At 51.2% G+C, this 57,671-nt stretch carries 41 protein-coding genes and 3 pseudogenes (1 of these 44 running past the window's edge); 10 read left to right on the top strand and 34 right to left on the bottom strand.

Annotated features, from left to right (window positions below):
* Nucleotides 1-65: 65 nt before the first annotated feature.
* The 5 genes and pseudogenes from IEY53_RS26980 to IEY53_RS27000 form a co-directional block, all read right to left on the bottom strand.
* Nucleotides 66-962 (bottom strand): annotated as a pseudogene (locus tag IEY53_RS26980) (transposase); the annotation flags it as partial.
* A 354-nt stretch (nucleotides 963-1,316) separates the two neighbouring features.
* Nucleotides 1,317-2,309, bottom strand: a complete 993-nt coding sequence (locus IEY53_RS26985) for a Gfo/Idh/MocA family oxidoreductase (RefSeq protein WP_189030532.1) — start codon at nucleotides 2,307-2,309, stop codon at nucleotides 1,317-1,319.
* 31 nt (nucleotides 2,310-2,340) lie between these two features.
* A complete protein-coding gene (locus tag IEY53_RS26990) occupies nucleotides 2,341-3,030 on the bottom strand; it encodes a Crp/Fnr family transcriptional regulator (protein ID WP_189030534.1) in 690 nt (229 codons plus the stop codon).
* A 262-nt stretch (nucleotides 3,031-3,292) separates the two neighbouring features.
* Nucleotides 3,293-8,566, bottom strand: a complete 5,274-nt coding sequence (locus tag IEY53_RS35965) for a rhamnogalacturonan lyase family protein (protein WP_308424261.1) — start codon at nucleotides 8,564-8,566, stop codon at nucleotides 3,293-3,295.
* 315 nt (nucleotides 8,567-8,881) lie between these two features.
* The gene (locus IEY53_RS27000) at nucleotides 8,882-10,072 is read right to left on the bottom strand and encodes an alanyl-tRNA editing protein (RefSeq protein WP_189030536.1); all 1,191 of its coding nucleotides are present in this window, start codon (nucleotides 10,070-10,072) and stop codon (nucleotides 8,882-8,884) included.
* A gap of 149 nt (nucleotides 10,073-10,221) precedes the next feature.
* Here IEY53_RS27000 and IEY53_RS27005 point away from each other — a divergent pair.
* Nucleotides 10,222-11,005 (top strand): annotated as a pseudogene (locus tag IEY53_RS27005) (PhzF family phenazine biosynthesis protein).
* Between the two features lie 618 nt (nucleotides 11,006-11,623).
* Here the strand turns inward: IEY53_RS27005 and IEY53_RS27010 are convergent.
* The 8 genes from IEY53_RS27010 to IEY53_RS27045 all read right to left on the bottom strand — a co-directional run bounded on the left by IEY53_RS27010 (nucleotide 11,624) and on the right by IEY53_RS27045 (nucleotide 20,656).
* Entirely contained in the window at nucleotides 11,624-11,767 is a 144-nt protein-coding gene (locus tag IEY53_RS27010) for a hypothetical protein (RefSeq protein WP_189030537.1), read from the bottom strand.
* A gap of 50 nt (nucleotides 11,768-11,817) precedes the next feature.
* Nucleotides 11,818-13,386: a glycoside hydrolase family 43 protein gene (locus IEY53_RS27015; protein ID WP_373293944.1), complete on the bottom strand. Its 1,569-nt coding sequence runs from the start codon at nucleotides 13,384-13,386 to the stop codon at nucleotides 11,818-11,820.
* A gap of 7 nt (nucleotides 13,387-13,393) precedes the next feature.
* Nucleotides 13,394-14,380 carry a pectinesterase family protein gene (locus IEY53_RS27020; RefSeq protein WP_189030538.1) on the bottom strand — a complete coding sequence of 329 codons (987 nt, stop codon included), beginning with the start codon at nucleotides 14,378-14,380 and terminating at the stop codon, nucleotides 13,394-13,396.
* A gap of 19 nt (nucleotides 14,381-14,399) precedes the next feature.
* Entirely contained in the window at nucleotides 14,400-15,284 is an 885-nt protein-coding gene (locus tag IEY53_RS27025; RefSeq protein ID WP_189030539.1) for a dienelactone hydrolase family protein, read from the bottom strand.
* Nucleotides 15,285-15,313: 29 nt separating this feature from the next.
* A complete protein-coding gene (locus IEY53_RS27030) occupies nucleotides 15,314-16,669 on the bottom strand; it encodes a glycoside hydrolase family 28 protein (RefSeq protein ID WP_189030540.1) in 1,356 nt (451 codons plus the stop codon).
* Nucleotides 16,656-17,801, bottom strand: a complete 1,146-nt coding sequence (locus IEY53_RS27035) for a glycoside hydrolase family 88/105 protein (RefSeq protein ID WP_189030541.1) — start codon at nucleotides 17,799-17,801, stop codon at nucleotides 16,656-16,658. The genes IEY53_RS27030 and IEY53_RS27035 overlap by 14 nt, the downstream gene beginning before the upstream one ends.
* 72 nt (nucleotides 17,802-17,873) lie before the next feature.
* Nucleotides 17,874-19,403 carry an extracellular solute-binding protein gene (locus IEY53_RS27040; protein WP_189030542.1) on the bottom strand — a complete coding sequence of 510 codons (1,530 nt, stop codon included), beginning with the start codon at nucleotides 19,401-19,403 and terminating at the stop codon, nucleotides 17,874-17,876.
* Between the two features lie 293 nt (nucleotides 19,404-19,696).
* On the bottom strand, nucleotides 19,697-20,656 hold the full coding sequence (locus tag IEY53_RS27045; protein WP_373293945.1) for an ABC transporter permease: 960 nt from the start codon (nucleotides 20,654-20,656) through the stop codon (nucleotides 19,697-19,699).
* Between the two features lie 275 nt (nucleotides 20,657-20,931).
* On the opposite strand from IEY53_RS27045, the gene IEY53_RS27050 reads away from it, so the two are divergent.
* Complete coding sequence (locus tag IEY53_RS27050; protein WP_189030543.1) at nucleotides 20,932-21,816, top strand: carbohydrate ABC transporter permease; 885 nt, start codon at nucleotides 20,932-20,934, stop codon at nucleotides 21,814-21,816.
* Nucleotides 21,817-21,900: 84 nt separating this feature from the next.
* On the opposite strand, the gene IEY53_RS27055 is transcribed toward IEY53_RS27050, so the two are convergent.
* From IEY53_RS27055 to IEY53_RS27090, 8 genes and pseudogenes are all read right to left on the bottom strand, one after another.
* A complete protein-coding gene (locus IEY53_RS27055) occupies nucleotides 21,901-24,141 on the bottom strand; it encodes a helix-turn-helix domain-containing protein (protein ID WP_189030610.1) in 2,241 nt (746 codons plus the stop codon).
* Between the two features lie 575 nt (nucleotides 24,142-24,716).
* Nucleotides 24,717-25,190 (bottom strand): hypothetical protein, encoded by a 474-nt coding sequence (locus IEY53_RS27060; protein ID WP_189030545.1) that lies wholly within the window; start codon nucleotides 25,188-25,190, stop codon nucleotides 24,717-24,719.
* Between the two features lie 34 nt (nucleotides 25,191-25,224).
* A complete protein-coding gene (locus IEY53_RS27065) occupies nucleotides 25,225-27,063 on the bottom strand; it encodes a UbiD family decarboxylase (protein ID WP_189030547.1) in 1,839 nt (612 codons plus the stop codon).
* A 446-nt stretch (nucleotides 27,064-27,509) separates the two neighbouring features.
* Nucleotides 27,510-27,887 (bottom strand): annotated as a pseudogene (locus IEY53_RS27070) (DUF7832 domain-containing protein); the annotation flags it as partial.
* 108 nt (nucleotides 27,888-27,995) lie between these two features.
* Nucleotides 27,996-28,625 (bottom strand): serine/threonine protein kinase, encoded by a 630-nt coding sequence (locus tag IEY53_RS27075; RefSeq protein WP_229696382.1) that lies wholly within the window; start codon nucleotides 28,623-28,625, stop codon nucleotides 27,996-27,998.
* Between the two features lie 235 nt (nucleotides 28,626-28,860).
* Nucleotides 28,861-30,291, bottom strand: coding sequence for an FAD/NAD(P)-binding protein (locus IEY53_RS27080; protein WP_189030551.1), 1,431 nt, complete (start codon nucleotides 30,289-30,291; stop codon nucleotides 28,861-28,863).
* 123 nt (nucleotides 30,292-30,414) lie between these two features.
* Nucleotides 30,415-32,196, bottom strand: coding sequence for a dihydroxyacetone kinase subunit DhaK (gene dhaK, locus IEY53_RS27085; RefSeq protein WP_189030553.1), 1,782 nt, complete (start codon nucleotides 32,194-32,196; stop codon nucleotides 30,415-30,417).
* Nucleotides 32,196-33,335, bottom strand: coding sequence for a glycerol dehydrogenase (locus tag IEY53_RS27090; RefSeq protein WP_189030555.1), 1,140 nt, complete (start codon nucleotides 33,333-33,335; stop codon nucleotides 32,196-32,198). Before IEY53_RS27090 ends, dhaK begins: the two co-directional genes overlap by 1 nt.
* A 152-nt stretch (nucleotides 33,336-33,487) precedes the next feature.
* Between IEY53_RS27090 and IEY53_RS27095 the strand changes: the two genes are divergently transcribed.
* Complete coding sequence (locus IEY53_RS27095) at nucleotides 33,488-34,522, top strand: PocR ligand-binding domain-containing protein (protein ID WP_189030557.1); 1,035 nt, start codon at nucleotides 33,488-33,490, stop codon at nucleotides 34,520-34,522.
* A gap of 81 nt (nucleotides 34,523-34,603) precedes the next feature.
* A complete protein-coding gene (locus IEY53_RS27100) occupies nucleotides 34,604-35,692 on the top strand; it encodes a low temperature requirement protein A (RefSeq protein ID WP_189030559.1) in 1,089 nt (362 codons plus the stop codon).
* Between the two features lie 232 nt (nucleotides 35,693-35,924).
* Here IEY53_RS27100 and IEY53_RS27105 read toward each other — a convergent pair whose 3' ends face one another.
* Entirely contained in the window at nucleotides 35,925-36,797 is an 873-nt protein-coding gene (locus tag IEY53_RS27105; RefSeq protein ID WP_189030561.1) for a carbohydrate ABC transporter permease, read from the bottom strand.
* Nucleotides 36,798-36,814: 17 nt separating this feature from the next.
* Nucleotides 36,815-37,765, bottom strand: a complete 951-nt coding sequence (locus IEY53_RS27110) for an ABC transporter permease (RefSeq protein ID WP_189030563.1) — start codon at nucleotides 37,763-37,765, stop codon at nucleotides 36,815-36,817.
* Between the two features lie 142 nt (nucleotides 37,766-37,907).
* Here IEY53_RS27110 and IEY53_RS27115 point away from each other — a divergent pair, with 142 nt between their 5' ends.
* From IEY53_RS27115 to IEY53_RS27125, 3 genes are all read left to right on the top strand, one after another.
* Entirely contained in the window at nucleotides 37,908-39,743 is a 1,836-nt protein-coding gene (locus tag IEY53_RS27115; protein ID WP_229696383.1) for a sensor histidine kinase, read from the top strand.
* A complete protein-coding gene (locus IEY53_RS27120; protein WP_229696388.1) occupies nucleotides 39,730-41,340 on the top strand; it encodes a response regulator transcription factor in 1,611 nt (536 codons plus the stop codon). Before IEY53_RS27115 ends, IEY53_RS27120 begins: the two co-directional genes overlap by 14 nt.
* Nucleotides 41,341-41,441: 101 nt before the next feature.
* The gene (locus IEY53_RS27125; RefSeq protein WP_189030567.1) at nucleotides 41,442-43,127 is read left to right on the top strand and encodes a type 2 periplasmic-binding domain-containing protein; all 1,686 of its coding nucleotides are present in this window, start codon (nucleotides 41,442-41,444) and stop codon (nucleotides 43,125-43,127) included.
* 268 nt (nucleotides 43,128-43,395) lie between these two features.
* On the opposite strand, the gene IEY53_RS27130 is transcribed toward IEY53_RS27125, so the two are convergent.
* Complete coding sequence (locus tag IEY53_RS27130; RefSeq protein WP_189030568.1) at nucleotides 43,396-44,004, bottom strand: hypothetical protein; 609 nt, start codon at nucleotides 44,002-44,004, stop codon at nucleotides 43,396-43,398.
* Between the two features lie 206 nt (nucleotides 44,005-44,210).
* Here IEY53_RS27130 and IEY53_RS27135 point away from each other — a divergent pair, with 206 nt between their 5' ends.
* Nucleotides 44,211-45,050, top strand: a complete 840-nt coding sequence (locus IEY53_RS27135) for a YitT family protein (RefSeq protein ID WP_189030569.1) — start codon at nucleotides 44,211-44,213, stop codon at nucleotides 45,048-45,050.
* A gap of 7 nt (nucleotides 45,051-45,057) precedes the next feature.
* Here the strand turns inward: IEY53_RS27135 and IEY53_RS27140 are convergent, their stop codons facing one another.
* Both IEY53_RS27140 and IEY53_RS27145 read right to left on the bottom strand, forming a co-directional pair.
* Complete coding sequence (locus IEY53_RS27140; protein ID WP_189030570.1) at nucleotides 45,058-46,974, bottom strand: serine hydrolase domain-containing protein; 1,917 nt, start codon at nucleotides 46,972-46,974, stop codon at nucleotides 45,058-45,060.
* 621 nt (nucleotides 46,975-47,595) lie between these two features.
* Entirely contained in the window at nucleotides 47,596-48,897 is a 1,302-nt protein-coding gene (locus tag IEY53_RS27145) for a YwqG family protein (protein WP_189030571.1), read from the bottom strand.
* Between the two features lie 198 nt (nucleotides 48,898-49,095).
* Here IEY53_RS27145 and IEY53_RS27150 point away from each other — a divergent pair, with 198 nt between their 5' ends.
* Both IEY53_RS27150 and IEY53_RS27155 read left to right on the top strand, forming a co-directional pair.
* Complete coding sequence (locus IEY53_RS27150; protein WP_189030572.1) at nucleotides 49,096-49,809, top strand: YwiC-like family protein; 714 nt, start codon at nucleotides 49,096-49,098, stop codon at nucleotides 49,807-49,809.
* A gap of 81 nt (nucleotides 49,810-49,890) precedes the next feature.
* The gene (locus IEY53_RS27155) at nucleotides 49,891-50,133 is read left to right on the top strand and encodes a hypothetical protein (protein WP_229696384.1); all 243 of its coding nucleotides are present in this window, start codon (nucleotides 49,891-49,893) and stop codon (nucleotides 50,131-50,133) included.
* A gap of 969 nt (nucleotides 50,134-51,102) precedes the next feature.
* Here IEY53_RS27155 and moaA read toward each other — a convergent pair.
* The 8 genes from moaA to narJ all read right to left on the bottom strand — a co-directional run.
* Entirely contained in the window at nucleotides 51,103-52,119 is a 1,017-nt protein-coding gene (gene moaA, locus IEY53_RS27160; protein WP_189030573.1) for a GTP 3',8-cyclase MoaA, read from the bottom strand.
* Between the two features lie 54 nt (nucleotides 52,120-52,173).
* Nucleotides 52,174-53,673: an MFS transporter gene (locus tag IEY53_RS27165; RefSeq protein WP_189030574.1), complete on the bottom strand. Its 1,500-nt coding sequence runs from the start codon at nucleotides 53,671-53,673 to the stop codon at nucleotides 52,174-52,176.
* A 163-nt stretch (nucleotides 53,674-53,836) separates the two neighbouring features.
* Nucleotides 53,837-54,364, bottom strand: coding sequence for a hemerythrin domain-containing protein (locus tag IEY53_RS27170; RefSeq protein WP_229696385.1), 528 nt, complete (start codon nucleotides 54,362-54,364; stop codon nucleotides 53,837-53,839).
* A 22-nt stretch (nucleotides 54,365-54,386) separates the two neighbouring features.
* Nucleotides 54,387-55,034 (bottom strand): response regulator transcription factor, encoded by a 648-nt coding sequence (locus IEY53_RS27175; protein ID WP_189030577.1) that lies wholly within the window; start codon nucleotides 55,032-55,034, stop codon nucleotides 54,387-54,389.
* Between the two features lie 7 nt (nucleotides 55,035-55,041).
* On the bottom strand, nucleotides 55,042-56,106 hold the full coding sequence (locus IEY53_RS27180; RefSeq protein ID WP_229696386.1) for a sensor histidine kinase: 1,065 nt from the start codon (nucleotides 56,104-56,106) through the stop codon (nucleotides 55,042-55,044).
* 2 nt (nucleotides 56,107-56,108) lie between these two features.
* On the bottom strand, nucleotides 56,109-56,567 hold the full coding sequence (locus tag IEY53_RS27185; RefSeq protein ID WP_189030581.1) for a GAF domain-containing protein: 459 nt from the start codon (nucleotides 56,565-56,567) through the stop codon (nucleotides 56,109-56,111).
* A gap of 49 nt (nucleotides 56,568-56,616) precedes the next feature.
* Entirely contained in the window at nucleotides 56,617-57,297 is a 681-nt protein-coding gene (gene narI, locus IEY53_RS27190; protein WP_189030613.1) for a respiratory nitrate reductase subunit gamma, read from the bottom strand.
* Between the two features lie 2 nt (nucleotides 57,298-57,299).
* Nucleotides 57,300-57,671, bottom strand: partial view of a nitrate reductase molybdenum cofactor assembly chaperone gene (gene narJ, locus IEY53_RS27195; RefSeq protein ID WP_189030583.1) — the 3' portion only. Its footprint extends 195 nt past the window's final position; 372 of the gene's 567 nt are visible here — the last part of the coding sequence; its start codon lies off the right edge, out of view; it ends in the stop codon at nucleotides 57,300-57,302.

Below are 57,671 nucleotides of genomic sequence, written 5' to 3' on the forward strand. Positions count from 1 at the left end.
CTTACCCGATTTGGCGATTGAAGTGACAGCGACAGTTTCTTAATTGCCTTCTATATAGAACCTTATTTTCTTTTGACACTGTAGGCCAAAATAAACTGGTTTTCCGTTCCGATTTGCACATTGTAACCCGGTTTAAGTTGACCATTTCGCATGTGGTCTTCCTTCATCCGCATGAAGGTCGCATCCGGGTCCGTCTTGCTGAAGCTGTTCCGGTCGCCAAGCAGTGTTTGGTACTGTTCGTACTTCAGTACCTAGGCAGCAAGTCCTTCCGAAGCTTCCGAATGGCCTTTTTCAGGGGCTTGTCTTTAGGTTTGTCCAGAAGTTTGACTCCAGCGCCTGGGTCAGGTGTTCCAGTTTCTCACTGCTTATCTCACAAGATTCGCCGAGTTCCGCGAGGTCCTTTCCCTGGAACTCCGTTCTTCTTGGTGCTCTGCTGCTTCAATGTCAGCAAAAAGAGCATGTACATTCTCTTGCAGCTTGGCCTTGTGTTTACTAACGGCTTTGCCCCAAACAAAGGTATAGCGATTGGCATTGGCCTCAATCTTAGTACCATCCACAAAGTAATGCTCCAGAGAAACGTATTTTTCGTCAGCCAAAAACTGAAGCACAGCGGAAAATACCGTTTCGAGAACGTCCTTCATTCGCTGGGAACGGAAGCGATTAAGCGTGCGAAAGTCTGGCCGGTGGCGTCCGGCTAGCCACATGAAGGGAATGTTCTCACGTACCGCTTTGGCTATTTGTCGTGAGGAGTAAATACGCTGTGTATACGCGTAAATGATGACTTTGGTGAGCATTTTAGGATGGTAGCTGTCACGACCACCGCCGGGGCAGGCCGTGTCAAAGATGGCGTCGTCCAGCCGATTCACGGCTGCGTTAACGACACGAACAAAGTGATGTTCGGGAATGTCTTCTTCCAGATCCATTGGCAAGCAAAGTTGGTCCATGGTATATTGAATGTACAAAGAAATCGCTCCTTTGGGATGGTTGTGTGGTAACTCCATTTTATCAAAGGGGGGTTTCTTTTTTTATGTGTTTTTTAAGAATGTAGAAACTTTTTCCGCTTAAACAGTGGAGAGGACGGACTGATTGTGGAAAAGCGGTAGCGGTCGCCTTTGTCCCCGGATTTTCACCGCTAAGGAGAGTCAAAAAAATCTGGGGACAACAGCGATTGGAACAACGGTCCGTTCGCGGAGCGTCCACCCAAGTGCTCACGTTAATCCTGCTCAAAAAACTAGGGGGGCCCCAGGCAGCCATTTCATGGCTTATGGGACACCCCCTTCTTCATTGCTCATACTTACATAGGACACATTGGAGCATTAAACCAATGCCGACAAAATGCGGTCACACAGGTCCATGGTTTGCACATTATCCCTTCCGCTGGAGAGCGGAGTGATACTCTTGCGGCAGCATTCCATAAAATGGGCCATTTCACCCACAAAGCCGCGCAGATACAGATCTCTGTAGCCGCCCGACATCGGTGAACCGGATGGGGTGAACACAGAGTCCCGCTCCTCCAGGTCCTTCCACGGCAACGTGCCGCTGGTACGCGATTGATGCACAGTCAGCGTATTAATCTCATCCGCGCTGGCAAATCCATCGTCAAAGGTGACGAGCAGCCGCTCACTCTCTCTCGACCAAGCCGTCATCCCCGTGAAGTATACACTGCCCGTAATCCCGTTTGCGAACTTCAGCGCCAGGTTCTGCGAGATATATTCACCGGCAGTGTTCCTGAAGCCAGTCACCTGTACCACTTCACCGAACAGATAGCGCAGCAGGTCAATGATATGAATCGCAGCCAGCTTGATGAATTGTTCCTCGTCTTTGCAGAATGGTGTGCTGTCCACGGCAAAGGTCGCTTGAAAAGACCTTGCAGCTCCCAGCGTCTGCCCGCTGATCCATTCTTTCAGCTTCATATAGACCGGTGCATAACGCTTCATGAAGCCTACCATTAACACGACACCGGCCTGTTCGGCGGCATCCGCGATGTGCCGGGCCTCGGCGGCATTCCAGCCGAGCGGCTTGTCCACATATACATTTTTGCCCGCTTGGATGCATTCCAGCACCAGCGACGTTTGATCCCCGGGCTGGGCCACAACGACAACGCCGTCACATTCTTCCTTGCGCAGCATCTGCCGGTAGTCGTCGTAAGCCGTACCACGGCTGCCGAAGCGCTGAAGCGCCGCCTTGGAGCGCTCCAGATCACGGGTGCATATCGCGGCAATCTCCGCGCCCGCTTCAATTGCGGAGGGGTAAATGTTAGTCGAGGCATGAAACCCGGCACCTATAAAACACAGCTTTGCGTTCGTCAATATAATCTCTCCTAGTTGTTTGGCATCATTTCTATTTCAAATCATTTACCATTTGCGTAAGCTTAATATACTGCTGCTGTTCGATGTGGATCTTCCCTTTGACGATGGAGACATGCCCGTCTTCCTTAAGCTTCTGGATCACCCGGTTCACCGATCTCAGGCTGATCCCGAGGCGGTCCGCCATATCCTGACGCTTCAGCGGAATAACAGCGGCCGTTTGAGCTGCCAGTTCCTTTTGGGCCACTGCGATCAGGAAGCAGACCAGGTTGTACCTAACCGGATAGAACAGATTCTCGCCCATTTTGGATGAGCTCTGGTGCAGCTTATAGGCGATATCCTTGGAGATTTCCTTGGCAAACACATGGCTTGTCTCAAAACAGAGCACAAAATCCTCACGGCTCATCTGAACAGTCATACATTCCGTGACTGATTCCACCGTACACCCATATTCCTGGACTCCCGCTAGAATCTCCGTCTCCCCTATCATCGTATACAGGTTCGTGTCCGTGAATGCATACAAGCGCCCGTTGTCGAACTCATTGACAATCCGCATACGGCCGGTACAGATAATGTACACACTGGTAAGGGTCTGATCCTTGCGGACGATGACCGTATGGGCAGGGAATTTACGCAGCACAAACCGCCCGCAGACTTCCGCCGGCAATTGCATCAGCATATGTTCAAGCTTTGGAATACTTCTGATCAGATCAGCAAGCTGCATTGCTTATCCCTCACGATCCTGTATAGTCCCTTCATCATAGCAGTTCTTGGAATGGCCCATCAATGGCTATCCCGCCGGAGCTCTGGCCAAGTCCCGTACACCGGGTCATTGCCCAAGCCCGCCTTCACTCTTGTAATATTCTTAAAAATAGAGCATGGAGCGTGCAAAAAAAAGGCCAGCTGTCCCTTTGTTCAACAAAAAAAGATCCGGCAGCTTTTCGCCGCCAGATCTCTTTAGTCCCTGATCTTTCTTTTGCAAAGGCTTATTTCACGTTCACGCTCATGATTTCGCTGGATGTAGTCCCGCTGGCATTTACCAGCTCTGCCCGGTATTCATAGACCCCGGCCGGCCGGCCCGTAATCTCAGTCACAGCAGTTTGAGCGTCCGGTGTCTTGTCCGTTAAGGTCTGTGTATCGACCAGCTCCCCATTCTCATATAAACGATACGTGGTACCATTGATGCCCCACCATTGGTTCATCGTGATCCGGTAAGTTCCGTCCCCCTCCCAATTGTCGTTCGACAGGACCGGTTTGGCAGGCAGCGCATTCTTCACGGTTACCGTATGCGAAACAGATACCGTCTTTCCGAATGAATTGCTCAACTCGGCAGTGTACGTATACGTGCCGTCTGCCTTGCCGGATACTTCTGTAAACGCAGTCTGTGCAGCAGGTGAATCGTCAGTCAAGGTTTGCGTATCGATCAGCTTCCCGTCCTCGAACAGCTTATAGGTTATGCCGTTATTCCCCCACGACATATTCATCGTAATCCGATAATCCCCGTCCAGAAGACCTGTATCATGGCCATTATTGCTCGATAACACCGGCCGTCCAGGCACATCATCAGCTTTCACGGGCGGTGGAGGCGTGGTTCCTCCATACTTAATGTGTGGAGCAGCCGGCTGCTCCATCCCCTCACCCAAATAGAAACCCGGATGCGGCGGCTGGTTATATCCGACATTCTGCCAGGCTACCCCCAGCCGGTAAATCGGATCGTGCATCAAGGTACGGATACGATAGTCCGTAAGATCAGTTGTGGTATAGATGCGCAGCTCCGTGCTGTCCGAGGAACGCCACATGATTTCCTCCCGCCAGTCACCGAACAGATCCGCCTGCAGACTTGGGTTAGCTTTTGTGGAATTATTCGAAGAAGCTCCAGCCGCCGTCAACAGGTTCATTGTCTTCTCATTCGCATAATCCCATTTGTCGACCCGGTTATCGTCCATCAACTCGCGCAGCAAATCACCGTCCCACCAAACGCCAAAATTGGTTGAACTGGGCAGAGTATTCGTAATCAGCTCACCCTTTATGCTGTACAGGCCTGTAACCGGAACTTGCTGGGCATTGGTAATGGTTGCAGCCCATACTTCTTCCCCCGCATAACGTGGATCAATGTCCGCCGACATGCCCCGGCCGGTATCCACTCCGGTAAATACACCCCACAGCACCTTTCCGGTAGCCGGATCCCGCACTTCAATCCCGTATTCGGCACCCTTATGCTCATGCACGTCAAACACTTCAAGACCTGGCCGCGCCGGGTCAAGATCTCCAAAATGAATCGCATCCCCGTGTCCAAGCTTGGTATTGTATAACGGAAGCCCGTCATCATCGATCGCCATGGCTCCAAAAGTGATCTCGTCCTTGCCGTCGCCATCCGCATCACCGACCGACAAGTTATGGTTCCCCTGGCCTGTATATTCCGCATTCCCTTCATCATTGGTGTCAAACCGCCATACCTGCTCAAGCTTGCCCTCACGGTAGTCATACGCAGCAAGCACCGTTCGGGTATAGTAGCCCCGGCTGAAGATTACGCTTGGATGCTCACCGTCCAGATAAGCTACTGCAGCCAGGAACCGGTCCACACGATTCCCGTATCCGTCTCCCCAGGCATTGACATCTCCGCGCGGAGGATCATACTCCACGGTATCGATTGCCCGGCCGGTCAAGCCGTCGAATACAGTTAAATATTCATTCCCAAGCAGCACATAACCGCTGCTGTTGCGGTAGTCGGCACTCGCATCGCCAATGACAGTGCCTTCGCCATCCACAGTCCCATCGGCGGTCTTGATGACAATCTCCGCCTTGCCGTCCCCGTCCAAATCATAGACGGTAAACGGAGAATAATGCGCTCCAGCCCGGATATTGGGTCCCAGGTTGATCCGCCACAGGCGTGTTCCGTCTAATTTGTAGGCATCCATATAGACAAGTCCCGTGTAACCGGCCTGCGAGTTATCCTTGCTGTTGGAGGGGGCCCATAACAGAATAATCTCATATTTCCCGTCGCCATCCAGATCCCCTACACTGGCATCACCGGCGCTGTAGGTGTAGGGCTGGCCGTCTTTGGTATAGGCGTCGGCCGGTTTCTGCAAGGGTACAGATAAATACTGCTGTCCCCACACGCCAAATTCATCCGATGCAGGCTGTTCCACACCGCCCATCACCGTGGTGATTTTATACTTGGAAGACCCGGTTCCTGCTGCATCCAGTATATTGGTGGTGGCTGTCAGCAGGGTTTTGTTGACCTTCGTCTTCCCGCGGTAAAGATTGAATCCAATAGAGTCAGGATCAAGCCCCAGCATCCGCCAGCTGACCACAATTCCGCCGTCCGTCTGGACGGCAACCGGAGCACGGTCCAGCTTCTCCATCTGCCGGTACAGTGTGGTCACGGCAGGGGTCTCCAGCATTTCGGAAAGCCCGGAGATTCCTCCGGCGTTCACCGAAGCCACTTTATAATAATAGGGGATGGTAGTCAGGACTGTCCGATCGGTGTAAGACGGCTCAGCGGATTTGCCAATAAGCGTATAATTACCGTCCGCCGATTTAGCACGGTAAATATTGAACATCCGGGCAGCGCGGTCTGCATTCCAGGAGAAGCTCACATCATTTTTGTTCGTGGATACAAGCTTCAGCCCGGAAGGAACCGCTGCTTTGGTAACAGAGGGGTCGACCATAGAGACCGCCAGCATAGTGGATGCAACAGACTCCAGCCCCGTACTGTCTACCGAGGTTACTGTATAGTTATATTCCATGCCGATATCCGCTGTAAGATCCGTGTATAGCGGGCTTGTGGTTTCGCCCAGCAGTTCGGTGCTTCCGCCCACCGCAGCCTGGCGGTACACGCGGTATTTGGCCGCGCCATCCGTAACATCCCAAGACAAGTTCGCGACAACCGGATCTGCCGTCAGATCCAGACCCGCAAGCTTAAGTCCGGCAGGAGCCAGCAGCAGCGGCGTAATCTCCAGCCCGTTCAGATGTGCGGTTGTACCGCTGAAGACCAGGTTCATCTGACCATCCTTCACCGCGATCTGGTTATAGAGTTTCTCGGCGATATTCGCCTTCCCTGAAGATACGGTTCCGTAATCCTTCCCTTCAATGGCCACATTTGTTTTGGTCGAGCCGATCCAGTCTCCCGTATAACTCTTCACCGAATAGTAGCCACTCGGCAGATCCACCTTGAATTCATAACTCCCGCCAAAATAAATTACAAAATCTCTGCGGAGCTCATCCGTTACACTTCCGCGGTCCCGGTCAGACATCCCCGCGCTTGAAGCAAGACCGTAGCCAAGCTCCGGCGTATAGAGAACATTCCGGTTAACCTCGGTGTAGCCCGCAGCAACCGGCGAACCTGCCGGCCCGAAGTCATAACGGTATTGGGCTGATTTGGTCGCAATTACAACCTCAGCCGAAGGCTCCGACTCGCCCCGGCCGTTCACTGCTGTCACGCGAACTGCATACGCCGACCCTTCCGTCATGCCGCTAAGCGTCATCAGCGGCACCCTGGATGTCCCGGCCAGGGCGTACGCGGATTCATCCTCAGACACAAGCTTGCGGTAGATTTTATAAATATCCGCACCGGCCACTTCATTCCATTTCACCACCGCACCGGCGTTGCTGATGCTTCCGGCCAGCAGCCCGGTAGGCTGCGGCGGAACGGCAGCCGGCGGTTCAATTTCCTTAACCATGGCGGAGAGCGGGTTATTTAACTGCTTGATTCCTCCCGCCAGCAGGCGGGCCATTTGAATGGCTCCATACTCCTGGAAATGGGTATTATCCGCCGAGCCATTCGGGAAAGCGCCATAAATACCGGCATCCAGATGCAGGAACACTGAACGAGTGGCTTCAAAACCGATCGAATCGTAATAAGCCACACTCATTGTGCTCAAGTCGACCACTTCCACATTCAGTTCGGCCGCCACTTCCTTCATGGCCTGCACATATTCCGGGAAGCTGACATTGAACTTGCTCTGTTCGGCATTATAGTCGCGGCGTCCCATCGGCGTGACCAGAATCGGAGTTGCTCCCCGCTGTCTGGCTCCGTCGACATAGGATTTCAGATAGATTTTATAATCGGCTGGAGAAGCATACCGTTCAGGCACACTGATCGTTGCATCGTTATGGCCGAACTGTACCAGAAAATAATCTCCCGGCCGAATCATCCGCAGAATCTCATCGAGACGCCCTTCCACAATGAACGATTTGGAGCTGCGTCCTCCGATGGACTTGTTGTTGATGGTCACTTTGCTCAGATCAAAAAATTTTGGGAGCATCTGTCCCCAGCCTGCCTGGGGCTGCCAATAAGGATCATAGGTCTGTACCGTTGAATCCCCGGCCAGGTAGACCGTCGGCAGACCCGCGGCTTGCCGTTCCGGGAGTCTGGTAATGACCAGCGCATTCAGATTGGGCTTCGTGCCCGAGAAGGCCAAATTCATCTGGCCGTCCACCAGAGCGATGTCAAAACTCATCTCCAAATATTCACCTGCGGCTTTGACGGTCTGCTGCACCTTTTGCATCGTCTCAACCTTGATCGCAATATTCGTATCCCCGGCACTGTCCCCGGCAATCAGCGAGACGGTATAGTCCCCGTTTGGCAGATCGACTTTGAACGAGGTCTCCAGCGGCACTACAAAATCCGCCCGGAGCGCATCGGCCGTCCCTCTGTCTGTCCCGGTTACTTGGGACGGGTCCGCGAAGCCGTATTTGCTTTCAGGCGAATAGGAGGTCCCGGCTTCGACCTTCAGATATCCCTCTGCCGTTGCCCCCGGGCCAAAATCAAAACCGTAGACGCCATTCTCCGGCAATGGCTTGACCCCAGGTCCCCCGGTCACTACGGCCGGTGCACTGAGTGCAGATTCAAGTCCGCTTCCGTTCACCGCCGATACATAATAGGTGTAGCTGATTCCTTCACCGATGCTTGTGTCTGTATAGCTTGCAACCGGCACAGCACCCAGCAGCTGAATCCCCTCACTACCGCCGGTTACGGTCCGGTGCACATGATAATAGACCACATCCGTCACGCTGCTCCACGCAAGGGATACCCCCGCAGGGGTAACCTCCGTCACCTTAAACCCCTCCGGCGCCTGAAGCGAGGCAGGAACTTCCTTCTCACCGGCGTCCCCATTTATTGCCGGGCCCGCAGCGTCAGCAGCCGCATAGGCCTGGCCACCTGCAAACCAAGCTGACGGCAACACTGAACCGCAAAGAACCATAACCGACAGCAGCACCATTACCAGCTGTTTCCTGAACCTGTTTATCCCTATCATCTTTCTTGATCCACCCGCTTTCAATAGGATTGGAACTCTCGGCATCCAAACTAGTAAACGCTTACAAAAAAATGTGAATAGGGTGTCCTTTTACCGCAGCGAAGCATCCTCCCTTCTTCTTATGGGTCATTCCCGTGTATTTTCTTCCAATATATACAATTTCAACTCGATACTACCATCAACCTTACAGCTTGAACATTTAAAAATCCGATATCTTAATACAAAAATCCGTCTTCTTTTTTGTGTTTAGGTCTTTAGACATAACAAAAACGGCATTTCTGCCGTTTTGTAGTAGAGCCACCGCTCCGATTTCTCCTAGCGAACCGCTGCGCTCAGCGAGCTTCGTGCGTACTCATAAAAGGCCAGCACATCTGCCCACGCCGGGAACCCTGCCTGAGCCATTTTATCGCTTCCGCCGCCTTTTCCTTGATAAGCACTTAAGTGGGCCTTGAAGAAAGCCCCGCAGGACAGGCCGGAAGCACCTGCATAGGCCATAACAATCTTATTCTCGGCAGATGTCGCGAGCAATACAGGAACAGCACTCTCTGCCGCCAGTCCCAGAGCCAGGTTCTGCAGATCCTTCAGGGACTTATCTGTAAAAAGATGTGTGATCGGAGCGTCCGCTGCTTCGCGTCCCGCTAACAGCTCCCGGATCACATAAGCCTCATTGTTCTCTTTAAGCGTTGCGAGCTCGGCCTGAAGCTGCTTCTGCTCCGCTTCCCCTTTTTCGATCCGGTCGATAATTTCCTCTTTCGCAGTGTTGAATTTGGCAGACAATACGCCCAGAATCCGCAGGCTGTCGTTGAACTCATCCAAGGCACGGATTCCACATTTGAAGTAGATCCGGGTGTTGCCCTTCTGCTTCTCTGCCTTGAGCAGCTTAATCATTCCAAGCTGACCCGTCGAGGAGACATGGGTTCCCCCGCAAGCGTTGTACTCCACGTCCTCGATTTCTACGATCCGGATATTCTCCGTCACCTTCGGCTGTTTCACCAGCGGCAGCAAGGCAGCTTCTTCACCAGTCACCACATAACTCCTGATGCTGTGATTCCGGTAAATATGGCGGTTCACTTCCATCTCAAGCCCGGCCAATAGAGCGGCGGACAACTCCGGAAGCTCCACATCGATGGTTGCATAGTCGGTCCCCAGGTGAAAGCTTGCCGTCGGGGCATCATACATCTCCAGGCATACCGCCGAGAGCAAATGCTGTCCGCTGTGCTGCTGCATATGGTCGAACCTGCGGTTCCAGTCCATCTGGCAGCTTACCCGGGTGTCTTGCGGCAGACGCTCTACCTTATGTACAATCTCATCACCTTCCATGCTCACATCCAGCACAGGAATCCCGTTCATCCATCCTTTATCACAAGGCTGTCCACCGCCGTGCGGATAAAAAGCCGTCTCCTTCAGCAGAACATAATATCCGTCTTCCCGCTCAATCGTTCTGCAGATTTCTGTACTCCACTCGCTTATATCTGGTGATTCATAATAAAGCCTGGTCGTCGTCATCGTTCATTCCCTCTCTTCCCGGCTGCTTAAGTCCTGCTAATACAGCCGTGCATATGATTCTCCCTTTAGTGTATATTTAATACTATAACATTCACAAGATTGAATAACGACGCAGTTGAGTTCTCAATTACGAAGGAGGTTAATTACCCGTGAAATATTACGTAGTAGACGCGTTTGCCGAAAAGCTGTTTGAAGGTAATCCTGCGGGTGTGTGCATTATGGAGCAATGGCTTTCGGATGAACTGATGCAGAAGATTGCCGCTGAAAACAATCTTTCAGAGACTGCTTTTGCGGTCAAAGAGGGAGAAAGCTATCGATTAAGATGGTTTACACCGGCAGCAGAAATTGACCTTTGCGGGCATGCTACGTTGGCAACCGCCTATGTTATTTGCAACTATTATGACAATAATGTTGAGCGGCTTACCTTCCAGACGTTGAGCGGAGAACTGGTTGTGCTCCAAAAAGGGGAACTCTATGAAATGGATTTTCCCAGCAGAATGCCGGAGCCCTTCACCTTAACCGGGCAAATGATAGAGGCGCTTGGCGTTACACCCGCAGAAACGTATTTGAGCCGTGATTTAATGTTTGTCCTGGACAAAGAAGAAGATGTTATTAACGCATCCCCTGACTTTTCCAAGCTGAAACAGCTGCCGGATGGCGTAGGGGTTTCCATTACGGCGAAAAGTGAAACGTACGACTTCGCTTCGCGAAGCTTTTTTCCAAAGCTGAATGTGGACGAAGACCCTGTATGCGGCTCTGCTCACTGCAACTTCATTCCTTTCTGGGCCAATCGTCTGGGAAAAAGTGAGCTGGTAGCCAGGGCAGAGGTCCGCACGGGGCGGGACATTGTACTGCAGATTAGCCGGGGACAGAGTGAAGATCAGCGGATCAGCCGTGCTCTATGCTGTTGCTGAGCTTCAGATTACGATGTAGTGGAGGATTCCTGTCCCTGATCGCCAGCTACACAAACACCCCTGATGCCAAGGCGTCACCCACTAAAATGAAAAGAATAGGATCCCCCTTGGTTTCTATGCCTAAAACCTGGAAAAATTGAAGATAACAAATCCATGGAGCACAAACCCAAAAAACTAATGGAAACGTTTGGGACCACGACACGTGAACTCTTGCGGCTTCAGTACTGGTTAGTGGCTAATTAATGCGAAGCTGTGGCGATGGAACGCACAGGGGTATTATGGAAACCCGTATGGGGTAAAATATGTCCTCCCGCAGCGGCCATTTCTGATGCATTTAGTGCAGCAGAATCTCTTTTTTATCGCTCAAAAACGCATTCTGATGTATTTCCTGCAGTGTAATTTTAGAAAAGCGACCTTATCTGCCTTATTTGCAAATCCTGATGTACTAAATGCATTCAAATCGAAAAAAAGCCGGATTACCTCACATTCTGATGTACTAAATACACTGGTATCGTGTTTAAAGCTGATCACCGGCCTTCCTGAAACGAGGCTGTCCCATAAGTGGATTTTCCTTACGAATAAGAGAGCCCTACTCTTCTAAAGCAAGAAAAAAATCAGCAGAGCAGTGATCCTCCAGTTATTGAAGGATCGCTGCTCTGCGTTTTTGGTCATTGGTGGCTTGCTTCAATAGATTGTGAGCAAGCGAAAGCCAACCGACCTCAAAAATCAATAAAATCTGGGACATCAGCGATTGGAACAACTGCCAATCCCAAGCAGCCATTTCATGGCTTATGGGACAGCCTCTTCACTTGACCGAAGGCCCCTCCGAGGTTAATGACCCTTCCCCTCGTAACGGAAATAGGCAAAATCGGCATAACTCCCCTGAAGCTGATTCATGTCATGCGCGGCAATTCCCACAAAATTCCCCGTGAAGCCGCCGGACAAGAAATGGATGTCAGGAGCCTCCAGCAGCGGATTCCAGCTGGATTGTTCCCCGGTACGGTAAAAAAATGCGGCCTTTGTCTCCTGTACTTCTACCGCCAAATGTACGGGAAGTCCGGCTTCAAGTACAACTGTATCCGGCAAGAGTGTGAACTGAGCCGCCGCACACCAGCACATCCGCAACACCTTGACTCCTTCTTCATGGCTAATATAAGCATAGACATAATTGTCTTCGTTCAGATAGAGCATCATGCCGGCCATTTGCAGATAACTCCGCGGCTCAGCCTCCAGCGCCGTTTCGGCCCGAAAATGCTGATCACGCTGCCGCACCGCCAGCAAATGATGCCGGAAAAGACTTTGCATCGACTCTCCGGCGGTCAGCCGAAGATAACCGGGCCTCGCCGCAAGGGAGCACCAGTTTTCGTCAGCCAGAATCCGCAAGGAATTCCATGTCTTTGCCAGCGCCGGACCGTCAAAATGCTCTTCAAACACGTAAGGTCCCTCCGTCTTCGCCGGGAGGCTCCCTTCAGGAGCAGGCACTTCGAGCAGCGGGCTGTGGCCTCCTGACGTAAGGCGCAGCCAGCCCTCCTTATCCCAATACACCTGCTGAATGGCAGTTTCCCGTCCGAGGATGGCGTACTCTCCATGAATCGGACGGGTACACAGGTGGGCCATATACCATTCACCGCCGGGAGTCTGAACCAGGCTGCCGTGGCCGGCGCATTGCAGCGGCAGTTCGGGGCGCTCCCGTGAAGTTAACATCGGATTCTGAGGATCTACCTCATAAGGGCCGGCTAATTCCCTTGAACGCGCCACGGTAACGGCATGCCCTGTCCCCGTTCCGCCTTCCGCTGTAAGCAGATAATAGTAACCGTTCCGTTTATAAATATGGGGAGCTTCCGTTTTCTTCAGCGGGGTGCAATCGAACACTTTCACAGGGTCACCGATCAGACGCTGCTGCTTGCTGTCGTATTCCTGCATCACAATGCCGCTGGATTTATTGCCTTCCGTAATCCGGTAATCCCAGAGCGCGTTGAGCAGCCATTTGCGTCCATCCTCATCATGGAACAAGGAAGGATCGAAGCCGCTGCTGTTCAGATAGACCGGCGCCGACCATGGACCTTCAATCGACGGTGCGGTAATGAGATAATTATGGGCGTCTTTGAACGGGCGTTTGGTGCTTTTGACATCGGTATATAACAGGTAGAACAGATCATCATGGTAACTGAGCTGTGGCGCCCAGATGCTGCAATTCTTTGGGTTGCCTCTAAGGTCCACCTGATCCGTCACAATATCTGTACAATGCTCCCAGACGGCCAGGTTCTCCGACTGATACACCCGCACGCCCGGCAGCCATTCAAAGGATGAAACGACAATATAATAAGTGTCTTGAACCCGCACAATGCAGGGGTCTGGGTTGAAGCCTTGCAGTATGGGATTGCTGATCATGGGTTTCATAAGATTATCAGGTTCTCCTTTTCCTCACATCTTCTTCATAGAAACGGGTCCCGGCAAAAACATTCTTAAGGGAAAAGGGCTCTTCCCCTGTCTCCAGACATTCGGCCCAAGCTACACGTCCCGGGCGGAGAGCCGCAGCATTCCGCACACCGTATTCGCCGTAACATACGGTAGCCTCATTGGCGGCATTGTTCCAGTTGTCCCACCCGGAAGGCTGGATATGCTCCCCCATCCGGCAGTTCACAAACGCTGTCTGCGCATACTCCCGCCAGGGGCGGCCCAGATAGACCGGAGCCGTTCCCGGTGCTGCCGTCAAGAAGCATTGATGAAAGACGTAGCCATAGCTCTGCCCAAGAGGTGTAGAGGCAGCGGTGATATAGCCGGAACCCTCACTGGCATGGGGCAGACTATGAATTTCACAGGCCTCGAAATAGGCGGTCGCTCCGCCAAAAATAAAATCCACCGTCCCCTCGATCCGGCAATACTGGTAGAGCTGGTAATAGTTCGTGTGCAATTCCCGTATAGGAATTCCGCCAAAGGTCAGCCGTTCTCTCGGGGCCGGCGGCAGCGGTCCGGTGAACAACGTGTCCTGGTGCCCTTTGAAGCGGCAATTCCGGAACACCGTGCGGTCGCAATGGGCATAGACGGCTACGCCCTGCCCCACTTCCGGTCCTTGACCGGCTGAGTTGGTAACCGTCAGATTCTCCACAAGCAGATCACTGCCGCCGAGAAACAGAGTCGGGGTAGCGAAGGTGCCGATCTCCTCCCCTGCTTCATCCTGCTCCTTGGCATAGCGGTTCATGGTGATCTCCACCTCACCGATTCCGATCACCGCAAGCTCCGAACGATAGATCCTGACGGCTTCTTCATAGACACCGGGCAAAATGTACAGAGTAGCCGGTGCAGACAAGTCTTGCTGCTCCAGCGCATGAACCGCAGCCTGAATCGTATGATAATCACAAAAGGATTCATGTCCTACCACTAATGTTCCCATAATGCTCCTTCCCTGCCGGTTACAAATGCTGGACCAGGAATTGCTCCCAGGCCGTGCGCATCTCCAGCGTTTCCATATGCCCGCCGCTGGCCGTTATCGGCTGCCAGTTCCCGGGTTGTCCGGCTTCCCGGTAGGCTTCGGCCAGGCCAGCAGCCAAAAGTCCAACTCCATCCAGAGGACACATCCGGTCATTTCGGCCCACAAGGCTCATCCGGGGCCGCGGCACAATCCGCTTCTGAATCTCCAGTGTCGTAAAGTACTTTAACAAACCGGGGACATAAGAATAAAAACCATGATGATCCAGTCCCCGCTTCGCAATCAATGTCTGTGCATCCACTTGACCGCAAATATCAACGGTCACCTGAATCCGCTCATCCAGCGCCGCCAGCCACCAGGCCATCAGTCCGCCCATGGACATCCCGATTGTCCCGATGCGTGAGGGATCGATATCCGGGCGGCTGCACATATAATCAACCAGCCGCTTGTTGTCGTAGAGCATCATGCCCCACATGACCTGCCCCTGCCAGAGCATTCCCTTGACACATTCACTTTCGGTTTGGCCTCCGCGTTCATTGAAGCACCACATGTCGATGCAGCAGACGGCATAACCCAGATCCGTAAGCGCTTTGGCAAAAGAAACAGGCTGCAGGTAAGCGCTGCTGCGGATCAGCTCGTTGCGGCCGTTCGCATAATTGCCTCCGTGAGAATGATTGAAAATGACCAAAGGAAAGGGGCCGGTGCCTGTCAGGGGTGTAGCCACATAAGCCGGCACCTTCTCAATTCCGTTCAATTCCAGCAGCAGCGACTCCAGACGGTATCCATCCTGTTCATCCTCCCTAAGCGTCGTGGCCGTTATCGGCAACTCTGGCGGCAAGTCGCCTAAGAGGCTCCATAGTTGATCCATCTCTTTCACCTTCTCCTTAGGACGTCTATTCAAACCCGAACCGAAGAAGGACTGACGGCAACCTGCTCCACCAGCTGTTCCACTTGGGCAGTACGCTTCGAATGACAGCCGGTGAACTCTACTTCTTCTCCGTTCTCCACGTAGAATGCCGGCCCCTCATGATTCTCAATGGTCACCTGGCGGAAGCTGATCTCCCGCACATTGCCCAGATAGAATCCGCGCCTTTTCATGTCTTCGATGCCTGCCATCATCGCCGGACGGCCGGGAACCGCGTTCTCTGCCATGGAAATAGCAATATTGGCAAAGGTGATTTCCGAGATGTACTGTTCCGCCAGCCCGTACAGGAATCCTGCAGCCGCATGGACATTTCGGGCGGTAATATCGGAGAAATGAATACGTCTGAACTGCGGTGTCTCTTCCGTAACCGGATAGGGATTTTTGTCCCAGACATATTTCTCCTTGCCGCGTGGTCCGCAGAAATAATAGAGATTAAGAATAAACGGACAGATCACATCCTCCATCACAATATTGCTGATGCGGATGTCCTCGACGATTCCGCCGCGCCCCCGCCGCGATTTCAGGCGGATGCCCCGGTCCGTCTGCTTGAAGACACAATTGCTGATCGTCACATTGCGGATGTCCCCGCTCATTTCACTGCCCAGCACAACTCCTCCATGACCATGGATCATCGTGCAGTTCACAATTGTAATATTCTCACAAGCTACCCTGTCCGCCGTATCCTCGGTGCCCGCTTTGATCGCAATGCAGTCATCCCCTACATCGATATTGCAGTTGCTGATTCTCACGTTCCGGCAGGACTCGGGGTTAATGCCATCCGTATTCGGGGAATCCGCCGGATTGAGAATAGACAAGTTGTCGATCGTCACATTGGTGCATAGTACCGGATTCACCGTCCAGCTTGGCGAGTTCACAAGGTTCAGATCCTTCAGTGTGACCCGGGTGCAATCGTAGAACCCGATTAATGTTGGTCTGGGATAGGGCAGCTCCTCCCGGCGGTTCTGGAACAAATCCCACCAGGATTGTCCGTTGCCGTCAAACTTGCCGCTGCCGGTAATGGAGACGTTGTGTAGCCCGCTGCCGAAAATACACGGCGAATACACCTGCCGCTTCACGCCCTCCCATCTCGCTTCGACCAGCGGATAATCCGCAAGATCCGGACTGAAGGAGAGTACGGCTCCGGGACTGAGATGCAGCTCGATGTTGCTGGCAAGCTGGATGGCGCCCGTCCGGTACGTTCCGGCAGGAACATATACGGTACCTCCTCCGGCTTCGGCGGCCGCTGCAATGGCCTGGGAAATAGCATTTGTCGCCAGCCCCCCACTGTCCCGCACCGCTCCGAAATCCGCAATATTATAACCTAACATCCAGCATCCTCCCCTGCTCCTGCTTGCCGGCCAGCTGAACCTCGCCGCAGGCTTGCAGAAAGGCCCCGACTCCTTTTAGATCATTGGTGATAATCGGCTCGCTGATATAATAGGCAAAAGTGCCGTCACGCTGGTCAGCCCCGCCAAGCCCGGCAACCTGGCAGTTTTTGTTCAGATTGATCCAGCCTTCTTTGGTTTCCAGCACGAACTCGGCCAGAATGCCCTGGAAAGCCTGCTCCAGCACCGGCTGCCAACTGGCATCCAGTACTCCCAGCCGCAAGCCCTTGGCCATCGCATAGGCGATCATCGAGGAGGCGGAGGCCTCCAGATAATTCCCTTTGCGCCCTGCTTCATTCAGCACCTGATACCAGACACCAGATTCCTTATCCTGGTACTTTTTCAGGGCGGACAAGGTATCATTCAGAATCCGCACCAGCTCGTTGTAATCCGCATGCTCTGCAGGCAGAAGCTCCAGCACATCTACCAGCGCCATTACAAACCAGCCCATGGACCGGCCCCAGAAGTTTGGCGACAAGCCCGTCTTTGGATCGCACCACGGCTGCACCCGCTTCTCATCCCAGGCATGGAAGAGCAGTCCTGTCCGGGCATCCTTTGTATGCTGTTCGCAGAGGATAAACTGCTTGGTCACATCCTCTATTCCCTGTCCGTCTTCAAAGGTGAGCACATGCTCCAGATAAAAAGGTGCCCCCATATATAATCCGTCCAGCCAAATCTGGTACGGATAAATTTCCTTATGCCAGAACGCGCCCTCCGAAGTCCGGGGGTGGGTCCTTAATTGCTCTCTTAGCAGTCCAGCAGCTTTGCGGTATTTCTCCTGCTTGGTGTCCTTGTATAAAGTAAATAACAGCTTCCCGTTATTGATATGGTCGATATTGTATTCGTCCTGGCGGTAGCCCTGAATGCTGCCGTCCTCCTGTACGAAATGATCCAGATGATCCTGGATAAACTGCAAATAGGTCCGGTCTCCGGTCTGCTTCCAGAGCAGCTCGAACCCTTTTAACACTACGCCATAATCATAAGACCATTTGCCTTGATAGGTTCTATCCTCATAAAGCCTTGGGGTGCGCGCCATAATGGAATTGGCCGTACGGATGGCCCATGCTGTATTCATTTCAGTTCCTCCCTTAACCTGTTATCGTTAAAAGTGATCCCACCCGCAAGGGTGGGACCGGTTTGCTGTTAATTACTGCTTCGCTTTTTTATAAGCTTCTTCATATTCGGCGATGATTTGGGTGCCCCCGGATTTTTTCCAGCTCTCTACCGCTTCCTTGAATCCGGCTTCATCAAGTTCACCCATAATGAATTTGAATGAGGCATCGGTAATGATTTTGGCCATTTCCGTACCCTTTTCGTTGGCAGTGGCTGAATCCAGCGGGACGGTAGGGTCCAGCACGGCAAAATCATTGTTTTCTTTGATTAATTGATTGGACATCTCTTTTTCAGGGTTCGCATCTTTCAGCGAGAAAGTCACTTCACTTGGTCTTGAGCTGGCAAAAGGCTGGACATCGGCCTGCCATTTCTCCAGATCGATAATCTTGAACGCCCCATCTGCATCGATTTCATAATGTGTGCCTTTGATACCGCCTGTCATCAGCATAAATACTTCTTCATCAATCAGATCATTTACGAATTGCAGCAATCTTTTTAATTCCTCTTCCGTTTTCACCTCGGATTTCGGGAAGGCGAGCAGACCGCCTACTCCACTGCCTTCGGACCAGACACGGTATTTGCCGTCACCGTTAGAGATTTTGTTCACAGGTACGAGCTCCATGCCTTCCTGCAGCCCTTGCGACAGATCATGCAGATTTTTGATATCGACCATACCGGTGTAAATCCCGGTCTTGCCCTGTGCGAATTGCTGCTGCTGGTCTGTTTTTGCCGTTACGGCGAAATCCTTGGCCAAATAACCGTTCTCATATAAATTTCGGGAATAATTCAGGGTTTGCAGATACTCCGGTGTATCGAATTCCGGTGTGAATTTTCCGCTTTCATCCACTTTCCAACCATTCGGTGTACCGAAATAGGAGCTCAATAATTTGAAGCTGCTGTACCTTAGATCCGATCTGTCTCCAAACCCGGTTGTATCTTGCTTGCCGTTGCCGTCCGGGTCCTTCTCCGTAAACGCTTTCGCTACTTCATACAGCTCATCCAAGGTGGTTGGAACGGCAAGACCCACTTTATCCAGCCAGTCCTTGCGGATAACCAATCCGGAGCGTGCCAGATTCTTCTGGAACGGAACCCCGTACAGGACACCTTCAATGGAAGCGGCGGTCCTTACCTCTGCCGGAATATTCTTCAGATTGTCATAGTCATCCAGATAAGCGCCCACATCCCAGAACAATCCCGATTTGAGCGAGCTGCGCACAGAGGAATTGGTCATCATGGTCAAGGTGACAATATCGGCCAGCTCGCCTGAGGCCAGCGCGGTGGTAATCCGCTCTTCCTTGGATGCATCCGGTACCCAGTTGAAAGTAATTTTGGATTTGGTATATTCCTCAATCTTGCTCTTAACGACATCCGTTGGCGGAGAGGCCGTATGCAGTATATTTAACCAGGTTAGCTCAAGCGGTTTCTCTGATTCTCCTGCCGGGGTGGCGCTGCCTGATGTTCCTGCATTGCCTGTAGCTTCATTGGCTTTATTCCCCCCGCATGCCGATAAAAGGGTACTCATTACGGTAATAAAAATGACCATGCAGATTAATTTTTTTTTCATTTTTCTGCTCCTTTTCTATTGGTTTAATGCTATAAAAGATGATCAAAAACCTTTGCATATTTTTCCCGGTAAGTGCGTAAGTACGTGAAATGTTTGGGCTTCCAGCCGCTGTTGTCTCCACATTTCCTGATTTATACCGCTGTCTGCGGTAGAAATCTGGAGACAAAGGCGGACGCTGACGCTCCTACAGCTCCAAACTTCCACTCCGTTACTACTCACCTTTTAAAATTCTGCGCATTTTTTTGATTCATCTAATATACCTCGTTGGACTGTTGGTCTGCCGGCTTGCCGGGCTAGTACACCCCGTCTTCGCCCATTTTCTTAGCCAGCTTGTTGGAGCCGATGACCAGAATCAGGCCCACGATACCTTTGAACAGCCCCACCGTGGTACTGAAGCTCAACTGGCCATTTTTGAGACCCGCCGTGTAGATGTAGGTATCAAAAATTTCGGCAACCTCACGGTTCAGTGAATTCAGCAGCAGATACATGTGCTCAAAGCCCAGATCCAGCGTGCTGCCAATCTTCAGAATAAGCAGCGTGATGATTACCGGGCGAATGGCCGGCAGGGTAACATGCCAGGTCTTTCGGAGCCGGCCCGCTCCGTCCATTTCCGACGCTTCATACAGCTGCGGGTCCACAACCGTGATTGCTGCAAGATAAATAATCGTCGACCAGCCAAGTTCCTTCCAGATGATCTGGCCTATGTAGACTGTGCGCAGCCACTCCGGGGAGGTCAGGAAGCTGATCTTTTTGAATCCCATACTGGCCATCAATTCATTGATTACACCGCCGTCCACCGTCATAAAGACATAAGTGATGGAGACGATAATGACCCAGGACATAAAATGCGGAATATAAATGATCGTCTGTACCAGGTTTTTGAAATGGCGTTGCTTCACTTCATTCAGCATAAGTGCCAGAATAATCGGCAATGGAAAAAAGAGCACGATATTCATGGCGAACAGGACCAGTGTATTGCGCAGCAGCATAAAAAAGGTCGGTTCCGTAAACAAACGGATAAAATGCTTGAACCCTACCCACTCACTGCCGGTAATTCCCTTATAAGGCTGATAATCCTGAAAGGCAATCACCAGGCCCCCCATTGGCAAATACTTGAAGATCAGGAAGTACAGCACGCCTGGGAAAATCATTAAGTACAGCAGCTTATACCTTTTCAAGTTTGCTAAAATGGTTGTTGGTTTTTTCTTCTCCATGGGGATTTGTCTAGCAGCAGCGACAGTTGAAACTTTCACATGGCAGCCTCCTTTAAACGTTCCTCGTTACATTTCCAAGCGTACGTGATTTACTGCATTCCGTACATAATCATTACATGATAGCGATTACATCCCCTTATAAACACTGGGTTTTCCCCTTAGACACCTTAGCTGATGATTACTGTCAAAGATAATGATTATGCTGCTCTTCAGTCCTCTTCCCGCTTCAAAAAAACACCTCAGGATTTGATTATATACGTAATTGTCCTCCCTTGATAAAGTCTATATGTAAACGATTACAAGGAGGATAACCCATGGCAAAACCTTTACGTAAGAAAAATTCCCTCAGCAGCCGACTTTTTACCATTGTAAACAATTCATTACTGTTTCTTATTGCGCTGGTCTGTCTGCTCCCCTTCGTCAACATTATAGCCAGCTCCTTTGCAACGACGCAGGAAGTGGTCGCGAAGCGCTTCATCTTATTTCCGACTACATTCTCTCTGGATGCCTACCGCTACATCCTCTCGACACCTACGATTTTTAAAGGTCTCGGGGTATCAGTTGGCGTTACGATCGTCGGCACACTGGTAAGTATGTTCTTTACTTCATTAATGGCCTACGGCTTGTCCCGCAGATATCTGCCGGGAAGAAATACCGTGAACTTTATCGTCGTGTTCTCCATGCTGTTCAGCGGCGGGATGATCCCTACCTTCCTGGTCGTCAAAAGCATGGGCCTGATCGACTCCTACTGGTCTTTAATTCTGCCGGTAACGATCAATGCCTTTAATATGATTATTATGCGGAACTTCTTTCAGGCGCTGCCGGACAGTCTCGAAGAGTCGGCCAAAATTGACGGCTCCAATGACTTCGGAATATTCTTCAAGATCATGGTGCCGCTTGCTTTGCCCTCTATCGCCACCATCTCGCTTTTTTATGCGGTAGCGTACTGGAATACCTACATGAACGCCATCCTTTATATCAACAGCTCTGCGATGTGGCCGATCCAGGTCCTGCTGCGCCAAATTGTAATCGTCTCAAGCGGCATGCAGGCGGACGGGGCTTCAGTCGACGTTGTCCCGCCGGCCCAGACCATCAAAATGGCGGTCATCGTGGTGGCCACGGTCCCGATGCTTGCAGCCTATCCTTTTGTGCAGAAACACTTTACTAAAGGCGCCTTGCTGGGTGCAGTAAAAGGATAACCCTACTCTCCCTGAACAAAAGAAGTCTTAGTTTCTGCGGCTGCCGCAGAGGCTAAGACTTCTTTTTATGCAGAGCTGCTTAAGTTAGGTCCCCTGCTTTATTTTACGGTAAGATCCCGGGGTCACATTCTCTTTCTTGCGGAACGAGCGGATAAAATTCTGTGAATTATGGTATTGCAGCCGCTCGGCGATATCCTTGATGGTCATATCCGATTCCACTAGCCATTTTTTGGCCATTTCCAGCCGGTAACCCATCAGGTATTCACTAAAAGTTGTTCCATGCTCCTTCTTGAAGATGCTGCTTAAATAATTCGGATTATAATGGAGGCGTTCGCCAATAAGCTCAAGGGACAAATCCTGGTCATATTCGGAGCGGACGATGGCCGCGATTTTCTCGGAGAGGCAGCGGAACTGATGATTCGTTTTTTCTTTCATGCTTTTGACCATTGGAAAAATGACCTGCTCGACCAGCAGCCGCTCAATCTCCTCCGGATTACGCGTGTCCAGTATCTGATGATACAAGGTATGGTTATCCTGGGTTAGCAGCACCTCTATGCCGAGCAGTTGCTCCAGCTGAATCAGATTGTTCACGAACCGGATCAGGGTCACTTCCACGTTCATGGAATTCTTATTTTTCTTCATCATTTCCGCCAGCAATTGATAGAAGGTCACCCCCACCTGCTCCTCATCGCCGAGCCGGATAGCATCAAAGAGCCTGGCCTCCAGCTCCGAAGGGTAATACAGCAGCACCGGACCCGATACCAGCATGGAGATTTCCTCATAGAAGATAATAGATTCTTTGCCCAGGTTAAGCCGGTGCCGGAGCGCCTGCTTGCCCATTTCACAGGCTTCTTTGCTCTCCAGCAAGCTCCCGTACGTAGTGCTGATGCCGATGCTGATCGAGAGCTCCAGATAATCCCGCACCGTCTTGACCAGCTCTGCCGCGTAGTCCATCACCCGTTTGCGGATCTCCTCTTTATCCATTCCCTTGAACACAACAATCGTAGCCTGCGTATTATCATTCAGAATCACCGGTATCATCCGCTGCTCGCGCTCGACGACTTCTTCGACAATTTTGTTAATCGCCAGCAGCAGAACGTCCTTGTCTGAGGGCTCGCGCTTGCCGTAGTTATCCAGCTGGATTAACAGGGTTACGAAACGCCGGTCCCCGCTTAGATCATACCCGAGACGCGGAAGCTTGCGTTCCAGCTCTTCCCGGGATACCCGGCTGCGGAACAGATTCAGGATCAGCTGCGTCTCCAGCTGCGGTATTTCCGCCTCCATCAGACTCTCCAGGCTTTCCTTCTCTGTCAGAATCGTATCAATGGAGGACATAATCCATTCAAATTCATTTTTCGAGGAAAAGTGGGTATTGCCGGGCAGACTGCCCTTTATCTTCTGAATCGGTTTGGTAAAATGAATAGAGATCCCATACGCCACTACCACAACCAGCAGTGTCAGCAGCAGGACCATTACAATGAGTCCAAAGCGGGTGGTCTGCAGCGAATCGGAAATTTCCGCCTGCTCCAGAACTGTGAAATAGATCCAGTTGTTATAGGTCGATTTGGCAAAAATGAGCTGCACCTCATGCTGATCTGAGGTTTCTACCGTCATCATGCCATCCTGCTGCTTGCCGGCAGCCTCGGCGATCTGTGTCAGCTGGCTACCTCGAAACAGCTTCCCGCCGGAGGCATTTTCATATAACAATTCGCCTTGCCTGTTCGTGATCAACACAGAGGTTTCTTCTTTGGTTTGAATGGCACGGTTTAAGCTCTCCAGGGAAATATCCGATAAAGCGATGGCCAATTTCTTATTGGAGAACACCGGAAGGGTATTAACCAGCCGGATACCCTTGGCGGTTTTGGTCCAGAAAAGTCCCTGCTTCCGGTTCCCGATATAAGAGTCATACAGATCCTTAAGCTCTTCCTCTGTCAGATGCGTTAGTTTCCCGTCAACGATTCTCCACTTCTGATCCAGACTGATAAGGGTGTATTCCGTTCCCTCAGGACCCATGGAAGCAATATAGTTAAGCTGTGTATTGACATTCCTATAGGCCTGAAAATCTTTCTCCGTGATTGGATTCTTTACTACTTCACTAAAAGAGCTGGTGGTGCTGTATGTGTTGAAAGCGTATTCAATAGTTTGTATTTTCTGTTCCAGATTATTTTTGATCTGGGTAATGTAGCTTTGTTTGCTGTTGGCGACCCGCTCAATGACCGAGCTTTCGGTGCTGAGATAAATATACCCCCCGAAACTTGCTACCAGCCCGACCCCCAGGATTAACACAGGAATGAAAATTTTATAGAACATACTCCCCTTTTTCATTGCGATGCCCCTTTGTTTCATATCATTTCCACCAATTATAACGTTTTCTTCCGAACCTTGCCAATTAAAATAATGTATAACAAACGGATATGAAGCTTGAAGCCGGCCAACATAGAAAACACCGCTTCATCAGGTCAAGTGAGCATGTCGAGCTTCTACTGAACCACAGAAGAGGAGTCTTCCTTATGATATAGCATTAACCGGACCCAGATCAACCTTCGAATCTGGAGTGAAGTCTGCCTTGCTCGGAGCTTGACGTATCGGCTGGCTGGGATAGGGAATTACATCCACTGTATATGAAGTATAGGCTGTAAATGGATCATTATAGGGAAAAACACCCATTAATTTCACAAAAAGATTCTATTTTAGTATTTTTAACAATATTAACGGGTGGGATTCCCTCTAATATTGCTCAATGGCGACAATCTGCGGAGTTAACGGGTGGATTTCCCTATAGCCATGCTAGGACTACCCTGCAGTCAACAGGCCAAGCTGCCCGGGTATCCCCTCCCTAAGTCCGCGCAGCACAAAGACCGGCTTGAACTGCACAGCCGGTCTTCCGCTGCTGTATCAGCTCAGAAGTTAAGCATTGTATAATCATCATAGTAATCTTCGACATTGTGCAGCTCCTCAATTTCGAGGACCTTTATTTCATAGGGCAGGCTGGACAAGCCGGCACTGCCGGTTATATCAACCGGCAGGCCCGATACCGGATCTGCCAGCTTAAAAGTATAGGTCCCCTGCACCGTAGCCGTTACTTTGCCGAGCTGCTCCCCTTCGTTCCAGACCGAAAGTCCATAATTCATCTCGGCCTGGACCCTAAAGGTACTAGGGGCGTCTTCTTGAAAGGACAGGTATTCCGGCGGGTCACTGTCGAAGACCTCCAGAAAGTCCCACACTGCCGGACTTCCTTTTTGCGCGCACACGGCGGTGAAGCTGCGCAGGAACTTGTCCCGGTGCTCCAGGCTCTCAATCTGTTTCGCAGTGGCTTCCCAGATCCATTCCAGCAGCTGCTCGTCCTGCATCAGCCGGTTTTCCCATGCTTGCATACGGTCAATCACCTCCTGAACGTTTCAACTATACTTAAGACAGCCGGATACCACCCAAGCTGGCACCTTCGGCGAACAATCGTTTAATCTTCTTCTCCACCGCAGCATCCGGAATTAACGGCGGAGCCTGGTGCGGCTTCACTCTGGCATCAATAATGATATTATCGCAGGCCCAATGCTTGTTCTCATAGCCGCTGTTCACACCATAAATATCATGGGAGGGATTGCTGCGTGTAAAAGTAGCCCACAGAAAATTCTCCAATGTCCCGCTCATGAATTCGCTGTCGTCGCAGAGAATAATAAGGGGGCAGGACGGCAGCGGCCCTTGTTCCCGGATGGCCTCGCTCAAAGTGTCCATCTCCTGCTGCACTTCTGCGTAGCTGGTGAAGGCTTGCCCCTGAAGCACCACAATTCCCGGCAGCACCAGCCCTGTTCCTGTGATGCCCGGCAGTCCCTGCAGCGCCTCGGGAACCCCGGTGCACAGCTCCCGCCTCTTGTCCCCCACTGCCGCAAAGATGACCTTGCTCCCGGTGTTCAGTCCGGTTCCTGAGTAATCCAGCGTATCTATCGTGGTATGGGTCTGGAAATGGATATCGCGGCGCGGGTCAAGGCGTTCCAGAATATAGGTCAGGAAATCTTCAATATGATGAGTGCTGACCGCCCGGTCTTCTTCGGCGGTGATGAACAGATATTTGGCCAGACTAAGCTGTCCGGTTCCCAGGATCCGGTTCGCCATGGTGAGGATCTCTGCCGGCTGCTTCACCTGCTGGTAGGGCGTATAGCGCTCGCTGCCGATGGCGAACAGCAGTGGATGGACACCTGCGGCATCAACAGCATGCACTTCTTTAACACCCGGAATCTCCTGTTTGATAGCTCCACCGGTCAGCTCATGAATCAGCGCCCCAAAGGCGGTATCCTCCTGCGGAGGCCGTCCTACGACGGTGAACGGGAAGATAGCATTCTGCCGGGCATACACCTTATGTACTCGCATCACCGGGAACGGATGGGTTAGGCTGTAGTAGCCCAGATGATCACCAAAAGGCCCCTCCGGCTTAGTCTCACCGGGATAGATTTCACCCGTAATGACGAAATCGGCATCATTGCTGATGCAGAAGCCGTCGATATAACTGTAGCGGAAATGCCGCCCGGACAGCAGGCCGGCAAACGTAAGCTCGCTCATGCCTTCCGGCAGGGGCATCACGGCCGACAGCGTATGTGCCGGAGGACCGCCGATGAAGCAGCTTACTTTGAGGGGTTGTCCAAGTTTGTTCGCCCGGTCCTGGTGAATGCCTATGCCGCGGTGAATCTGATAATGAATGCCAACCTCTTTGTTCAGCTCATAATCATTGCCGCTCAACTGGACACGGTACATGCCGAGATTGGAATTCATGATGCCCGGCTTCCCCGGATCCTCCGAATAGACCTGGGGCAAGGTCACAAACGCCCCTCCATCCCCCGGCCAATGCTTAATCAGCGGCAGGTCGGAAATCTGGATCTCCTGAAAAGCCACGGGCTGCCCGCCTGCTTTCTTGAGTGGAAGCGCTTTTCGCGCCGCCAGCCCCGTACCCACATATTGAAAAGGATGCTTCAGGGCCTGCATGGGATCATTGCGAAGGGCAATGACATTCTGCGTCGATTCCCAGGTCTCCCGGAAAATAAACTTGCTGCGTTCCACGGTTCCGAATAAGTTCGATACGGCCCGGAACTTGGAACCTTTTACGTTCTCAAATAACAGCGCGGGACCACCGGCTTCGAACACCTTCAAATGGATCGCCGCCATTTCCAGCTCGGGGTCCACCTCCTCGCGTATACGGACCAAATGTCCATGCTTTTCCAGATCGATGATGCATTCTTCCATATTACTGTATCTCATTGTAGGCTCCATTCTCCTCTGTGCATTCATATTGGATGATCTCATTGATCATGGCTTGAAATTGGTAGAACGGTTTTGGGGGCAACCCCTGTTGCCTTGAGGAGGGACCTGCCTTGGCCTTGCTTATAGGGAAATCCGCCCGCTAAATCCGCAGCATGACCCCCTTCAGTTCCTTTAAAGGGAATTCCACCCGTTAATTTCGTCAAACGCCCCCAATTCGCCGGTTTCCATGCCATTAGCGGGTGGATTTCCGCTTACTCTGCCGTCCTAAGCCCATTCCCCACAATTAGCGGGCATTATTCCCTATCCTTCGTGCAGTATCCGGCTCCCCGTACCGATTCCAAAGCCAAAGACCCTTGCCTTCCTTCGCTCTAGGCCCGAGCGGCACCAAAGCTTGTACCGAAGCATATAATCTCAGTTTACGACAAATCAGCAAAAAACACATCTCAGCGTGAGATGTGCTCCTGCCAATACTGGAAATCTTCGTCCAGATTGAACTTGATCGCTTCGTAATTCTCCCAAGTATCCGGGACATGATAAGGGCTCTCCACCTCATCTTCCAAATTCAGATAGAACAGATAATCGCTTAAATAGTTATCATAGCGGCTTGCCGTATACACATTGCCGGCTTCATTCAGCATATGGGATGCGAGCACACCCCCTGCCCGTTCATAGAGCTGCGGCCCGGTCATCTCCCGCCGTCTGAACGCCTTGATCCCTCCCGCATACTGCTGTGCAAAGTCCGCACTGTATAGTTCCCTGTCAATTATCCAGCCAAGGAAAAATCCCCCGTGTGCATACCCCGGCCTTACCTTCAGCTCCTGCGGGTAATCGTCGCTGTCTCATTCTTCATGATACTTTGCCTTGTCATACACAGTCATCTGCCTGACTCCTTTAGTTGGATTGTGTATTCACGCTAATTCAAATAACAGCTAACAGGAACCTCTCCCCTTTTTCCTGCGCCGCCACAGCTGGTAGCCCTTGCGCACTAGTTCCAGCACCGTGCCCGGAACCGGAAACATCCAGCGTGAGGCGATAGGCTGATAGAGACGATAGTACGCTTTTTTAAAATCATCCCACATGCTGCAGTCTTCCTGCTTCAAGAAATCCGAAACATCTACAATCAGGCCGCGGCCCTCCCTGACCATTACATTTTTGCCGTGGACATCATGGGGATGGAGCTGCCGGGTGCGGGCATAACTCAGCGCGTTGTCAATATCGAGGATGGCCTGCTCCGGGATGGGGGCACCCCTCCTGATCGAATCGTAGAATGTGACTCCCAGCAGCCGCTGCAGCACCAAAAAATTGGCTCCCTCATAATAACAAACGGAGTAGGCAGGATGAAAACCCAGCCGCCGGTAGACCTCAGCCTCTTCCGCCAATCCCGGCCTGCCCGGTGCATATACCTTCACCGCTTCTCCGGGATAATCCGGGTGATAGAAGACGGCCGCATAATTGCCTGCGCCAAGCAGCATCCACGGGCTGGGGAAGTGCCGCACCTGCACCGGTTCATTCGGGTTGACACTCTCAATGGACAATTTCCCCAGCAACTGTCCCGTCACCAGCTCTACCAACTTCTCTATGGTTTCTTCTCTCAGCGGCTGTATACTAATCTACTCCATTCGTGAATTTCCGTATAATCTCAGTTTACGATAAATCAGCAAAAAACACATCTCAGCAGATGCATCAAGTTTTAAGCAGGAAATGGTGAATGTCTTCCTCTATACCTCCCCTAACGCAAACAGAGTCCCAAAAGCCAATCCACGGCTTTTGGGACTCCCCTCTATCTGCACTGCCTTAACTATGCTTCGCTGGCTTTGCGGCAGGACGACAAACAAATTCTGCTTCATTATAGGCATAATATTGATCCAGGATGGCTGCGCGGTCGTCCAGGAACAGCTGGTCGGCCACAGCCGTAACCAGCTTCGGTACGGCATTCCGGGTGCCTGAAATGGCCGATGCCGACAGGCCGCAGCTCGCCAGGGCCGAATAATTAAAAACAAACAGCCCGTGCAGAAGCGGTTCACCTTCCTCATTCCGGCTTAACAACTCGAAGCCGGGGCTGAGGTAAGGATGGGCATCCAGCAGCGCATTGGCCGTTCCCGCCGGAGCTGTATAGCGGTCGCTCCAGCGGGCAATATGCCCCTCGACCAGCCTCAGCTCAGGCCGCAGGCCCGGCTCGCTGACCAGGCCGGTGCTGATCACCAGGAAGTCGAAGGTGAATCGCCCCTTTGGTGTGGTCACCACCGCCTGTTCTCCCCGGGCCTCCACCTCCAGCCACGGAGCACCCAGATGCAGCCGGAAGCCGGGCCATGCGGCCGCACGCTCAAAAGTGTCGGTCGTAGGCGGCTGATTGCACTTGAAGAAATGGGCAATCACCGCATATTTATCGGCATCCGCAAGGGTGTGAAACCGCTCAATCATGCCCGACACCTCCATCTGGCGGATCGGATTCACGCTGGGCAGCTCCGTGCGGCGGACAAAGACATGAGCCTCGGCCACACCGGCCGTCAGCGCATAGTTGGCATTATCAAAGGCCGAAGCACCTCCGCCCAGAACCGCAATCCGTCTGCCCCTCTGTGCGCCGAAATCAATCGCTTCGGAGGTATGGGCATACAGCTGACCGGGCAGGTTCCCGGCAATCATCTTCGGCACATGCCATTCACCGCCGCCTTGAATTCCCGTGGCCAGCACCACCTTGCGTGCCAGCAAGACACCGGATGGAGCACTGAGACCCTCAACATGCAGGCGGTGCAGCCCTTTTTCCACAGGCTCAATCAGTTTCAGCTTCACCCTGTTCAGAACCGGCAAGCCGAGAATTTCCCGGTACCAACGCAAATAATCCATCCATTCGCCGCGGGGGATTTTGCCCAGCTCCTCCCAGCCCTTGGCCCCCTTCTGTGCTTCCCACCAGGCGCGGAACGTCAGAGAGGGAATGCCAAGATCAATGGAGCTCAGATGTTTGGGTGTACGCAGGGTAACCATCCGGGCATAGGTGTCCCAAGGCCCCTCGAACCCTGCCGGATTCTCATCAATGATCAGAATATTCGAGACTCTCTCGCGGAGCAGCCCAAATGCAACACCAAGTCCGCTTTGTCCGCCCCCAACGATCACCACATCGTAGACATGACCTTCTATTCGCTCAAGCGGCCGCACCCAATCCGCACCTCCAAAGGCCAGATAGGATAGCTCCGTTTGTACCCGTTCATTTAATGCTTCCAGGCTCATGGGTCCTCAACCCTTCCGATTGGCTTCTTCCTTCATTATATCTCGCCAACCCGATTATGTTGAAGACTCATGGCAGGTTTATTGTCATATTAACTAAATTATCGCGCCAATATTGTTCACGGATCACGAAATTCCCGGATATGCTCTCATATGATGTGAGAGTTCCGTAAAAATGACACCAATCGCATAAGCCCCTGCATCGGGATATCCAAGGCTGCGTTCACCCACTGCCCCGGCGCGTCCCATGCGGGCTACGATATCTTCCGTCTTTTTGGCCCCTTCCACGGCAGCTTCCGCTCCTTTGGCAAAAGCCGTCTTGAAATCATCTCCCGCCTGCGCACTGGCAGCCCAAGAATCCGCACAAGGCACCAAGGCGTCAATCAGTGTCTTGTCTCCAACAACGGCTCCGCGTCCAAAAGACCGTTCTCCGGTCGATTGAATGCCTTGAACCGCAGCCAGCATCATGCCGGCAAAATCAGAGAGGCCCAGTTCCTTTTTGGCGCCCACAGCTTTAGCGGCGGCACGGAATGCAGAACCCCAGATTGGACCCGAAGCTCCCCCGCAATATTCCATAATAACCAGAGAGCAGGCATCAAGAAAACTGCCTATATCTGACTTGCCTTCCGCCAGAATATGCGGCCATTCCCGTTTTAACTGGCGGAAGCCTTTGGCGATGCTCATCCCGAAATCACCATCACCGGCATGCGAATCAAGTTCACAGAATGGCACTTCGTTCGCAATAATGATCTCGCTCATCTTATCGATTAAATAAACCATATTATCCAAGGTGAAGGTATTATTCTGGATGGTAGCATAGCTCTCGGGTGTTTCAGCTGTGAACGATACCGTACTTTCCTGACTGCTCTCCTCGATCACTTCGACGAATTCCCCGCTTTCAGCAGGACCGGATACTTTAAAAGCAGGCGTATCGCTTTCCCGGGACAGCAGCTCTTTCAGTTCCGTATCCAGCTTCATGATCGTGATTGAAGCTCCCACCATGTCAATGCTCGTCATGTAGTTTCCGACGAAGGTTCTGTTCACCTTGATCTGGGGTTTATGGGCGAGCTCCCGGGCCACGGAGTTGTTCAGCAAATACAGCTCCTGAAGCGGGGTTGCCCCAAAACCATTAATCAGCAGCGCAATTTCGGCAGGCTCTCCGCCTTGGATGGACAAGTCCTGCAGCAGTGCCTCCACCATCCGCGCGGCCAGCGTATCGGCTGATTCCAGTTTGTCGCGCCGGATACCCGGCTCTCCATGAATGCCAACACCATATTCCATCTCGTCCTCCGCAAGCTCAAAGGTTGGAGTCCCTTTGGCCGGAACGGTGCAGGAAGTGAAGGCAAAACCGATGCTGCGCACGTTGCCAGCCGCCTTTTCAGCGGCAGCTTTGACCTCGGCCAGGCTGCGGCCTTCTTCTGCCGCGGCGCCGGCAATCTTGTGCACAAGTACAGTTCCGGCAACTCCCCGCCGGCCTACGGTATACAAACTGTCCTTTACGGAGATGTCGTCATCGACCCGCACATAGTCCACTTCGATGCCGTCTTCTCCCGCCAGGAACGCGGCATTTTTGAAGTTCATCATATCTCCGCTGTAATTTTTGATGATCATCAGGGTCCCTTTGCTGCTGGCCGTCGCTTTAATAGCCTGATAGACCTGAATCTGTGATGGCGAAGCAAAAATATCTCCGCATACCGCCGCATCCAGCATGCCTTTGCCGACATATCCCGCATGAGCCGGCTCATGGCCGCTGCCGCCGCCGCTGATCAGGCTGACCTTATTCTTGTTGATCTCTTTCTTCTTGATTACTTTATATTTCCTCACAAACTCAAGCTCCGGATGCGCCAAAGCGATACCGTTGCACATTTCGAGCACGATGTTCTCCGTCTTGTTGATAATTTTCTTCATTATTTGGCCTCCCGGCGCGCTTTGTAGCTACTGCCAAGCCGGTCTGCTGCAGCGATCGCAGCCGCCACTTCAGTTCCAGTGACCGGAAAAGGCATTGCATGAATGGATTCTTCCGGAATGCAGGCTTTTTCTGCGACCTCCAGCAGTTCTTTTTCGGTAATATGCTCTACGCCAATATCGGCCAGACAAACAGGCAGACCCACTTCGAGACAGAAATCGAGTACTTGATGTAGCTCTTCCGTAGGTGCATTCTCAAGGACCAATTGGGCAATGGTGCCAAAAGCGACTTTCTCCCCATGATAATAATGGTGGGTGCCTTCCAGAATCGTCAGACCGTCATGGATGGCATGCGCCCCTCCCAGCCCCGCACTTTCAAAACCAAGACCGGACAACAGGATATTTGTCTCCACAATATTCTCCAGCGCCTGGGTCACCTTGTTGCAATCGCATGCCGTTTTGGCTTTGGCACCGTCCTTAAGCAGCATTTCATAACACAGGCCAGCCAGCGCCAGCGCAGCGTTAGTGCCCACTGCGGGTGGACATACTCCCTCTCTCGAACCCATAGGCAAGCTGGCATTAACTCTGGAATAAGACTTGGCAGTGGCTCTTGCTTCAAAATAGGTCGATAAAGCGTCTCCCATTCCCGAGACCAGGAAACGTGTAGGGGCATTCGCGATCACCGTTGTATCGACCAGAACCACACTTGGACTTTGCTTGAAATAAGCATAATCATCAAAGGCTCCATCCGGTGTGTAGAGCACTGCCGAATGACTTGTTGGCGCATCTGTGGCTGCAATGGTTGGACAGATAATCAGCGCTTCGCCCTTAGCTACGCATTTGGCTGCATCAATCGCTTTGCCTCCGCCCAAACCCACGGTGCAGGTGCAGCCTTTTTCGCTGGCGATTTGCTGTAACCGGGCGACTTCCTCGCGTGAGCATTCCCCTCTAAAACCGCTTTCAACAAAAGTAATCCCGAACTTCTCCGACGTGGCAGCAAGCTTGTCCTGAACCCGTTTCACATCATCCGCATGGGCAATCAGCAACGCCGATGTTCCAAAAGACTTCACGAAATAACCCAAATTCAATAATTCGTCTTCGCCCTGTACGTATTTCGTTGGACTAATAAACGCTTTTCTCATATGAATATAGCCTCCCGTTTCTTATAACTTAACCAAAATTTTGATCCTTTATTAGAGTATACAGAAGGAATTTGCCTATGACAGTGGAATATCATTACTAATAATTATAATTATGAATCGTAATTTTTTGCACTTTGGAGGCGAGAATACCATTGATCCATGACTATTTACACTTAAATAAAATCCTCGACCTGAACAAGTGGAAACGCCTGCAGGACTCGCTCGCTACGGTAACCAAGCTGGCTATACTGACGGTAGATTATAAAGGGAACCCCGTTACCGGTCACAGCAGCTGCCAGTCCTTCTGCAGCAATGTCCGCAAAGATCCCGAGCTGCTGCCCCTCTGTCAAAAATGTGATGCCCGCGGGGGCCTCGAGGCCGTTCGCCTGAACGCGCAATACGTCTATTTATGCCATTTCAATATTGTGGATATTGCCATTCCCATCACCATCGAAGATCAGTATATCGGTGCGGTTATGGCCGGGCAGGTCAAGCTGGCTGACCCCGTCAGCGGCCGCGATCTGGAGCAGATTGTCACCGTCAAGAACAGCTCCCTGCATCTCAGGAAGCAGAAACATCTGCAGCAGTCCTATGATGACATCCCTACCATGACCTATGAAGAGATCATCAAGATCGCCAGCATGCTCTCCCTCCTCTGCAACTATATTGTAGAAGAAGCTATCCACAAAAATGTACTGACAGAGATGTTCGAAAAAGCGGCCGGAAAGGAGGAGGCGCTGCACATTTCAACCCTTTTGCCCGGCTTCACCATTAAAAATATCGAAACGATCAAAAAGGAAATGACCACAGCCATTGCGGATGCGTACCTTAAAAACACTGCCGCCGATGTAAGGATATGCGCGAATCCTGTGCTGCAGCCTGCTTTTGACTATATCTTCTCCAACAAGAGCAAATCTGTTGCATTAACACATATGGCAGAGCTGTGCCATCTCAGTCCCAGTTATTTCAGCAGATTGTTCGCCAAGGAGACGGGCGAGAACTTCACCGGGTATTTGGCCAGGCTGAAGATGAAATGGGCCAAGCAGCTGCTGGAAATTACAGATCTGCCGGTGGCCCAGGTCAGTGAGGAGCTGGGCTTCAATGAACCGGGTTACTTCATCAAGACCTTCCGCAAGTTTGAGCATACGACCCCGGCCCTCTACCGCAAGCAGCTCAAGCAGCGTTGACAGCAAACAATTGAAGCTTCAACCGGATCATGCTAGTATTATTCTGGCAATACAGACCGATCACGAGAGGGGCACATTTCTATGTATGAAAAGAAAGTCACCTGGCTTGAGCTCTTCTACGACCTGTTGTTCGTAGCCGCTGTCTCCAAAGCCACCCATGTGTTATTGCACGTGGAGCATAACAGTATTTCACTGGAGCATCTGGCTAAGTTCATCCTCATTTTTGTGCCGATCTGGTGGGCCTGGGTGGGCCAAAGTGTCTTTATCAACCGTTTTGGCCGGGACAGCAAAAGCCACCGGATCTTTATGATCCTGCAGCTGTTTTTTGTACTGATAATGACCGCAAGCCTGAACGTCGATTTTGACGCCAATTACTTGCCCTTCCTGATCGGATACATCGGCCTGAGGGGCTTGACCGCAGTCCAATATCTCCTGTCAGTTCGGACAGAGACCGCGCACAAGCGCAACACGGCCCGTTTTTTCGGCACCTATTTTTGGCTGGGCCTTTTCATTTCCTGTCTTTCGCTTTTCTTTGACTCCTATATCCGTTATATCTTCCTGTATGCCGGGATTTTTGCAGACATCCTTGTTCCGCTGATCGGCCGCAGAATCCTGGTCAAAACGCCCATTCATACTGCACATCTGCTGGAGCGTTTTGCCCTGTTCACCCTGATCCTGCTTGGCGAGTCTGTGATCAGCATGCTTGCTGTCCTGCAAAGCCATACCTTTACAGCTTCCTCCATCCTGTTCGCCGTGCTGGCCTTTGCGCTCGTAATCGCGATCTGGTGGCAATACTTCGAGAATGTGGAGAAACATATCGACAAGTCCAAACAGACAGCCGGCCAGACGATTATTTACGGCCATTTGTTTATCTACTTTTCACTCAGTATGATAGCCGCTTCCATCCAGCTGCTGTTCGTCAACGAACTTCATTATTTCTTTATGCTCTGCTTTGCTTTCGGCTCCGTGCTGATCTATTACCTGTCAGTGATGTTTATGCTCTACCAGTACAAATTCAATCACCTGCGGCCCAGCTTCAAGGTCTTTACGCTTCTCACCGGAACCCTCTGTGCATTGTTTGTGCTGAATTTGTTCATCACCGCTTCACCGCATCTGATCATGGGCGAGCTGATGGTGTTCTTTCTCTTATTTGCCAAAGCTACGTCATGAGCACGAACGATCCCGGCAACCACTCGTCACCGGGACCGCTGTGCAAGGAAGCGGACTCAGATGCTCTTTATTTGAGGCAACGAAGGGCATTGTGCTTTTTTGCGGACTCAGGTGCTCTTATTGTATGTTCTCTAGCCCAAAACGAGGGTGAATGGATCATTACTTAAAAAACAAGGGGTGTCCCAAGCCATTTCATGGCTTTTGGGACACCCCTTCGTTTATATATCACCAGTTACTCTTTCACGGCACCTACCACAATTCCGGTTACGAAAAAGCGCTGCAGGAACGGATACACCAGCAAAATAGGCAAGGCACTGATAAAAATCTGCGACGCCCGCAGCGTACGCTGCGTGCCGTTGACCAAGGCGTTCGAATCAATCTTGGACATATCCGCTTGAACGATAATCGTCTGCATAAAGGTCGCCAGCGGCAGCTTCTCCGAATCGCGGATGTAGATGATCCCGTCGAAGTAGGCATTCCAGTGTCCGACCATCACTAACAATGAAATGGTGGCAATCACCGGCAGCGAGACCGGCAAATAAATACTAACGAAAGTACGGAACTGGCCCGCCCCGTCAATGAAAGATGCTTCCTCCAGATCTTTGGGCACCGTGCGGAAGAAATTCAGCATCAGAATGATATTGAAGACCGCCACCAGACCCGGAAGGATCAGTGCCATCAGCGAGTTCATCAGCCCCAGCTTCAGAATCAGGATATAGCCGGGGATCAGCCCCCCACTGAACAGCATCGTAATCACAAAATACCACAAATAGATATTGCGGGCCCGAAAGACCCGGCTTTCTTTGGAGAGCGCATACGCGGCAATCGTGTTGACGATCAGGGCAAGCGCCGTTCCGAGTACGGTCCGTTCCACCGACACCCATAAAGAGGCCAGGAAATTGGCGTTATTAAAAGTCTTGGCATAGGCCTCAAGGGTGAATCCGATCGGCCAGAAGCTCACGAGTCCCGCATTCGCCGGAGCCGATGAACTGAGGGACACCATCAGCAAGTGAACGAGCGGCAGCAGACAAAGCACGGATACAGCCGTAAGAAAGATATTGTTAAACAGACTGAATACCCGGTAGGACAATGTTTTATGGTACATAAGACGGTTCCCCCTTTCTAGAAGATTCGGTATCCGGCGAACCGGTAGGCCAGACGATACGAAATGACGATCAGGATCAGGCTGATTACGGATTTGAACAGATTAACCGCCGTAGCGAAGCTGAACTGTCCGCTTAATAGACCCTCACGGTATACGAAGGTATCGATAATATCGCCCTGCTGGTAGATCAGCGGGCTGTACAGGTTGAAGATCTGGTCAAAGTTGGCGTTGAGCACATTCCCCAGTGCCAGTGTTGCCACAACAATTGCAATCGGAATCAGCGCCGGAATAGTAATATAAAGCGTCTGTTTCCAGCGGCCCGCCCCGTCCACTTCCGCCGCTTCATACAGTGAGGGGTTGATCCCCGACAAAGCAGCCAGGAAGATAATCATGTTGAAGCCGAACTCTTTCCACACATCACTGACAATGACTGTGAACCGGAACCAGTTGCCGTCGCCCAGGAAGAATATCGGCTTGATGCCGAATACGCCAGAGAGAAATTGATTGATCAGCCCTGTCTGGGCCAACATATCAATCAGGATCCCCGATAAGGTCACCCAGGACAGAAAGTGCGGCAGATACACCATCGTCTGGATGGTTCTTTTGAGCCCCATCTTGCGGACTTCATTCAGCAGCAAAGCGAAGAAAAACGGAATAATCAGGTTCATCACCATCTTGGAGCAGGCGAATAACAACGTATTCCACGTAATTTTCAGAAAATAATCATTTTGCCACATGTATTCAAAGTGTTTGAGTCCCACCCAAGGAGAATCGGCGAATCCTAGTGCCGGCTTGTAATCCTGGAAGGCCATCAGAATGCCCCCCATAGGGATATAGGAAAAAATAAACACCAGCAGTGCTGCAGGCAACACCATAAAATGGAGCACCCAGGGCTGCTTGGAGCCTTTTTTTCTTGGTACGCGCGGCGTTTTTCCAGGATTCACCTGCTGTACAGTGTTAGCTTCCATCGCTCTCTCCCGCTTCCGAAAATTTATTTTGTGTGTTGTATGAATCTCTGCTATAAATAGTAGCAAGCATTTCCGAGGTTTGACTATATTACTTTGTTAGGCTTGCATAGGGATTTATTAGGCAGGGTCTGGGGGGACAAGGATGCATCTAAGAAAAGGATTTACTTACATCAACGAAAAGGTATGGTCAAGATTCAGTCTATTCGCCAAAATGAACAGCTTGATTATTGTCTTGTTTGTGCCGATTATTATCGTCTATACGTATTCTAACGACGTTACCTTTAAGGTGGTCAGCCAAGAGCTGCAGGAATCCAATACGAAACAGCTCACGTTTTTATCGAGCCAGATTGATTCACGAATCAAGCAGATGATGGATTTCAGCCTGATTTTCTCCAAGGATCCGAATGTGCAGAAGTTCAACGGGCTTAATATATGGGAAGACCGGTATGACCGGATGCAGACCCGGTATGTCATTCAGGAAAAAATGGCGCTGCAGGCCGGAGTGGCCGATATTTGGCCGACCCATTACGCCGTATATTCGCAGCAGAATAAAGACGTCATTTCCAACCACACCCAAATTCCGAACTATGATGACGACTATCTGAAACGGAATATGAGCGGCAAATGGTCCTATGGCAACGGTGAAACCGAAGCTCCGGGAACCTTGAAATCCTTCTACTGGTTCTACAGCGATTCGCTCGCCCAGCCTGGCGTACTGACCGGCAGCAATCTTATCGTTGAAGCGAGCTTCAGCTATCAGAATATCCAGAATATGCTCGACACCTATAAGGCCGGAGGGCAAGGCGACCCTTTTTTCTACCACAAGGGAGAGCCGCCTATTCTGAACCGCAGCGTGGATACGGAGCTCACCGGTGAATTAATCCGTTACCTGGATAAACATTCCTCCGGCACTCAGTCTCAGCATGTGGTGAAGCTGAACGGCGAAAATTATCTGGTCAGTACGGTCAAGTCCTCTTATCTGGATTGGCAGCTGGTTGATGTCGTCCCGCTTGATCAAATTCTGGGTCCCATTTCGGTCAGCCGCAATCTGTTCTATGTCTCGATGTTCCTGCTGTTCCTGGTCGGCTTATCCGCTTCTATCCTGCTGTACCGGAATGTGCAGCGGCCGATCAAAAAGCTGATCCGCGCTCTGCGGCGTGTGCAGCGCGGCGATTATTCAGTCAGGCTCCAGGCGGATAACCGCAATGAATTCTCGTTTCTGTTCCACCGGTTCAATGATATGTCACGGCAGATTCAGGACCTGATTGAGAATGTGTTCAACGAGAAAATCCGGGCGCGCGAGGCAACACTGAAGCAGCTGCAAGCTCAGATCAATCCGCATTTCCTGTATAACTGCCTTGGTTATATTATCAATATGGCCCAGTTGAAGGATGAGGAAGCCGTCGTATCCATGGCCTACAATCTGAGCGCTTACTACCGTTACACCACACGAATGGAAAAGGAGACCGCTTCGCTGGGCGATGAAGTCAAGCTGCTGGTCAACTATCTGGATATTCAAAAGCTGCGCAACGGCAGGATCGAATACCACATCGATATTCCTGCCGATATGCTGGCGGAGTCCGTCCCGCGGCTTATGCTCCAGCCGATCGTGGAGAATTCCGTGATTCACGGGGTAAGCAAATCTTATTCCTCCGGGGAGATTCGGATTACCGGCGAGCGCTCCGGCGGGATCTGCAAGGTCTACATCGATGATGATGGACCGGGCCTTACGCCGGAGCAGGAGGCGGCCTTAACCGGCAAAATGCAGGAGCCCCTGCAGGAAGAGATGGGCTGCGGGCTGTGGAACACCAATCAGCGGGTCATCCACCAATTTGGCAGCGGGTCCCGCCTCCATTTCAGCAAATCGCCTTTGGGCGGACTCCGGACAGCCATTATATGGGAAATTACCGCTGAAGAAACGCTTTTACACTATTCGCAACTTCAAGGAGGACACACTCTTGCAAATGATCATTGTTGATGACGAAGCCCATTGGGTAGACAATTTATCCCTCACCAAACCCTGGCATACCTTTGGCATCGAGCAGGTTCATAAAGCCTACTCCGGCATGGAAGCCCTGCAGATCATCGCCACCCATCCCATCGACATTGTGATCTCGGATGTGCAAATGCCGGAAATGACGGGAATCCAGCTGATTGAGACTATCCGCAAGCAGGATAAAAGAATCAAGTGCATCATCCTGTCAGGACATTCCGATTTTGATTATGCCAAGCAAGCCCTCCAGCACAAAGCGGTGGATTATCTGCTGAAGCCTCCAACCGACGACGAGCTGTTCGGTGCGGTAGAGACCGCCATTCAGCAAATCAACAGCGAATGGGAGCTGGTCAGCTCACTGGAACGGACACAGTTCACCTTGCGTGAGAACCTGCCGCTCCTCAAGGGGCAGCTGCTCCTGGACGGTCTGCAGGGTCACCGTATGTCTCCCGAAGAATGGGAACGGAAGCTGACGAACTATGGATTGCCTTTCCATGACGGGGAATGTGCGCTTATGCTGGTCCGGCTGGAGGAGGAATTCGGGCGGTTCAAAGATAACGGACAACCCTTGATCGAATATGCCATTATCAACATGGCCGAGGAAATTATGGGTGAGTTCATGGAGGTCTGGGGCGTTAAAGAGGAACATGGATATCTGGTCTTCTTGCTGCAGATGAAGGCCGGCGGGCCGGCTATAGAGCAGGAGTCCATGCTGGAGAAGCTCTCTTCGCAGCTTCAGAACAAGGTCAAGCAATTCCTTAAAGGCTCCTTGTCCATCGTAATTACTGCATGGTTTCCCTTCCCGGCACAGTTGTCCGAACGCTTCCGCAAGGCAGCCTCCTATTTCCGCCAGATCGTCGGTGACGAGAGGGAATTTGTCATGCGCGTCAGTGAAGGGGAACCGTCTACAGAGCCAGGGCCGCTGGATGCGCTCTACCTCCCTCCTACGCTGATTCATCTGCTCGAAGCCGGCCACTGGGATGCTGCCGAAGCCAAGCTCCTGGCCGTATGTGCCGAGCTGGAAGAGAAATTCCCCGTTTCCTGGGAGCACTGTATGGAGGCCGGGTTTGTCATCACCGCTTCTTTTACCAATCTGGCTCACCGCAACGGACTTCGGCTGGGGAATTTACTCGGAGCGGATATTGAAGCGCTGCAGAACGGCGAGGCCTTTGCCTCCATCAACAAGCTCAAGAAATGGTCGATCGGTGTCCTGCATAAGCTGCAGGAGGGCACCGCCAGCGACGTTAAGGATATCCGCTCGTTGTATGTGAAGAAAATCCAGGAATATACCGATAAGAATCTGCATCTTGATGTCTCCCTGCGCGTACTGGCGGATCATGTCAACCTGCATCCAACCCATCTGTCCAAAATCTATAAGATCGAAACAGGGGAAGGCATCAGCGAATATATCTCGCGCCTGCGGATGGAGCGGGCCTGCCATATGCTGAAGACCACTGTGAAGAAGGTCTATGAAATCAGCAGGGAGATCGGGTATATGGACCCTGCCTATTTTATAAAAGTGTTCAAACGCCAATTCGGGGTAACGCCGCAGGAATACAGGGACGGCAAAACAACAACATGAGAGAGTCCTATCAAAACTAACAAACTCATATAGATGGTCTCCCCTAAAGGTTGGTAAAGTAACAGCATGAAACGATCACATACAGCAGGGGGAAAAGAAGAATGATCAAACTCAGACAGATTAGTTCGCTTCTTGTAGCCACAGCGCTTGTCACACTTACAGCCTGCGGCGGAGGAGCGAATCAGAACTCGAACGCCGGAGCAGGCAATGGTACAACCGCCGGGGAGAACGCAGTAGCGGATGCCGCATTTGCCGCCGGCAAATATGATCCGCCCATCGACATCAGCACCGTACTGATTGCGAAGAAATATGCGAAGGGCGAAAGCAAGGACGATAACGTGCATGACCGCTGGATGCTTGACACACTCGGTATGAAGCTTAATTCGGACACTTGGTATCCAGCCAGTGACGACCAATATAGACAAAAGCTCCAACTGTCCATTGCATCAGGTGAGAAGATGCCTGATTTCGTAACTGTGCCGAATAATGCGGTGCTGACCAATCAGCTCATTGATTCCGGCCAGTTCATTGCTATTGATGAGTTGTTCGACAAATATGCCCCGCAAACGCTGAAGGATCACGCCACCGCTCATCCTGAGCTCTGGTATCCGTTCACCAAGGATGGCAAAAAGTACAACTTGCCGATTATGGAATATACCGACAATGACGATACACTCCTGTGGCTCCGTGAAGATTGGATGGAGAAGTTGAACCTTGAAGCTCCTAAAACTATCGCTGACCTGGAAAATATCATGGACAAATTCAAGAACCAGAATCCGGACGGTCTGAAGCCTGCAGAAGTGTTCCCGCTGGCCATTTCCCTGAAGAACAAAACGAATACCTGGATGGGTTCACTGGACTGGTTATTCGGGGCTTACGGTACAATTCAGGAACAATGGAATAAGGATGCCGATGGCAATCTTGAATACGGTTCCGTCAATCCGGGTGCCAAACAAGCCCTGGCGAAGCTGCAAGAGTGGATGGAAAAAGGATATATCCACACCGACTCCGCCCTCTGGGATGAAGGAAAAGCCGCAGAGAGCTGGACCAAAGGCAAAGCCGGTGTTCTGCCAGGCGCGAACTGGGTTCCAGACTGGCCCGCACCCGACCTGCTGAAGAACGTACCCGGTTCCAAGTACAAAGCTTATCCGATCCCGGCCGGACCCGATGGCAAGATCGGCACCAAATGGCAAAATTCCGGGGTTAATGCCAGCATCATGATTAACAAGGATGCCAAACACCCGGAAGCCATTTTCCTGTACTACAACTACCTGCTTGACAACCTGGCCAACCCAGCCGCAGGCAGCCCTTATGAATACGGTTTTGCCAAAGGGTATGACTGGGATATCATCGACGGTAAACCAACCAGTGATAAAGAGAAAATTAAAGATTTCTACAACGAGTTTCCTTTCCTGACCGGTCAGCCCCGTATTCCGGATCTGTTCATGAAGACACTCGTGAAGCTGGCTGACGGTGAGACTCCCGTGACTCCTTACGAGAAGCAAATGGCCGAGTTCCGCAAACCGGAAAACTGGGCGGCTGGAAAGATCGTAATGTCACAGATTGATATCCGCAAGCAGAATTATTTCACCGGAGCCGCTACTACGACTATGGTCTCCAAGTGGAACCTGCTGACCCAGTCCGAATTGGAGACATTCAACAAAATTATCTACGGCCAACTGCCGGTCGATGCGTTTGATGAATTCGTAGCCAACTGGAAAGCAAACGGCGGCGATCAAATTACGAAAGAAGTCAATGAATGGTTCAAATCGGTTTCGGGGAAATAAAGAAATTTAAGCTTGGGGGAATTAGGATCGTTTGTAACTACGGTGAAAGTTTGGACTTCCGGCCGTTGTTGTCCCCGGATTTCTTGATTCATACCGCCCATTGCGGTTGAAATCCAGGGACAAAGACGGACGCTATCGCTCCTACAGTTCCAAATTCCCCCTCCATTACTTCTCTCTGTAATTTCCAAATTTTCTTAAATACCCTTTATAGACAAGAGCAAACAGGGAGCGATCACGAAAGATGATCTGCTCCCTGTTTTATACCTTTTTAGTCCCTATAGTTATGTTTATTATAGTCACGAAAAGTAAGGCCGAACACCAAGGTTTCTGAGCCATCGGTTCCAACTGATGCCGAGAACTCGTATATCCCTTCCGCGTCATCCGGGATTTGCTTCAATTGGCCGGGATCAGTGATATACGCTTTGCGTGCGGAATCATAAATATAAATAAATGTACTATCCTTCACGTAATCCTCCCCATACAATTCGGCAATTTCGCTCTCTTTCATTCCCAGTGCAGCTCCTCTTTCGGTTTTGTACCGTCCCTTCTCAATCACCAGCTTCCCTTGTGCCAGCTGTTCCAGCGTATTTTGATCCAGAACCGAAAGATCTTTAGCCCTATCATCCTTGTAGAATATACCTAAGTTATCCTCATAGGACACTAATGTTCCATCTTTGTCAGGAGCAAATGTAGTCTCTTGAACTGTACCAGCACCTACAATAGCCTCAATTTCAGCCCGGCTCATCCCATAGCAAATCTTCTGATTTTCGTTTTGGGTATCCATCAGACATAAATCTTGTTCATGTAACGCTTTTGGTTTGTTCATGCAACCACTTAATAACATAATCAATATAACCACTGCGAACCCTTTCTTCATCCGTGCAGTTCGTCCTTTCAATGATGAATTCAATATTTCCAGGTTGACAACTCTCTAACTCCGCGCCTATTATAGTAACGTGAGATTGAGATTAAGTAATGTTCATTTTCACTCAAAAGAGCTTTGCAATGTAGCAGTTTGCATAAAGCGATTAAAGGGAACCCCCTTTGATCGCTTTTTTTATTTTAATATAGGATGGTGCAGTGATGAAAAAAAGAATTATAGATGTGCTTATGGTGATCTTCGGTGCTTTTATTTTTGCCGTGGGCATCAACGTGTTTGTTATTCCGAGTGATCTGGGAGAAGGCGGAGTTACAGGCGTGACGATTATACTCTACTATTTATTCGGATGGTCCACAGGCCTCGTCAGTATTATCCTGAACTCCATTCTGCTGGTTGTCGGCTACAAGTTCCTGGATAAAACCACGACCCTATATACCATCGTTGCCGTCGCTTCCCATTCCCTCTTCCTGCAGTTGACCCAAGACTGGTCCATTCATTCGGATGAGCTGACGGTGAATGCCGTATTCGGCGGTATCTTTGCGGGCGTAGGGATCGGCATTATTGTCAGGGCAGGCGGAACCACGGCGGGTACGGTCATTCTGGCCCGGATTGCGAACAAATATCTGGACTGGAATATCAGCTACGCCTTGCTCTTCTTCGATTTGATTGTGGCCTTCGGCTCCGTGTTCGTAATCGGCGTGGAAAAGCTGATGTTCACCATTATCCTGCTCTATGTCGGGACCAAAGTGATGGAATTTATCATCGAAGGTTTAAATCCCAAAAAGGCGGTCACCATTATCTCCACAAAGCACGATCAAATCGCGGCCAGAGTCAATGCCGCTATGGACCGGGGGGTCACCGTACTGACGGGGTATGGTTATTTCACTAAAGCCTCCAAAGAGATCCTCTACATTGTGATCAGCAAGCAGGAAGTCTCCCAGCTTAAAAAAATCGTCCAATTCGAGGACCCCGCGGCCTTTATTACGATTCACGATGTACGCGATGTATTCGGGGAAGGCTTTATTGATATGTCCAAACCATAATGTTGGTTTAACTATAGAACTGCCAAAACACCAGCAGCCCAACGAAAATAATCATTATAATTACAGGCAACCTAACAAACCACTTTTGACTTGCAGATAATGCCGGTTTTTTCTTCTGCCAGTAGAGCGGCAGAGCAACCATAAGCACGGCCGCTACACCGGTTAGAACATAATTAAGGATAATCTGCGGGAAAACCTCCGAATACGCCCGTTCGTTGTTGCTGAGCATTCTAAAGGCCAGAAGCAGATTGTTGACTACCATTCCTGTGCCGGTCAGGGTCAGACCCACCACGATATTGTGTATCACGGACAACGGAGCCGAACGCGTTATCCGCCTTCTTTTATTCAGAATAGCCCGCACGAGCAGAACCAACGGGGCCATAATAAAATACAGCACGGAGACTACCGCCAGGATGGCACTTACAATCAGCACGGGCATCGTTTTTCCCGCAGTCAAAGGCAAATATTCGGTGGTATAGGCATAGATTGACTGCACCTTACCGCCACTCACTTGAAAATGCAGCATGGGCCACATATCCAGTGCGGGGCCTCCGCCCGTTTTTTCATATAAATGGGGTTGAATCTGCTTATAATCAGCTGTCATGCCTGCCAGTGAGATTCGGATTTGATCTTCCCCTGCGGGCTCGACCTTCAGCAAAGTGAGATAGGGATACAGATTCATGAACCCTTTGGCCGGACGCCTTGCAGCAACGTAGCTCCCTTCAAGCTCGGCGGCGTCCGGTAAATTCCCGGATACAGCTGCCGCTTCCTGCTTGCCGAGCAATGCTTTGGTTAGACCATGTACGATGCCCGCTTCAGCCGATTGATTAGTCATAATCACGACTGCAAAATGCTCCTCCGGCACCAGCTGCAGATTGGTCGAGAAAGCTATCGTGTTCCCCCCATGCCCCAGCGTCTTGTGGACGCCCGGGTATTCCCAGAAACCGTGGGCGATTCCGGGCATGTTCTCACCCGCCGCATAACTCTGTGTAAGCATCTCGCTTAAGGTGTCCGGCTGGTCAAACAGTGGTGTGGACGCCTCCGCGGCAGGCATAAAAGCCATCGCGAATTGGGCCAGGTCTTCCGCAGTGCCATTGTTGCCGCCGTTTGGATACATGGACATATAATTCCACGAGCCCCGGGTAAAAGCCCCTTCGCCCGCCAGCAGATACCCCTGCGCTTTATGCGCAAGCAGATCCGGACGGTCTGCTACAGTGGGGTTCGCTGTGCTATGATTCATCCCCAGCTTGGCAAAAACATGTTCCGCAGCATACTCGTAAAAGGTCTGCCCGCTGATCCGTTCCACGATATAGGCAGCCAGAGAATTGCCGTAATTAGAGTACGCTACAACCTCACCGGGCTTATAGATCTGAGCGGGCTGGGCCAGCAGCAACCCTTCTTCCAAAGTGCGCACCTTCTCCGGGGTTTGATAGGCCATATCAAACATGTATTCCTCGAAACCTGCATTATGGTTCATCAGGTTCAACATGGTGATAGGGTCCTCATATTTCAGTTTGGTCAGAAAAGCGTCCGGCAAATAGGTCCGGATATCCGCATTCAGATCCAATTTCCCTTGCTCAACCAGTTGCATGACCGAAGTCCATACCACCAGCTTGCTGATAGAACCCCATTCAAATACAGTTTCGGGTGTAACGGGTATCTGCTTCTCCACATCCGCATAGCCGTAGCCTTTGGACAGTACTATATCACCATCCTTGACAATCACTATTGACGCTCCTGCGGAGGTTTTGCCTATGTAGTTCTTTACATAATCATCCACAAAGGGCTCCAGATTTGACAGTGGAATCCCGGAAGGCGTTGTCCCTGCAGTGCCTCCGGTTCCCTTGATCTCCGCGGATGCGGTTAGACTGCCCGATATCATCAGAACAATCGTAAATATTAGTGCAAAACCTTTTCTCAGCATGTGGAACTCTCCTTTGTCTGTATAGCCGCCTGCAGTCTTCCCTATTTTAGCGGATTTTTCCTCTTTTGGCTGCATAATTTTACAGACAGGTTCACGGTAGACCACAGCTGCTGTTCATCCATTCCACTACCGTTTGCATCCTGGGCTGGCAGCTTCCAATCTGCCCTGTTCTTATATTCCAGTGGGAAACGGCGGTTCCCGCATGTTATAATTTCGTGAATACAAGAAGGAGAATTGACATCATCATGAACAGTCCTATTAGAATCATTAAGCTACCGTTACTATGAGATTAAATCGGAGATAGGCCCTGCGAAGAGAATCTATAAAGAAAAACTCAATACCGTGGCTGAGGAGACAAAATGTTATACCACCGGACTTCTCTCTTGTTCCGCGTTTTGTCATGAGGATCGTCTTCATGAGATGCAGCAAGAACTCATACACAAGCTGCAATTAAAAGTCAATGCCTATAGGAGTGAGCTTCAGCTGAACCAACAGGCTATAGATCGGCACAGATTGTCTGCTGTGCAAAAGCCGGGTGAACCGCAAGAATAGGTCTTGCGGCTGACCCGGCTTTTTCTTTATGTGTGTGGATCTCCGGCACTGTCATGGCCTGTCTATAAGTCAGGACTGCTGATAGGTTGTTGCCGTGATCCGATCCTTGGCACAGATGAACATATAATAAATCCCTTCTCCATAGTCCTCAAGCTGTGCCCGGTCCAGTTGGGCGACGAAGCGCATCGGCCGGGAGCAGCAGGGACATGGCGGATATTCGGCATCCTGCACCCAGGTCGGGTGGCCGCCGATTTGCGAAACTGCCGGGTCCAGCGTCCACTGCACGGCGTGGTAGCCGTTGCGCGGTTGAACGGAACAGAACAGTTCCCTGCCGGCTGACAAGAATTCATCCCCATCCTCTTCCGGGGCGATATCCTCCAGATAATCCGGCTTCTCGTTGTGTACACTGAACCGGGGCTCCCCCTGTACATCCAAATCCATATACATAATGCCATAACAGCTGCAATTCACACATGACTCGAGCTTAAGCCGTTCTCCGGCAAGCTCCATCTCTATAATAGAAGGGTGCGCTGTCTCCAGATTTAGGAGTGCAGTCAGGCGGCCGCCGCACCACGGACAGTGCCTGGAGCTCACCATCAGAAATTGTGCCGGATCCTCAGTGTCCCGGCTCCGGTTCAACACACCTGGGATTCTCTCGATGGCGTAAATATGCTCATGGAACAAATTCCGGCGCTCTCCGGCTTCCGTCAGCTCCCAGCCAGCCTCATGAGTATAGCGCTCCGGAAGGACATACAGCTCCTTCGCCCAGTGCGGGGACGTAAGCCGCCACGTGTTAAACTGCTCTACCACCCGCTCATCCCCGATCCAGGCCAACGCCAGCAGCAGATGATTCCGGTTGTCAGGGTCCGTCTCCACCCGTTCCAGCAGCTGATCCCGGATCTCTGACGGAGCATCCTTATACAGAATACCTGCAGTAAACAATTCCCGCCGGACCAATTCCGGCAAACAGGATTCCACCTTTTTATTGCTGAAGCAGACCAGAGATTCCAGAATATCCTGTCCCCTCTCCTCATCCCCCTCCAGCAACAGCTCCAGGGCATAGCTCTCCATACGTTCAGTTTCCTGCTCACTCAAAGAGACATAGAGCTGCTCCTTGTTGAGCGGGTATGGGGTATATTGAATTAAAGGATCATAGGTTCTGGGTCCATGTTTGATCTTCAGAATCTCCACAGGGTCGTTAATCCCCTCATACAAATCCACGTACCTGCGGTGCTGCCCAATATAGGCCTGTCTCTCCCGGCGTGCCTTCTCCTGCTGGCATGGCATGCAGGTTCCGCCTGTTTTCAGAGCTGTCGCCGGCAAAATCATGGCCTTGCATCCCTCGTTCCGGCATGGAACACGTTCTGTCATTCAATCCCCTCCAATGACAAAACTATAGCATAATTCGCTGCCCCCTTTGAAATTTCCTCATAGGAATATGAACGTTCAGTGATCTGTGTGTCTGGTCACAATACCGGGCGGGCTCCAGCTCTTATAGTTAAGATATCTGCCCGCTTTCGGCAGGTTCGTAGTTTTTGGAATAACAGTTCAGTGTAGGAGGTTATATTCATGAAAAGATACATACCCAATCAGCACGGCGCCTGGGCCATGCTCATCCTGCCATTTCTGTTCGGGGTGGCGGCATCCGGGGGACATTACCTGCATATCCCGCTTTTTGTCTGCTGGCTGCTAATCTATTTATTCAGCTTTCCCTTGCTCCAATGGGTAAAAACCAGACGATCTGACAGATACGGTAAACCTGTCCTCATATACGGTGCCTTACTGGTTCCGTTTATCCTTTATATGATCATTTCCGTTCCTAATCTTTTCTGGTTTGCCTTGCCGCTTATCCCGCTGTTTGCCGTTAATGTGTATTTTGCAAAAACCAAAAATGAACGTGCCCTGCTCAATGATATCTCCGCGATCCTGGCCTTTTGTTTAATGGTGTATCCCGTTTTTTATGTGGGTGAAGGGGAAAGCTGGGAAATGGCGACAAGTCTGTTCGTATTGTCTGTGCTTTATTTTATCGGTACCGCGCTTTATGTAAAAACAATCATACGGGAACGCAAGAATCCCTACTATTATTACGCATCTGTCATCTACCATATTATCATGGTGGTGCTGGGACTGCTGTTCTGGCCTGCTGTGGCTGCGGCCCCGCTTGTTGTACTCCTGCTGCGGGCCATCATTCTGCCTAAGACAGGGGTTACCGCCAAGCAGACCGGAATCAGCGAGATCGGTTTCTCAGCCATGTTATATCTTGTAGTTATTTTCTGTATGTAACCGGACGGCAGCTTTGGTGTTTCTTTCTGTTCCCATTTGGGTATTACTGTTAAATACTTAACTGGAAAGGGGACATCATCCATGCCACTGGAATCAGAAGAGAAGAAATTCCTGACCCGGGAGGAAAGTGAACGGATTGGCCGTCAGACCAACGCAGGTTTCGCCCGGGTGGAGCGGACCGAAATCGAGGAAGGCGCCCAGGAAATCCCGACTGCCCCCATCGGTCAGGAGTTAACTGAAGAGGAGATCCGCCGCCGGGTGGGCTCCGGAACTTTGAGTTCGCCAAAGACGATCCGCAGTCAGGTTCCATCAATAGCTAGCTGAATACGATCCGGTAAGCAGCTGCGGATTAGGCGAATCCCTAATCGTTCAGCTTCCTCTACACATAGCGGTTTCTTCTTGAATTATTGAAACTGCCAAAAGACAGCAAAGCCGCGATTCTCCTGTCATTGGAGATTCGCGGCTTTGTGTTTTGGGGGCCAGGGCGGCGTTCTAGCATCAGCTGCACATCCAGGGCCCCCCTTCCGCGCATAACCACCACAGGATGGCCCTTGAGAGGCATTTTTGCCTCTCTTTCCGCCCAAACCGCCTCCGGGCGGCCCACGAGAGGCAATTTTGCCTCTCTTTCCGCCCAAACCGCCTCCAGGCGACCCATGAGAGGCATTTTCGCCTCTCCCTCCGCCCAAACCACCGCTGGTGGGCCCATGAGAGGCATTTTTGCCTCTCCTTCCGCCCAAACCACCGCCGGGCGGCCCACGAGAGGCATTTTTGCCTCTCCTTTCGCCCAAACCGCCTCCGGGCGGCCCACGAGAGGCAATTTTGCCTCTCTTTCCGCCCAAATCGCCTCCGGGCAGCCCATGAGAGGCATTTTTGCCTCTCCTTTCGCCCAAACCACCGTCGGGCGGCCCAGGAGAGGCATTTTTGCCTCTCCCTCCGCCCAAACCACCGTCGGGCGACCCATGAGAGGCATTTTTGCCTCTCCTTTCGCCCAAACCACCGTCGGGCGGCCCAGGAGAGGCATTTTTGCCTCTCCCTCCGCCCAAACCACCGTCGGGCGGCCCGAAAGAAGGCATTTCTCCAGTTGAATTACCTTTTTCCCTCAACTAGAGAAGAGCGCGCAGACTACATCCCTACGAGCATAGCGACCTAAAGACAAACAACGCTCCCTTCACGGAGCGTCTACGCCAAGTGCACACGTAATTCCTGCCTCAAACAACAATGACTGCCCCAAACAGCCATTTCATGGCTTATGGGGCAGTCCCTTAGTTAGTATGATCCGCTCTATTCATCCGTTTAACCGCCGATGTAGGACATGCTGATTCTCTCTTTGGACCGCGCCGTCTCTTCTGTGCGTTCGTCCGAATAGCGGTCAGCACGTTTCTCCCAGACTTCGGTAATCGCGGCCAGTACCGTACGGTCATCCGCACCGCTGCGGATCAGCCCACGCAGGTCAAAGCCCTGCGCGGCAAACAGGCAGGTATAGAATTTCCCGTCGGAGGACAGACGGGCACGGGTGCAGGAGGAGCAGAAGGATTCAGATACGGAAGTAATAAAACCGACTTCGGCGGAGCTGTCCTTGTAGCGGTAACGCTTCGCTACTTCTCCAAAATAGTTGCTGTCCACCGGCAACAGCTCATAGACGCTCTGAAGGCGTTCCAGAATTTCTGCTTTTGGGGTCACTTTTTCAAAGCTCCAGCCATTGCCGTGACCCACATCCATGAACTCAATGAAACGAAGAGTAATCCCGCGTGCCTTGAAATAGGCAGCCATCGGCAGAATCTCCGAATCATTGACCCCTTTTTGCACCACCATATTGACCTTGACCTCAAAACCGACAGCAACGGCATGATCGATCTGCTGCAAAATAAACTCCGGCGCTATTCCCCGCCCGTTCAGCTGCTTAAAAAGTTCGGTATCCAGCGCATCCAGACTAACATTCAGCCGCCGCAAGCCTGCGTCGAACAAAGGCCCGGCCTGTTGCCCAAGGAGTACTCCATTCGTCGTCAAGCCGATGTCCTGCACACCGTAAACGGTGCCAATTGCTGACACAAGCTCCGGAAGGCCTCTGCGCATGAGCGGTTCGCCGCCGGTCAGCCGGATCTTCTCTACGCCCAAAGAGACAAACAGCCTGGTCAGACGGTGAATCTCTTCAAAGGTCAGCAATTCGCTTTTGGGGAGGAATACATAATCATCACCGAATATTTCCTTGGGCATGCAATAGGAACAGCGGAAGTTGCAGCGGTCCGTTACCGAAATCCGCAAATCACGAATGGGTCGCAGCAGTTGATCTTTGGGTGTATGCAAACTCATGCGACTCACCTTTCCTTTCCAGTTGGGCTAACAGGCGGAGATGAACTAACAGCTCTATGTTTTGTTATGCCCGGTGATATCTGTAAACGTGCCTACATACCGGACGTCTTCTCCGCTTTCGTCTTTGACGGCGGCGATATTCAGCCATTGCAGGTATTCTTCGCCGTTTTTGCGCTTGTTCCAGATTTCTCCCTGCCACATGCCTTGTTCCTTGAGCGCCTGCCACATTCCGCGGTAAAAGTCCTTCGGCTGTTTGCCCGACTTCAGGACGCTCGGCTGCTTGCCCAGAACCTCTTGTTCCTCAAACCCGGTCAGTTTCGTAAAGGCGGGATTGACCGCTTTGATGATGCCCTTGGGATCGGTAACGAGAATCCCTTGTCCGGTTGAATTGAACACCTCGGAGGTCAAAGCCAGACGGTCCTGGAAATACAGCCATACCACCAGCACCAGGCTGGCTAGAGCCACTTGGGACAGCAGCATGAAACCAATGGAATACTGGCCGGTAAGCGAATGGATAGCTGAGAGCATAATCGGCGGGAAAAATCCGCCCAGGCCCCCCATCATGGAAACAAATCCGTTGGCAATACCTGCCTGTTTGTTGAAGTACAAGGGCACTAATTTGAATATAACGCCATTCCCAACCCCTGCGCTTACAGCAATCGCCAGACAGCCTGCGGTATACAGGCCCATGGATGGCATAAAAGCCAGAATAATGGCCGCAAAGGTATAAATGGCGAACGTGCCAATCAGAAGGAATAAAGGCTGGAATTTATCCGCCAGCCAGCCGCCGACTGGGCGAAAGAACGTAGCAACCGCAATAAAGCCCGCTGTACGCATCCCTGCATCGACTTTCTCCAATTCAAAATTGGAGACCAGAAAATTCGGCAAATAAATGGTGAAGGCTACAAAGGACCCGAAGGTTATGAAATAGAACAATGAGATCAGCCAGAGCTTCTCATTCTTGATCACCCCTCTGATCTGTTCGACAATCGGTGTCCGTACTTTGGCCTCATGACGGTCTCCGAATAAGAAATTCAAGACAATGAATACAAGCAACAGGATCAGATACAGCTTAACCGTCAAAGACCAGCCAACCTGAGTCGCTACAATCGGTGCCGAAAAGGTAGTGACTGCTGTTCCGAGATTCCCGATTCCGTAAATCCCGTTTACAAAGCCGTGCCGCTCCTTGGGGTAATACTTGGGGAGTGAAGTTACCCCGACGGAAAAGACAGCTCCGCCAATCCCCAGAAACAAACCGCCAATAACCAAATGACTGAAGCTGGAAGCCTCACTTATAAAATAGACGGGAAACAGGAGCAGCACAAAGCTGGCCAGAAAAATAATCCGCGCCCCCAAAAAATTCGCGTAATACCCAAGCGGGATACGCAGGATCGAGCCAAGCACCACCGGAATGGCGGTCACCATGGCCAGTCTCTCTGTGGGGATCTGGATGTCCTCGGTAATAAAGGGCATCAGGGAGGAGAGAAGGACCCACACCATAAAACCAACAATCAAATTCAATGTTTGTAGCGGCAACTGCATCTTTTTAACCATTCAACTCACCTTTCATTTCTGCTGCCGAATGTCTGCATATAACTTCCTGTCCCTATTGTATATGGCCTAATGCCTTCTCAGATATAGGGGAGTCCCCTCTCCCTTACAGGGGAAACCCCGAAAAACAAAAAAACTGCTTCTGTAATAGAAGCAGCTTGCTTGTTTAAGTAATAAGTGTATTTAATTGCTCATTCAGGCGTTTTTGATCCTTGGCGCTTAATTGCTGTTCTGCCATCGGATATATGACCGCTTCCTCTTTTACAAAGTGTACGGTCAATATTTCAAAAGCCTCTCCGGCATCCCGGACCGCTGCTTGGATCGCCATAAGTGGAAGCTGTTCAGGCTCATCATCCGTATGGTGGAGAAAATGGCCGATAAAGGCATCAATTTCTTTGTGTTCTTCCTGGATTCCGACGAGCGGCCCTTGTTCAAATCCTATGTAGGCTCCAAGCATCGGGAAAAAGTATTTCTCTTCTTTCTCTGTATGCTTGTTGAGCGGAATCATAAATTCCCTGATTAGTCTGCGCAGCTCAACGAGCCGCCTGCGGCCTTCGGCCAATGACAGCCCTTCACCTTCGAACCAAAGCACATGGGCATGCCATTCTTGCATCAGATAGGAAAGATAGCGGTGTTCATTCTCCAGCATACGCATGGCGGGCAGGGTAAACTTCAGTTCTCCAAAGGTTGACACGAAAGCTCCCTCCAATCCTCTGTTAAAAATCCAGCAGTTTCTTTCGCAATGCATATTCAACCAGCTCGGGCCGGCTGGCCAAATTCAGCTTTTCCATGATTTTGGATTTGTGGGCTTCCACCGTCTTCACCGAGATAAACAGCTTCTCGGCAATTTCCTTGTTGCCGTAGCCCTTGGCAATGAGCGGCAGGATCTCCAATTCACGTTTGGAAAGCAGCTCAAAGGGATCTTCCGTGTGAACCGTCTTGTCCTTTTTGAAGAATTCGCGGACGAGTGAGGTGGCCATTTTGGGATGGATATAGGTCCCGCCTTGATAAATGGTGCGGATGGCCAGCAGAAGCTCCTCATCGGGTGCGCTTTTCAGCACATAACCGGAGGCTCCATTCTTTAGTACATGGAACAAGTACTCCTCATCATCATGCATGGTCAGAATCAAAATCTTGGTGTTCGGGTAATCCTCCTTGATCTTGCCGGTGGCGATCAGCCCGCTTTCTCCCGGCGGCATACTGAGGTCCATAATAAGTATATCCGGCCGGTGTTTGGCCACCATGGCATAGGCCTCAATCCCGTCAGCCGCTGCCCCGATGACTTCAATGTCATCCTGAAAGTTCAGGATCATCGAGAACCCGCTGCGCACAATCGCATGGTCGTCCGCTATCACTACCTTCATCCTGAGTTTACGCCTCCTCTTTATGCTCTCCGACAGGAACCCGCAAGAGGACTTTTGTACCTTTGCCGACATTTGAAATCAGACTGAAGCTTCCGCCAACCAGTTCTGCCCGTTCCTGCATGCCGTACAAGCCAAGACCCGTTCCTTCCGGCTCATCCTCCGGATCAAAACCGATCCCTTCGTCTTCCACAGTCAGCTGCAGCATATCTTTCTCCTCTAACAATGTCACTTTTACGGTATCTACCTGTGCATACTTTAAAGCATTCAGCAGGGCTTCCTGGCAGACCCTGTAGATTACGGTCTCTATTTCGTTGCTGTAGCGCTTCTCGGAAAGGCAGGATTCGTATTCGATCACCAGACCGTAATTCTGCTCCACCCGTTTGAAATGGGAACGGAAAGCGGCCTCCAGCCCCAGATCATCCAGTGCAGCCGGGCGCAGCTCCACCGAAAGGTTGCGGATGTCCTGAAGCAGCCGGGTCATCAGGGCCTCGGTCTGCTTCATTTTTTTGAGCAGCTGGTCATCGGCCGTCATGTATTTAAGCACCCGAAGATCCACTACGGCGCTCATCAATTCCTGGGCCACACTGTCGTGAAGCTCACGGGAGATCCGTTTGCGCTCATTCTCCTGCGCTTCCATCACATGCTTCATCATCTTGTTCTGGTACAGCTTCTCCTGTGTCTTGAACTGTCTTGTCAAATCCCTCAGCATGAATACACGGATGCTGTTCTCCTGATCGATTAAATGCAGAGAGGCGGCATAGGGAATAATTCCTTTATCCTTAGTCTCCAGATACACTTGAAAAGAGGGGATGTCCTCCATATCCGAGGAACTGAAATAACAGTTGAGACAGGTCCGAAGCTCTGTCTCACTGGTATATCCTCTGCAGGTTCCGCATAAGGCATGGGAGTTCCCTTGGTACAGCTGCCGCAGGATATCGCTATCTACAATATCCTCGGCAGCCGGATTCATCGCAAGGGCCTGCCCCTCTTTATCAAAGAAGAATATGGCTTCCGTGCTGTTCTCAAACAGCTTCGTCATCAATGAACCCAATTGATCTGTACCTGCAGGCATCATCAACTTAGCAACAGTTCCTTCCCGTTCAAGTCTCCAATTCCTTTTTGCGCATAATTCTTCAACTCTTCAAGCCGTTCTTCATTCACTTGCAATCCGCTGCGGAATCCTCCAAGTAGTACACCGGCAACACGGGCATCATTCCACAGCGGCACGGCTCCAATACTGGCCAGTTCTTCCGATTTGATAATCGGATACTTGAACAAATGGTTAAGTCCCACCTGATTTCGAACGGAAGAGAGCAGTAACGGCTTTCCGGTCTTGAACACTAGTCCCGCGATACCCCTGCCGGACCGGAGCACAATCCGTTTGAAGCGGTCATTCAAATTGCCGGAGGCATATTTCCATTTGATCACATAATCGAATTCTGCCGATTCAACAAGTGCAAGCGCCATGAAATCATAACCCAAAACGTTACGGATTTGGTCCAGTTCAAGCTGGTAATCCACCTTATTCTTCATCGTTCGATCTCCTAATTGAACAGGAACAGAAGATCTGGTCTTCCTTCCTTTATTTCGATTTGTTTCTTCTATATAGAATATAGCTTCTGCCCACATAATTCAACGGGACACTCCATACATGCACAAGCCGGGTGAATGGCCAGAAGGCAAAAATGGCAAAACCGGTAAGCGCATGGAGCTTAAAGGAGAATGGCACATCTGTCATGAGCGACGGGTCCGGCCGCAAAATAAACAAGCCGCGGAACCAAATGGAAATGGAGGATCTGTAATCAAATTCCGGCTGCACTGCATTCGTTACGAGTGTGGCATAAAGGCCCATAAAAACAATAAACAGCAGGAGGACATTGACCGCCAAATCGGAAGCCGAGCTGAGGCGGCGCACATTGCGGATCGTGAACCGGCGCGAGGTCAGGATGAGCATGCCCAGCAGCGTAACCACGCCAAAGATCCCGCCAACATAAACTGCACCGATGTGATACAGATGGTCATTGACTCCCAGAGCCCTCATCCAGGATTTCGGAATGCCGAGCCCGGCCACATGGCCAAAAACAACCGGGATAATCCCGAGGTGGAACAGCAGACTTCCGACCATCAGCTGTTTTTTCTCAATGAACTCACTGGATTTGGCTGTCCAATGGAACTGATCACGCCGGTAGCGGAAAATATGTCCCACAATAAAAATAACAATACACATGTAAGGGAAAATAACCCATAGAAATTGATCGACCATCCTCATTGGTTGAGGGCCCCCTGTTCTCTGCAAACTTTAAAGGTTTCGCGCAGTCCCTGCACCAGTTCAGCATAGGGGCTTTCATTTTTCTTCAGTGCCTGGAGCAGATGATAGGTGCCATCCTCCAGCACGGCGAGCAGCATCCGGAAATTCTCGGGAGCCCGCGGGTCCCCCTTCCACTCCGCTGCATACAGGAACTCGCACATAAGCGGAAGGAAATCCGGCAGCTCGCCTTCAGGCATTTCAAGGCCAAACATTTCATACAGCACTTTCATCTTCGCCAGCAGCTGCCCCCGTTCTTTGGCATCCTCAAATTTAAAATAAGTCATATACAGGGCGCAGTCCTTCTGGAAATCAAAGGTTTCGGTATATAA

Origin of the sequence: Paenibacillus albidus, assembly GCF_014644435.1 — a bacterium.
GTDB lineage: Bacteria > Bacillota > Bacilli > Paenibacillales > Paenibacillaceae > Paenibacillus_AQ > Paenibacillus_AQ albidus.

Excerpts from the sequence above, each read along its gene's own strand:
- IEY53_RS26990 (WP_189030534.1), bottom strand. The coding sequence starts at position 3,030 with ATGCAGCTTGCTGATCTGATCAGAAGTATTCCAAAGCTTGAACATATG.
- IEY53_RS35965 (WP_308424261.1), bottom strand. The coding sequence starts at position 8,566 with ATGATAGGGATAAACAGGTTCAGGAAACAGCTGGTAATGGTGCTGCTG.
- IEY53_RS27000 (WP_189030536.1), bottom strand. The coding sequence starts at position 10,072 with ATGACGACGACCAGGCTTTATTATGAATCACCAGATATAAGCGAGTGG.
- IEY53_RS27010 (WP_189030537.1), bottom strand. The coding sequence starts at position 11,767 with ATGGCTGCTTGGGATTGGCAGTTGTTCCAATCGCTGATGTCCCAGATT.
- IEY53_RS27015 (WP_373293944.1), bottom strand. The coding sequence starts at position 13,386 with ATGAAACCCATGATCAGCAATCCCATACTGCAAGGCTTCAACCCAGAC.
- IEY53_RS27020 (WP_189030538.1), bottom strand. The coding sequence starts at position 14,380 with ATGGGAACATTAGTGGTAGGACATGAATCCTTTTGTGATTATCATACG.
- IEY53_RS27025 (WP_189030539.1), bottom strand. The coding sequence starts at position 15,284 with ATGGATCAACTATGGAGCCTCTTAGGCGACTTGCCGCCAGAGTTGCCG.
- IEY53_RS27030 (WP_189030540.1), bottom strand. The coding sequence starts at position 16,669 with ATGTTAGGTTATAATATTGCGGATTTCGGAGCGGTGCGGGACAGTGGG.
- IEY53_RS27035 (WP_189030541.1), bottom strand. The coding sequence starts at position 17,801 with ATGAATACAGCATGGGCCATCCGTACGGCCAATTCCATTATGGCGCGC.
- IEY53_RS27040 (WP_189030542.1), bottom strand. The coding sequence starts at position 19,403 with ATGAAAAAAAAATTAATCTGCATGGTCATTTTTATTACCGTAATGAGT.
- IEY53_RS27050 (WP_189030543.1), top strand. The coding sequence starts at position 20,932 with ATGGCAAAACCTTTACGTAAGAAAAATTCCCTCAGCAGCCGACTTTTT.
- IEY53_RS27055 (WP_189030610.1), bottom strand. The coding sequence starts at position 24,141 with ATGAAAAAGGGGAGTATGTTCTATAAAATTTTCATTCCTGTGTTAATC.
- IEY53_RS27060 (WP_189030545.1), bottom strand. The coding sequence starts at position 25,190 with ATGCAAGCATGGGAAAACCGGCTGATGCAGGACGAGCAGCTGCTGGAA.
- IEY53_RS27065 (WP_189030547.1), bottom strand. The coding sequence starts at position 27,063 with ATGAGATACAGTAATATGGAAGAATGCATCATCGATCTGGAAAAGCAT.
- IEY53_RS27080 (WP_189030551.1), bottom strand. The coding sequence starts at position 30,291 with ATGAGCCTGGAAGCATTAAATGAACGGGTACAAACGGAGCTATCCTAT.
- dhaK (WP_189030553.1), bottom strand. The coding sequence starts at position 32,196 with ATGAAGAAAATTATCAACAAGACGGAGAACATCGTGCTCGAAATGTGC.
- IEY53_RS27090 (WP_189030555.1), bottom strand. The coding sequence starts at position 33,335 with ATGAGAAAAGCGTTTATTAGTCCAACGAAATACGTACAGGGCGAAGAC.
- IEY53_RS27100 (WP_189030559.1), top strand. The coding sequence starts at position 34,604 with ATGTATGAAAAGAAAGTCACCTGGCTTGAGCTCTTCTACGACCTGTTG.
- IEY53_RS27105 (WP_189030561.1), bottom strand. The coding sequence starts at position 36,797 with ATGTACCATAAAACATTGTCCTACCGGGTATTCAGTCTGTTTAACAAT.
- IEY53_RS27110 (WP_189030563.1), bottom strand. The coding sequence starts at position 37,765 with ATGGAAGCTAACACTGTACAGCAGGTGAATCCTGGAAAAACGCCGCGC.
- IEY53_RS27115 (WP_229696383.1), top strand. The coding sequence starts at position 37,908 with ATGCATCTAAGAAAAGGATTTACTTACATCAACGAAAAGGTATGGTCA.
- IEY53_RS27120 (WP_229696388.1), top strand. The coding sequence starts at position 39,730 with ATGATCATTGTTGATGACGAAGCCCATTGGGTAGACAATTTATCCCTC.
- IEY53_RS27125 (WP_189030567.1), top strand. The coding sequence starts at position 41,442 with ATGATCAAACTCAGACAGATTAGTTCGCTTCTTGTAGCCACAGCGCTT.
- IEY53_RS27130 (WP_189030568.1), bottom strand. The coding sequence starts at position 44,004 with ATGAAGAAAGGGTTCGCAGTGGTTATATTGATTATGTTATTAAGTGGT.
- IEY53_RS27135 (WP_189030569.1), top strand. The coding sequence starts at position 44,211 with ATGAAAAAAAGAATTATAGATGTGCTTATGGTGATCTTCGGTGCTTTT.
- IEY53_RS27140 (WP_189030570.1), bottom strand. The coding sequence starts at position 46,974 with ATGCTGAGAAAAGGTTTTGCACTAATATTTACGATTGTTCTGATGATA.
- IEY53_RS27145 (WP_189030571.1), bottom strand. The coding sequence starts at position 48,897 with ATGACAGAACGTGTTCCATGCCGGAACGAGGGATGCAAGGCCATGATT.
- IEY53_RS27150 (WP_189030572.1), top strand. The coding sequence starts at position 49,096 with ATGAAAAGATACATACCCAATCAGCACGGCGCCTGGGCCATGCTCATC.
- IEY53_RS27155 (WP_229696384.1), top strand. The coding sequence starts at position 49,891 with ATGCCACTGGAATCAGAAGAGAAGAAATTCCTGACCCGGGAGGAAAGT.
- moaA (WP_189030573.1), bottom strand. The coding sequence starts at position 52,119 with ATGAGTTTGCATACACCCAAAGATCAACTGCTGCGACCCATTCGTGAT.
- IEY53_RS27165 (WP_189030574.1), bottom strand. The coding sequence starts at position 53,673 with ATGGTTAAAAAGATGCAGTTGCCGCTACAAACATTGAATTTGATTGTT.
- IEY53_RS27175 (WP_189030577.1), bottom strand. The coding sequence starts at position 55,034 with ATGAAGGTAGTGATAGCGGACGACCATGCGATTGTGCGCAGCGGGTTC.
- IEY53_RS27180 (WP_229696386.1), bottom strand. The coding sequence starts at position 56,106 with ATGCCTGCAGGTACAGATCAATTGGGTTCATTGATGACGAAGCTGTTT.
- IEY53_RS27185 (WP_189030581.1), bottom strand. The coding sequence starts at position 56,567 with ATGAAGAATAAGGTGGATTACCAGCTTGAACTGGACCAAATCCGTAAC.
- narI (WP_189030613.1), bottom strand. The coding sequence starts at position 57,297 with ATGGTCGATCAATTTCTATGGGTTATTTTCCCTTACATGTGTATTGTT.